Annotated in this window: 54 protein-coding genes and 1 tRNA gene (1 of these 55 only partly in view); 43 read left to right on the top strand and 12 right to left on the bottom strand. The window is 66.7% G+C overall.

Translation table 11 applies throughout. The features are described from left to right. The 3 genes from AC3WRR_RS16840 to AC3WRR_RS16850 form a co-directional block, all read right to left on the bottom strand. The coding region (locus AC3WRR_RS16840) for a citrate/2-methylcitrate synthase (RefSeq protein WP_492297517.1) at positions 1–302 on the bottom strand (302 nt) is incomplete at its 3' end. A gap of 50 nt (positions 303–352) precedes the next feature. Continuing rightward, positions 353–1333: an HpcH/HpaI aldolase/citrate lyase family protein gene (locus AC3WRR_RS16845; protein WP_010814613.1), complete on the bottom strand. Its 981-nt coding sequence runs from the start codon at positions 1331–1333 to the stop codon at positions 353–355. 133 nt (positions 1334–1466) lie between these two features. Continuing rightward, complete coding sequence (locus tag AC3WRR_RS16850; protein WP_010814614.1) at positions 1467–2450, bottom strand: malate dehydrogenase; 984 nt, start codon at positions 2448–2450, stop codon at positions 1467–1469. Between the two features lie 430 nt (positions 2451–2880). Between AC3WRR_RS16850 and AC3WRR_RS16855 the strand changes: the two genes are divergently transcribed. The 29 genes from AC3WRR_RS16855 (at position 2881) to AC3WRR_RS16995 (ending at position 34397) form a co-directional block, all read left to right on the top strand. Beyond that, complete coding sequence (locus AC3WRR_RS16855) at positions 2881–3762, top strand: GntR family transcriptional regulator (protein WP_011615746.1); 882 nt, start codon at positions 2881–2883, stop codon at positions 3760–3762. 280 nt (positions 3763–4042) lie between these two features. Further along, positions 4043–4453, top strand: coding sequence for a succinate dehydrogenase, cytochrome b556 subunit (gene sdhC / locus AC3WRR_RS16860; RefSeq protein WP_010814616.1), 411 nt, complete (start codon positions 4043–4045; stop codon positions 4451–4453). A gap of 11 nt (positions 4454–4464) precedes the next feature. Then, the gene (gene sdhD, locus AC3WRR_RS16865; protein WP_010814617.1) at positions 4465–4830 is read left to right on the top strand and encodes a succinate dehydrogenase, hydrophobic membrane anchor protein; all 366 of its coding nucleotides are present in this window, start codon (positions 4465–4467) and stop codon (positions 4828–4830) included. Between the two features lie 3 nt (positions 4831–4833). Beyond that, positions 4834–6612, top strand: a complete 1779-nt coding sequence (sdhA, locus tag AC3WRR_RS16870) for a succinate dehydrogenase flavoprotein subunit (RefSeq protein WP_010814618.1) — start codon at positions 4834–4836, stop codon at positions 6610–6612. 34 nt (positions 6613–6646) lie between these two features. Next, complete coding sequence (locus AC3WRR_RS16875; protein WP_010814619.1) at positions 6647–7348, top strand: succinate dehydrogenase iron-sulfur subunit; 702 nt, start codon at positions 6647–6649, stop codon at positions 7346–7348. A 79-nt stretch (positions 7349–7427) separates the two neighbouring features. Beyond that, on the top strand, positions 7428–7715 hold the full coding sequence (locus AC3WRR_RS16880; RefSeq protein WP_010814620.1) for an FAD assembly factor SdhE: 288 nt from the start codon (positions 7428–7430) through the stop codon (positions 7713–7715). Positions 7716–7758: 43 nt separating this feature from the next. Then, positions 7759–9060, top strand: coding sequence for a citrate synthase (gene gltA / locus AC3WRR_RS16885; protein WP_010814621.1), 1302 nt, complete (start codon positions 7759–7761; stop codon positions 9058–9060). A 525-nt stretch (positions 9061–9585) separates the two neighbouring features. Beyond that, a complete protein-coding gene (locus tag AC3WRR_RS16890) occupies positions 9586–10701 on the top strand; it encodes a branched-chain amino acid ABC transporter substrate-binding protein (protein ID WP_010814622.1) in 1116 nt (371 codons plus the stop codon). A gap of 85 nt (positions 10702–10786) precedes the next feature. Continuing rightward, positions 10787–11713, top strand: coding sequence for a high-affinity branched-chain amino acid ABC transporter permease LivH (livH, locus tag AC3WRR_RS16895; protein WP_439668075.1), 927 nt, complete (start codon positions 10787–10789; stop codon positions 11711–11713). 13 nt (positions 11714–11726) lie between these two features. Further along, the gene (locus tag AC3WRR_RS16900) at positions 11727–13010 is read left to right on the top strand and encodes a high-affinity branched-chain amino acid ABC transporter permease LivM (protein WP_492297519.1); all 1284 of its coding nucleotides are present in this window, start codon (positions 11727–11729) and stop codon (positions 13008–13010) included. After that, complete coding sequence (livG, locus tag AC3WRR_RS16905) at positions 13007–13774, top strand: high-affinity branched-chain amino acid ABC transporter ATP-binding protein LivG (protein ID WP_010814625.1); 768 nt, start codon at positions 13007–13009, stop codon at positions 13772–13774. Before AC3WRR_RS16900 ends, livG begins: the two co-directional genes overlap by 4 nt. Next, a complete protein-coding gene (locus AC3WRR_RS16910; protein ID WP_010814626.1) occupies positions 13774–14475 on the top strand; it encodes an ABC transporter ATP-binding protein in 702 nt (233 codons plus the stop codon). Before livG ends, AC3WRR_RS16910 begins: the two co-directional genes overlap by 1 nt. A 327-nt stretch (positions 14476–14802) precedes the next feature. Next, complete coding sequence (gene leuC, locus AC3WRR_RS16915; protein ID WP_010814627.1) at positions 14803–16212, top strand: 3-isopropylmalate dehydratase large subunit; 1410 nt, start codon at positions 14803–14805, stop codon at positions 16210–16212. A 19-nt stretch (positions 16213–16231) separates the two neighbouring features. Beyond that, positions 16232–16882, top strand: coding sequence for a 3-isopropylmalate dehydratase small subunit (gene leuD / locus AC3WRR_RS16920; protein ID WP_010814628.1), 651 nt, complete (start codon positions 16232–16234; stop codon positions 16880–16882). A gap of 22 nt (positions 16883–16904) precedes the next feature. Further along, a complete protein-coding gene (gene leuB / locus AC3WRR_RS16925) occupies positions 16905–17972 on the top strand; it encodes a 3-isopropylmalate dehydrogenase (protein ID WP_010814629.1) in 1068 nt (355 codons plus the stop codon). Positions 17973–18085: 113 nt separating this feature from the next. Beyond that, positions 18086–18217, top strand: coding sequence for a hypothetical protein (locus AC3WRR_RS16930; protein WP_013957414.1), 132 nt, complete (start codon positions 18086–18088; stop codon positions 18215–18217). 90 nt (positions 18218–18307) lie between these two features. Next, the gene (asd, locus tag AC3WRR_RS16935) at positions 18308–19444 is read left to right on the top strand and encodes an aspartate-semialdehyde dehydrogenase (protein WP_010814630.1); all 1137 of its coding nucleotides are present in this window, start codon (positions 18308–18310) and stop codon (positions 19442–19444) included. A 286-nt stretch (positions 19445–19730) separates the two neighbouring features. Next, positions 19731–22586: a motility hub landmark protein FimV gene (locus AC3WRR_RS16940; protein WP_492297521.1), complete on the top strand. Its 2856-nt coding sequence runs from the start codon at positions 19731–19733 to the stop codon at positions 22584–22586. 149 nt (positions 22587–22735) lie between these two features. Continuing rightward, a complete protein-coding gene (truA, locus tag AC3WRR_RS16945; RefSeq protein WP_011615742.1) occupies positions 22736–23554 on the top strand; it encodes a tRNA pseudouridine(38-40) synthase TruA in 819 nt (272 codons plus the stop codon). Beyond that, positions 23541–24284 (top strand): phosphoribosylanthranilate isomerase, encoded by a 744-nt coding sequence (locus AC3WRR_RS16950; protein WP_010814633.1) that lies wholly within the window; start codon positions 23541–23543, stop codon positions 24282–24284. Before truA ends, AC3WRR_RS16950 begins: the two co-directional genes overlap by 14 nt. 124 nt (positions 24285–24408) lie before the next feature. Further along, on the top strand, positions 24409–25602 hold the full coding sequence (gene trpB, locus AC3WRR_RS16955) for a tryptophan synthase subunit beta (RefSeq protein WP_010814634.1): 1194 nt from the start codon (positions 24409–24411) through the stop codon (positions 25600–25602). Then, positions 25602–26528 carry a DNA-methyltransferase gene (locus AC3WRR_RS16960; protein WP_010814635.1) on the top strand — a complete coding sequence of 309 codons (927 nt, stop codon included), beginning with the start codon at positions 25602–25604 and terminating at the stop codon, positions 26526–26528. The genes trpB and AC3WRR_RS16960 overlap by 1 nt, the downstream gene beginning before the upstream one ends. 1 nt (position 26529) lies before the next feature. Continuing rightward, positions 26530–27327, top strand: coding sequence for a tryptophan synthase subunit alpha (gene trpA, locus AC3WRR_RS16965; RefSeq protein ID WP_010814636.1), 798 nt, complete (start codon positions 26530–26532; stop codon positions 27325–27327). A gap of 180 nt (positions 27328–27507) precedes the next feature. Next, a complete protein-coding gene (accD, locus tag AC3WRR_RS16970) occupies positions 27508–28380 on the top strand; it encodes an acetyl-CoA carboxylase, carboxyltransferase subunit beta (protein WP_010814637.1) in 873 nt (290 codons plus the stop codon). Between the two features lie 156 nt (positions 28381–28536). Further along, entirely contained in the window at positions 28537–29847 is a 1311-nt protein-coding gene (gene folC / locus AC3WRR_RS16975; RefSeq protein WP_010814638.1) for a bifunctional tetrahydrofolate synthase/dihydrofolate synthase, read from the top strand. A gap of 108 nt (positions 29848–29955) precedes the next feature. After that, the gene (locus AC3WRR_RS16980; protein ID WP_492297524.1) at positions 29956–30678 is read left to right on the top strand and encodes an SPOR domain-containing protein; all 723 of its coding nucleotides are present in this window, start codon (positions 29956–29958) and stop codon (positions 30676–30678) included. Positions 30679–30720: 42 nt separating this feature from the next. Continuing rightward, on the top strand, positions 30721–31218 hold the full coding sequence (locus AC3WRR_RS16985; protein ID WP_010814640.1) for a CvpA family protein: 498 nt from the start codon (positions 30721–30723) through the stop codon (positions 31216–31218). A 103-nt stretch (positions 31219–31321) separates the two neighbouring features. Continuing rightward, positions 31322–32851 carry an amidophosphoribosyltransferase gene (gene purF / locus AC3WRR_RS16990; protein ID WP_010814641.1) on the top strand — a complete coding sequence of 510 codons (1530 nt, stop codon included), beginning with the start codon at positions 31322–31324 and terminating at the stop codon, positions 32849–32851. A gap of 340 nt (positions 32852–33191) precedes the next feature. Next, positions 33192–34397, top strand: coding sequence for an O-succinylhomoserine sulfhydrylase (locus tag AC3WRR_RS16995; RefSeq protein ID WP_010814642.1), 1206 nt, complete (start codon positions 33192–33194; stop codon positions 34395–34397). Between the two features lie 4 nt (positions 34398–34401). Here the strand turns inward: AC3WRR_RS16995 and AC3WRR_RS17000 are convergent, their stop codons facing one another. Further along, positions 34402–34719 carry a hypothetical protein gene (locus AC3WRR_RS17000; protein WP_414220945.1) on the bottom strand — a complete coding sequence of 106 codons (318 nt, stop codon included), beginning with the start codon at positions 34717–34719 and terminating at the stop codon, positions 34402–34404. Between AC3WRR_RS17000 and sugE the strand changes: the two genes are divergently transcribed. Next, a complete protein-coding gene (gene sugE, locus AC3WRR_RS17005; protein ID WP_011615737.1) occupies positions 34713–35033 on the top strand; it encodes a quaternary ammonium compound efflux SMR transporter SugE in 321 nt (106 codons plus the stop codon). The genes AC3WRR_RS17000 and sugE overlap by 7 nt on opposite strands. 19 nt (positions 35034–35052) lie before the next feature. Here sugE and AC3WRR_RS17010 read toward each other — a convergent pair whose 3' ends face one another. The 3 genes from AC3WRR_RS17010 to rpsU all read right to left on the bottom strand — a co-directional run bounded on the left by AC3WRR_RS17010 (position 35053) and on the right by rpsU (position 37257). Next, positions 35053–35916: an ABC transporter permease gene (locus tag AC3WRR_RS17010; RefSeq protein ID WP_010814645.1), complete on the bottom strand. Its 864-nt coding sequence runs from the start codon at positions 35914–35916 to the stop codon at positions 35053–35055. Between the two features lie 14 nt (positions 35917–35930). Next, complete coding sequence (gene nodI / locus AC3WRR_RS17015) at positions 35931–36842, bottom strand: nodulation factor ABC transporter ATP-binding protein NodI (RefSeq protein ID WP_026200447.1); 912 nt, start codon at positions 36840–36842, stop codon at positions 35931–35933. Positions 36843–37044: 202 nt separating this feature from the next. Then, positions 37045–37257 carry a 30S ribosomal protein S21 gene (rpsU, locus tag AC3WRR_RS17020; protein WP_010814647.1) on the bottom strand — a complete coding sequence of 71 codons (213 nt, stop codon included), beginning with the start codon at positions 37255–37257 and terminating at the stop codon, positions 37045–37047. A 390-nt stretch (positions 37258–37647) separates the two neighbouring features. Here rpsU and AC3WRR_RS17025 point away from each other — a divergent pair, with 390 nt between their 5' ends. The 7 genes from AC3WRR_RS17025 (at position 37648) to AC3WRR_RS17055 (ending at position 46047) form a co-directional block, all read left to right on the top strand. Continuing rightward, positions 37648–40497 (top strand): DUF4118 domain-containing protein, encoded by a 2850-nt coding sequence (locus tag AC3WRR_RS17025; RefSeq protein WP_011615735.1) that lies wholly within the window; start codon positions 37648–37650, stop codon positions 40495–40497. A 31-nt stretch (positions 40498–40528) separates the two neighbouring features. Continuing rightward, positions 40529–41224: a two-component system response regulator KdpE gene (gene kdpE / locus AC3WRR_RS17030; protein WP_010814649.1), complete on the top strand. Its 696-nt coding sequence runs from the start codon at positions 40529–40531 to the stop codon at positions 41222–41224. A 167-nt stretch (positions 41225–41391) separates the two neighbouring features. After that, positions 41392–41781: a cupin domain-containing protein gene (locus tag AC3WRR_RS17035; RefSeq protein WP_010814650.1), complete on the top strand. Its 390-nt coding sequence runs from the start codon at positions 41392–41394 to the stop codon at positions 41779–41781. A 50-nt stretch (positions 41782–41831) separates the two neighbouring features. Beyond that, entirely contained in the window at positions 41832–42809 is a 978-nt protein-coding gene (locus tag AC3WRR_RS17040) for a Bug family tripartite tricarboxylate transporter substrate binding protein (protein ID WP_010814651.1), read from the top strand. Positions 42810–42868: 59 nt separating this feature from the next. Continuing rightward, positions 42869–44035: an acyl-CoA dehydrogenase family protein gene (locus tag AC3WRR_RS17045; protein ID WP_492297526.1), complete on the top strand. Its 1167-nt coding sequence runs from the start codon at positions 42869–42871 to the stop codon at positions 44033–44035. Between the two features lie 12 nt (positions 44036–44047). After that, positions 44048–45211: a CaiB/BaiF CoA transferase family protein gene (locus tag AC3WRR_RS17050; protein WP_010814653.1), complete on the top strand. Its 1164-nt coding sequence runs from the start codon at positions 44048–44050 to the stop codon at positions 45209–45211. A 68-nt stretch (positions 45212–45279) separates the two neighbouring features. Further along, positions 45280–46047 (top strand): IclR family transcriptional regulator, encoded by a 768-nt coding sequence (locus AC3WRR_RS17055; RefSeq protein WP_010814654.1) that lies wholly within the window; start codon positions 45280–45282, stop codon positions 46045–46047. 138 nt (positions 46048–46185) lie between these two features. On the opposite strand, the gene AC3WRR_RS17060 is transcribed toward AC3WRR_RS17055, so the two are convergent. The 3 genes from AC3WRR_RS17060 to fdxA form a co-directional block, all read right to left on the bottom strand. Then, positions 46186–46261 (bottom strand) — tRNA-Asn (locus AC3WRR_RS17060). Positions 46262–46503: 242 nt separating this feature from the next. Next, the gene (locus AC3WRR_RS17065; RefSeq protein WP_010814655.1) at positions 46504–47613 is read right to left on the bottom strand and encodes an NAD(P)/FAD-dependent oxidoreductase; all 1110 of its coding nucleotides are present in this window, start codon (positions 47611–47613) and stop codon (positions 46504–46506) included. A 77-nt stretch (positions 47614–47690) separates the two neighbouring features. Next, a complete protein-coding gene (gene fdxA, locus AC3WRR_RS17070; RefSeq protein WP_010814656.1) occupies positions 47691–48014 on the bottom strand; it encodes a ferredoxin FdxA in 324 nt (107 codons plus the stop codon). A gap of 312 nt (positions 48015–48326) precedes the next feature. Between fdxA and AC3WRR_RS17075 the strand changes: the two genes are divergently transcribed. The 6 genes from AC3WRR_RS17075 (at position 48327) to AC3WRR_RS17100 (ending at position 55037) form a co-directional block, all read left to right on the top strand. Then, positions 48327–48890: a hypothetical protein gene (locus AC3WRR_RS17075; protein WP_011615733.1), complete on the top strand. Its 564-nt coding sequence runs from the start codon at positions 48327–48329 to the stop codon at positions 48888–48890. 75 nt (positions 48891–48965) lie between these two features. Further along, the gene (gene pncB / locus AC3WRR_RS17080; protein WP_010814658.1) at positions 48966–50144 is read left to right on the top strand and encodes a nicotinate phosphoribosyltransferase; all 1179 of its coding nucleotides are present in this window, start codon (positions 48966–48968) and stop codon (positions 50142–50144) included. Positions 50145–50253: 109 nt separating this feature from the next. After that, positions 50254–50940 carry a LutC/YkgG family protein gene (locus AC3WRR_RS17085; RefSeq protein ID WP_010814659.1) on the top strand — a complete coding sequence of 229 codons (687 nt, stop codon included), beginning with the start codon at positions 50254–50256 and terminating at the stop codon, positions 50938–50940. Positions 50941–51097: 157 nt separating this feature from the next. After that, the gene (locus AC3WRR_RS17090; protein WP_058698469.1) at positions 51098–52522 is read left to right on the top strand and encodes a sodium:proton antiporter; all 1425 of its coding nucleotides are present in this window, start codon (positions 51098–51100) and stop codon (positions 52520–52522) included. Between the two features lie 4 nt (positions 52523–52526). Then, complete coding sequence (locus AC3WRR_RS17095) at positions 52527–53522, top strand: 2-hydroxyacid dehydrogenase (RefSeq protein ID WP_010814661.1); 996 nt, start codon at positions 52527–52529, stop codon at positions 53520–53522. Positions 53523–53549: 27 nt separating this feature from the next. Further along, positions 53550–55037 (top strand): DNA recombination protein RmuC, encoded by a 1488-nt coding sequence (locus AC3WRR_RS17100; RefSeq protein ID WP_010814662.1) that lies wholly within the window; start codon positions 53550–53552, stop codon positions 55035–55037. A 78-nt stretch (positions 55038–55115) separates the two neighbouring features. Here the strand turns inward: AC3WRR_RS17100 and AC3WRR_RS17105 are convergent, their stop codons facing one another. Then, positions 55116–55397, bottom strand: a complete 282-nt coding sequence (locus AC3WRR_RS17105; RefSeq protein ID WP_010814663.1) for a hypothetical protein — start codon at positions 55395–55397, stop codon at positions 55116–55118. Positions 55398–55590: 193 nt separating this feature from the next. Then, positions 55591–56694, bottom strand: the 3' portion of a protein-coding gene (gene moeA, locus AC3WRR_RS17110) for a molybdopterin molybdotransferase MoeA (RefSeq protein ID WP_058698467.1). Its footprint extends 186 nt past the window's final position; 1104 of the gene's 1290 nt are visible here — the last part of the coding sequence; its start codon lies off the right edge, out of view; its stop codon occupies positions 55591–55593.

Below are 56694 nucleotides of genomic sequence, written 5' to 3' on the forward strand. Positions count from 1 at the left end.
TTGGCGGGCAGGCCGCGCAGGCTCTTGAGCTTGGCCTTGTAGGCGGCCAGTTCGGATCTGGTCGGCAGCTTGCCGTGTACCAGCAGGTGTGCGATTTCCTCGAACTCGCAGGTCTCGGCGATGTCGAGGATGTCGTAGCCGCGGTAGTGCAGGTCGTTGCCGGTGCGGCCGACGGTGCACAGCGCGGTATTGCCGGCGGTCACGCCCGACAGGGCGACGGATTTCTTGACCCGGGGCGCGGCCGGCTCGCTGGCCGTGGCGTCGGGTGCAGCGTCGAGTGCGGCGAACTTCGAGGCGGACATCCGTGTCTCCTTGGGCGCTGCCCTGTTTGTTTTTGGTACGGGTATCGGCTTCAGGCGAAAAACAATGCCTCCACATTGGCCGGCAGCGGCGTGCCGGTGGCCTGCGCGCGCTGCAGCAGCGACCAGTAGTAGCGGTAGCTGGCGCGGTCGTGCAGCTGGCCCTCGTGGCGGATCGGGGCCCAGCTGTTCTCGTGCGCGGCCAGCAGGATCTGGCTGGCCGCGCCGATTTCTTCGGCACCGGGGCGGAACGCCGCCACGATCGGCGCGATCTGGCCCGGATGGATGCTCCATTTGCGCAGGTAGCCGAACTCGCTGCGCGCGCGCAGCGCATCGTCGCCGGCGCGCTGCGGCGCCTGCACGTCGGTGCTGACGTTGTGCGACGGCACCTTGCCGTGGCGGTGGCAGGCGGCGGAGATCTCCAGCATGGCGCGGCGGATCAGCGGGTGTTCGAATTGCTGTGGGGAGCGCATGGCTTCGCCCGGGATGGCGCCATGATGGGCCGAGACAAAGTCCATCAGGCCGAAGCTCAGGCATTCCACCTGCACCAGCGCGGCAATATCGAAGGCCTGTTCCAGCGCGGCGTGGGTCTCGACCAGCACATGGATCGGGATATGCCGGGCGATGCCGGCATTGCGCGCCACCTGGTTGACATGATCGGTCACGCGCGCAACCTCGACCACGTCGCTGACCTTGGGCACTACCACATAGGCCAGGCGCGCGCCGGCGGCGCGCACCAGCACGTCGACGTCCTCGCGCCAGTTCGGGTGGGCCGGGTCATGGATGCGCACGCCGACGCGATTGTGGGCATTGAGCGGGCTGTTGACCAGCTGCGCGCACAGCTCGGCATGCTCGCTCTCACGGCCGACGGCGGCGCCGTCCTCGCAGTCGAAGGTGATGTCGAAGACCGGGCCAAGCTCTTGTTGCAGGGCAAGCGATTTGCGCATCAGCTTTTCGCTGCCCGCGTAGTGGTCACACACCGGCAACTGGACCGGGATGGCTTCGCCCTGGAACAAGACCTCGGAAGGATGCACGTTGATTCGGACCGGTTTGGGTTGAGGGGGGAGAGCAAGGGGACATCGTAGCCCCTGGATATTAAAAAACCGGGGTCCGCACTGATTCGTGAATCGTTGCGGAACCCCGGTCTTTCCTCGAGCGATCGGAGGATCAGCCCAGCAGGTGCTGCACGCCGGCCTTTTCTTCTTCCAGTTCGTTCAGGGTGATATTGATCTTTTCCTGGCTGTAGGCGTCGATCTCCAGACCCTTGACGATCTCGTACTTGCCGTTGGCGGTGGTCACCGGGTAGCCGAACATGGTGTCGGCCGGGATGCCGTATTCACCGTTCGACGGGATGCCCATGGTGACGACCTTGCCGTTGGTGCCCAGCACCCAGTCGCGCACGTGGTCGATGGCAGCGTTGGCGGCCGAAGCAGCCGACGACAGGCCACGCGCTTCGATGATGGCGGCGCCGCGCTTGCCGACGGTCGGCAGGAACACGTCGTTGTTCCACACCGGGTCGTTGATCAGGTCCTTGACGCTCTTGCCGTCGACGGTGGCATAGCGGTAGTCGGCGTACATGGTCGGGCTGTGGTTGCCCCACACGAACAGCTTCTCGATCGACGACACCGGCTTGCCGGTCTTGGCGGCGATTTGCGACAGGGCACGGTTGTGGTCCAGGCGCAGCATCGCGGTGAAGTTCTCGCGCGGCAGGTTCGGTGCCGACTTCATGGCGATGTAGGCGTTGGTGTTGGCCGGGTTGCCGACCACCAGCACCTTGACGTTGCGGCTGGCGACTTCGTCCAGCGCCTTGCCCTGCACCGTGAAGATCTGGGCATTGGCTTCGAGCAGGTCCTTGCGCTCCATGCCCTTGCTGCGCGGACGGGCGCCAACCAGCAGGGCCACGTCGGCGTCCTTGAAGGCAACCTTGGGGTCGTCGGTGATGACCACGCCGGCCAGCAGCGGGAACGCGCAGTCTTCCAGTTCCATCACCACGCCCTTGACGGCTTGCTGGGCTTGCGGGAGGTCGAGCAGTTGGAGGATGACCGGCTGGTCTTTGCCCAGCATGTCGCCATTGGCGATGCGGAACAGCAGGGAGTAGCCGATCTGGCCAGCGGCGCCGGTCACTGCGACGCGCATTGGGGCTTTAGCCATGAGTAAATCTCCAAACGATAGAAGGGGGGAAGCCGGTCGGTGGCATGCCGTTGCCGTAACAAGGGGTGCGGCGGGTCACCGGGTGCTGGTTGTCGCCACAGCGGGGAGCGGCCGTCCGCCGGAGCCAGGTGGCGGGGCCACGGGGCGGAACCGGTGAGGGAGAGCCACAACGGGTCATGGTGATGCAACAAAGCGTTAGTCTACTGCGAAGCGTGGCGCCATTTCCAGACCGGAGCGCTGCCGGGATTCTGCCGGGCCGACACATTCCGGTATCCTGACTGCTGCTGGCGTGCCTGGGGCCATCGCGGGCGTGGACCAGCGCGAGTGTAGGCCGGGCCTCCCGTGATGTCAACTCATATGTCTTATATAAGACATAAGACAATTAACGTAAGGCTGGACGTATCTTGCCCTTTTGTGGTGAAATCCCGCTATGTCCTCCCTGCCTACGTCCCTGACTGGCGCAGCCGCACCCGGCGCGCCGGAATCTGGCGCCGCCACGCCTGGCGCCGGGGCGCAGCCGCCTTCTTCGCCGCCCGCGCCTGTGCCGCAGGCGGCCCCGCAATCTGGTCCCGCCTCTGGTCTGCAGTCCGTGCCGTCGCCCACCTTCAGTCCGCTCTACCAGCAGATCAAGGCGCTGATCACGCGCAGCCTGCAATCCGGCGAATGGAAGCCCGGCGAGATGATCCCCAGCGAAATGGAGCTGGCCTCGCGCTACAAGGTCAGCCAGGGCACGGTGCGCAAGGCCATCGATGAACTCGCCGCCGAGAACCTGGTGGCGCGCCGGCAGGGCAAGGGCACTTTCGTGACCACGCACCATGAAGACGTGGTCAAGTTCCGCTTCCTGCGCCTCGTCCCGGACGAAGGCGAACCCCATTATGGCGCCAGCCGCGTGCTGGAATGCAAGCGCCTGCGCGCCCCCGCCGAAATTGCCCGGCTGCTCGACATCCGCACCGGCGACAGCGTGGTGCAGATCCGCCGCGTGCTGAATTTCTCGGGCGAGTCGACCGTGCTGGATGAAATCTGGCTGCTCGGCGCCAACTTCAAGGGCCTCACCGCTGAAAAGCTGACCGAGTGGAAGGGCCCCATGTATGCATTGTTCGAGGCCGAGTTCGGTACGCGCATGATCCGCGCCTCGGAGAAGATCCGCGCCGTGCCTGCCGATGAAACCGCGGCCGAGTTGCTGTCTGTCCCGGTAGGCTCGCCGCTGCTGTCAGTCGAGCGGGTGTCGTACACCTATGGCGACCGCCCCGTCGAAGTGCGCCGCGGGCTGTACGTGACTACGCGGCACTATTACCAGAACGACCTGAGCTGACGCCGGCGCATGGCATGATGCGCCCGCTGGCGTTGATTATTGTGGCTTTCGTCATGACGGTGCGGGCTGTTGCGCGGCGCGGCTAATGTTGCGCTGGATTGCCCGCCGGATGTGATTGGTGTGCGATTGTCGGGCGGCACCTGTTGGTGCCTGATAGCTGAAAATTATTGGTGCAGCGCGCAACAAAGGCGCTAAAATCTCATGGATTTGCCCTAATGCATCCCGTTGCATGCAGGGCAGTGGCAGTTTCGTTTTTTGTTTACCGCAAATGGGGTCTCGCATGGCTGAAGCCGTCAAACAAGCCAGGCCGGAGTACCGGAATATCGGTATCGCGCAGATTGCGCGCTACCGGTTGCCCTGGGCCGGCAAGGTATCCATCCTGCATCGCGTGAGCGGTGCACTGATGTTCCTCCTCCTTCCCTTCGTCCTGTATCTGTTTGAGCAGAGCATAACTTCGGAACTGAGCTTCGCAAAGTTCTCGGCGCTTCTGTCCGGTGGCTTCGTCAAGCTGGTTCTGCTGGTCCTGATCTGGGGTTATCTGCATCACTTCTGCGCGGGTATCCGTTTCCTGCTGCTGGATGTGCACGTCGGCGTTTCCAAGCCGGCCTCGGCCAAGTCTGCCATCGGCGTGCTGGTTGTGAGCCTGCTGCTTACCCTGATTTTCGGCCTGAAGCTGTTCGGCCTGTTCTGAGGAGAATCAAGGTGGCAAACAATAATATCGGTCCCAAGCGTCTTGTCGTCGGTGCGCACTACGGCCTGAAAGACTGGCTGGCGCAGCGCGTCACGGCCGTGATCATGGTGGTCTTCACCGTGGTCCTGGCCATTGCCTTCCTGCTGTCGAACGGCGCTTCGTATGAAGCGTGGGCAGGGCTCTTCTCCAACCAGTGGATGAAGATCATCACGTTCCTGACCATCCTGTCGCTGCTGTATCACGCCTGGATCGGCGTGCGCGACATCTGGATGGACTATGTGCGTCCGATGGCGGTTCGCCTCGTGCTGCAAGTTCTTACGATTCTGTGGCTCGTCGGTTGCGCGGGCTACGCTGCTCAGATTCTCTGGAGGGTGTAATAAATGGTCGCAGTCAAGACTGGATTGCCGCGTCGCCGTTTCGACGTGGTCATCGTCGGTGCTGGCGGCGCCGGGATGCGCGCATCCCTCCAGCTCGCGGAAGCCGGCCTGAACGTGGCCGTGCTGTCCAAGGTGTTCCCGACGCGCTCGCACACGGTGGCGGCACAGGGCGGCATCGGCGCTTCGCTGGGGAACATGAGCGAAGACAACTGGCACTACCACTTCTACGACACCATCAAGGGCTCGGACTGGCTGGGTGACCAGGACGCCATCGAGTTCATGTGCCGTGAAGCCCCGAAGGTCGTGTACGAGCTCGAACACTTCGGCATGCCGTTCGACCGCAACCCCGACGGCACCATCTACCAGCGTCCGTTCGGCGGCCACACCGCCAACTACGGTGAAAAGCCGGTGCAGCGCGCCTGCGCCGCGGCTGACCGTACCGGCCACGCGCTGCTGCACACGCTGTACCAGCGCAACGTGCGCGCCAAGACCCACTTCTTCGTCGAGTGGATGGCGCTGGACCTGATCCGCGACCAGGACGGCGACGTGCTGGGCGTGACCGCGCTGGAAATGGAAACCGGCGAGGTCTACATCCTCGAAGCCAAGACCACGCTGTTCGCGACCGGCGGTGCCGGCCGTATCTATGCAGCTTCCACCAACGCCTTCATCAACACCGGTGACGGCCTGGGCATGGCAGCGCGCGCAGGCGTGCCGCTGGAAGACATGGAGTTCTGGCAGTTTCACCCGACCGGCGTGGCCGGCGCGGGCGTGCTGATCACCGAAGGCGTGCGCGGCGAAGGCGGTATCCTGCGCAACAAGGACGGCGAGCGCTTCATGGAGCGCTATGCCCCGACGCTGAAGGACCTGGCGCCGCGTGACTTCGTCTCGCGCTCGATGGACCAGGAAATCAAGGAAGGCCGCGGCTGCGGCCCGAACGGCGACTACGTGCTGCTCGACCTGACCCACGTCGGTGCCGAGACCATCATGAAGCGCCTGCCGTCGATCCGCGAAATCGGCATGAAGTTCGCCAACGTCGACGCGATCAAGGAACCGATCCCGGTGGTCCCGACCATCCACTACCAGATGGGCGGTATCCCGACCAACTATCACGGCCAGGTCGTGGTGCCTAAGAACGGCAACCCGAACGAAGTCCTGAACGGTTTCTACGCGATCGGCGAATGCTCGTGCGTGTCGGTGCACGGCGCCAACCGCCTGGGCACCAACTCGCTGCTGGACCTGGTGGTGTTCGGCCGCGCCGCCGGCAACCACATCATCGCCCAGAACCTGAAGCAGAAAGAGCACAAGCCGCTGCCGGCCGACGCCGCCGACCTGGCGCTGTCGCGCCTGGCCAAGCTGCAGTCGTCGTCCTCGGGCGAGTACACGCAGGACGTTGCCAACGACATCCGCAAGAACATGCAGTCGCATGCCGGCGTGTTCCGTACCCAGAAGCTGATGGACGAAGGCGTCGAGCGCATCCTGGAAGTGTCGCAGCGTGCCGACAACATCCACCTGAAGGACAAGTCCAAGGTCTTCAACACCGCGCTGGTGGAAGCCCTGGAAGTGGCCAACCTGGTGGAAGTGGCCAAGGCCACCATGATCTCGGCGGCCGCCCGCAAGGAATCGCGCGGTGCCCACGCGCACAGCGACTTCCCGAATCGCGACGACCAGAACTGGCTCAAGCACACGCTGTTCTACAGCGAAGGCAACCGCCTCGACTACAAGCCGGTGAAGATGGAACCGCTGACGGTGGAAAGCGTGCCGCCGAAGGCCCGTACCTTCTGAGCACCGCATCGTAGAGACAACAGGACCCACAGAAATGAAGCGTATTTTCGAAGTCTACCGCTACGATCCGGACAAGGATGCGGCACCGCGCATGCAGACCTACGAGGTCGAGCTGGACGGTCACGAGCGCATGCTGCTGGACGCGCTGGTCAAGCTGAAGAAGCTGGACGAGACCATCTCGTTCCGCCGTTCGTGCCGCGAAGGCGTGTGCGGCTCGGACGCGATGAACATCAACGGCAAGAACGGCCTGGCCTGCCTGACCAATATGCGCGAGCTGCCGGACCGCATCGTGCTGCGTCCGCTGCCCGGCCTGCCGGTGGTGCGCGACCTGATCGTCGACATGACGAACTTCTTCAAGCAGTACAACTCGATCAAGCCGTTCCTGATCAACGACGAGCCGCCGCCCGAGAAAGAGCGCCTGCAGTCGCCGGAAGAGCGTGACGAGCTGGATGGCCTGTACGAGTGCATTCTCTGCGCCAGCTGCTCGACGTCGTGCCCGTCGTTCTGGTGGAACCCGGACAAGTTCGTCGGCCCCGCCGGCCTGCTGCAGGCTTACCGCTTCATCGCGGACAGCCGCGACCAGGCCACCAACGAGCGCCTGGACAACCTGAACGACCCGTACCGCCTGTTCCGCTGCCACAGCATCATGAACTGCGTCGATGTGTGCCCGAAGGGTCTGAACCCGACCAAGGCCATCGGCAAGATCAAGGAGCTGATGGTCCGCCGCGCGGTCTGAGCCTGCGGCTGTCTGCAGTAGTAAGCGGCGCGTCAGCCAGAGCGGCTATATCTGGCTGGCGCGCCGAAAGTAGGAAGCCATGACTGAGAGTCCTGCCACCACCTTCTCCCATCAGGCCGACCCGCACAAGCGCGCACGTCTGCGCTGGCGCGCCCGCCGCGGTCTGCTGGAGAACGACATCATCGTCGAACGTTTTTTCAACCGTTACGAGGAGAGCCTGTCCGACGAGGACGTGGCTTCGTTGAGCGAGCTGTTCGAACTCAGCGACAACGAGTTGATGGACCTGCTCCTTGCGCGCAAGGAACTGGACGGTGAGCTCGACACGCCCCCGATGCAGCGAGTGATCACCCTGCTGCGTACGGTCTGAGTTTTGGTCAACATTATTATTCACAGCATTTGAAGGATCCGACATGACGCCGTCCGATGTGAAAGCCACGCTATCGTTCTCCGATGGTTCCCCCAGCGTTGAGCTGCCGATCTACACGGGTACCGTTGGCCCGGACGTAATCGACATTCGCAAGCTGTACGGACAGACCGGTAAGTTCACCTACGACCCCGGTTTCATGTCGACGGCTTCGTGCAATTCCAAGATCACCTATATCGACGGTGACAAGGGCGAACTGCTGTACCGCGGCTACCCGATCGAGCAACTGGCGCAGAAGTGCGACCACCTCGAAACCTGCTACCTGCTGCTCAAGGGCGAACTGCCCAACGCCAAGCAGAAGGAAGAATTCGTCGGCCACGTGATGAACCACACCATGGTTCACGAGCAGATGCAGTTCTTCATGCGCGGCTTCCGCCGCGACGCGCACCCGATGGCCGTGCTGACCGGCATGGTCGGTGCCATGAGCGCGTTCTACCACGACGCGATGGACATCGACGATCCGCACCAGCGCGAGATCTCGGCCATCCGCCTGATCGCCAAGATGCCGACCCTGGTCGCCATGGCGTACAAGTACAACATCGGCCAGCCGTACATCTACCCGCAGAACGACCTGTCCTACTCGGGCAACTTCATGCGCATGATGTTCGGCACGCCGTGCGCCCCGTACACCGTGAACCCGGTGCTGGAGCGCGCGCTGGACCGCATCTTCATCCTGCACGCAGACCACGAGCAGAACGCGTCGACCTCGACCGTGCGCCTGGCCGGTTCGTCGGGCACCAACCCGTTCGCAGCCATCGCCGCCGGCGTGGCCTGCCTGTGGGGCCCGGCCCACGGCGGCGCCAACGAAGCCGCGCTGAAGATGCTGGAAGAAATCGGCAGCGTCGACAACATCAACGAGTTCATCAAGCAGGTCAAGGACAAGAACTCGGGCGTGCGCCTGATGGGCTTTGGCCACCGCGTGTACAAGAACTACGATCCGCGCGCCAAGCTGATGCGCGAAACCTGCCACGAAGTGCTGGAAGAGCTGGGCCTGCACAACGACCCGCTGTTCAAGCTGGCCATGGAGCTGGAAAAGATCGCGCTGGAAGACGAGTACTTCGTCAGCCGCAAGCTGTACCCGAACGTGGACTTCTACTCGGGCATCGTCCAGCGCGCGCTGGGCATCCCGACCTCGCTGTTCACCTGCATCTTCGCGCTGGCCCGCACCCCGGGCTGGATCTCGCAGTGGGAAGAGATGATTACCGATCCGGAATACAAGATCGGTCGTCCGCGTCAGCTGTTCGTTGGCGCAGCTACCCGCGACGTGCCGGACGTTGCCAAGCGCTGATCGCTGGCTTGTCATCCGGCTGCGCGATGCAGCAATCACAAACGCCCCGGCCCGCCGGGGCGTTTGTGTTTCTGGGCCGGAGTGCCTTGTGCGTCGCAGCAGGGCAGGGAGCAGGAAATTGCCGGATAAGTGGTGAGAACGGCAATTTGCGGAGAATTGTGTCTCAGTCTGTCAATTCAGTTCCGCATTTGTTGTGCGATTTTCGCCTACGGCAGGAAATTTGACCCTATAATGCGGGCTGCTTTGCCGACGGCAGCCGGGCCACCCTTCCGGCATGCGGTGCGGCAAGCGGGGCAGGCGAATCGCTTGCGCAATAGAGAACGCATCAAACGTTGTCTTTCCGAACCTTGGTCCCCGTACCTCAGCGGGACTGACACATGCCGGGCCCCGCATAAGCTGTCTCTCCCTTGCAGGCCCGTCTTCCGCGTCTCGGGCGTCTTTATTCGTAGTCCGCGGGTGTTGTTCGATTGCGCAGGTCACACCGTTTCTGCCCGGTTGACCCAAACATAAATCGAGGAGCTCCTGATGACGCTGTCCCGTCTTACGTCCATCTCGCTGGCCGCCGTGCTGGCCACCCTTGGCGCCGCTGCCAACGCCGAAACCGTGAAGATCGCCATTGCCGGCCCGATGAGCGGCTCGGTGGCGCAGTATGGCGACATGGTCAAGGCCGGTGCGCTGACCGCGATCGAACAACTCAATGCCAACGGCGGCGCCGGCGGCAACAAGTTCGAAGTGGTGATGATGGACGACGCCTGCGAGCCGAAGCAGGCCGTGGCAGTTGCCAACAAGATCGTCAGCCAGAACATCAAGTACGTGATCGGCCATGTGTGCTCGGGCTCGACCATCCCGGCTTCGGACATCTACGAGAACGAAGGGATCGTCATGGTCACGCCGTCGGCGACCGCACCGCAGCTGACCGAGACCAAGAAGCGCAAGTACATCTTCCGCACCATCGGCCGCGACGACCAGCAGGGCCCGGCCGCCGCCCAGTACATCATCGGCAAGGTCAAGCCGAAGAAGGTCGCGGTGCTGCACGACAAGCAGTCGTACGGCCAGGGCATCGCCAGCTCGGTGAAGAAGGACCTGGAAGCCGCCAAGATCCCGGTCGCCGTGTTCGAAGGCATCAACGCCGGCGATTCGGACTACTCCGCCGTCATCACCAAGCTCAAGTCGCAGGGCGTGGACTTCGTCTACTTCGGCGGCTACCACCCGGAAATGGGCCTGCTGCTGCGCCAGGCGCGCGAGCAGGGCGTGAAGGCCGCGTTCATGGGCCCCGAGGGCGTGGGCAACAAGGACGTGACGGCGATCGCCGGCCCGTCCTCGGAAGGCATGCTGGTGACGCTGCCGGCAGACTTCTCGGCCGACCCGGCCAACGCCGCGCTGGTGAAGGCCTTTGCCGACAAGAAGCGTGACGCCAACGGTCCGTTCCAGATGCCGGCCTATGCCGCCGTCAAGATCATCGGCGACGCCATTGCCGGCGCCAAGAGCACCGACCCGACCAAGGTCGCGGCGTACATGCACAAGAACGCCTTCACCACGCCGATCGGCAAGGTCGAGTACGACGACAAGGGCGACCTGAAGTCCTTCAGGTTCGTGGTCTACACCTGGCACAAGGACGCCAGCAAGACGGCCGCCAACTAAGCCGGAGCTTTTCCACGCACACGCCCCGCCCGGACCCCGGGCGGGGCGTTCTGGTATCGGGCTTCAAGTTCCTGAGGCTTCCCCAATGAATGAATTCCTTCCACAGTTCACCCAGCAGCTGGTCAACGGCCTGACGCTGGGTGCGATCTATGCGCTGATCGCCATCGGCTACACAATGGTCTACGGCATCATCGGCATGATCAATTTCGCGCACGGCGAGATTTACATGATCGGTGCCTATGTCGGCCTGGTCACGCTCACCGCGATCGGCGCCCAGGCAGGCTACCCCCTGCCGCTGGTGCTGGGCGCCGCCTTGCTGGTCTCGGTGCTGGTCACCGGGGTGTACGGCTATGCGGTCGAGCGGGTGGCATACCGGCCCTTGCGCGGCGGACCGCGGCTGGTGCCGCTGATCTCGGCCATCGGCATGTCGATCTTCCTGCAGAACTATGTCCAGATCGGGCAGGGCGCACGCGACGTGTCGGTGCCGGTGCTGATCTCGGGCGCCATCGAGTTCCAGATGGGCAGTGACTTCACCGTGACGGTGCCGTACTCGCGCCTGCTGATCGTCGGCGTGACGCTGTTGCTGATGATCGCGCTGACGCTGTTTATCGGCCGTTCGCGCATGGGCCGTGCCTGCCGTGCCTGCGCCGAAGACATGCGCATGGCCAACCTGCTCGGCATCGACACCAACAAGGTGATCTCGTTCACCTTCGTGCTGGGTGCGATGCTGGCGGCGGTGGGCGGCGTGCTGATCGGGCTGACCATCGGCAAGCTCAATCCCTTTATCGGCTTTATCGCCGGCATCAAGGCCTTTACCGCGGCGGTGCTGGGCGGCATCGGCAGCATCCCGGGCGCGATGCTCGGCGGCGTGCTGCTGGGCCTGGCGGAGACCTTCGCCTCGGGCTATATGCCGGCCGAGTACAAGGACGTGGTTGCGTTCAGCCTGCTGGTGCTGGTGCTGCTGTTCCGTCCGACCGGGCTGCTCGGCAAGCCTGACGTCGAAAAGGTCTGAGGGAGGACGAGACATGACCAACAACGTTTCCGCGATGCCCGCGGGCAAGGCCGCCGCACGCGGCGCCGCACCGGGACAATCGCTCAAGAATGCGATCACGGCCGCCGTGATGACGGCCATCCTGACCATTCCCATCCTGGGCCTGCAGCTCAAGCTGGAAGGCTACAAGGTCGTGCTGGAGCCGCACTGGCGGCCGGTGTGGATCGCCGTGGCGGCGGTCTTCCTGTTCCAGCTGTTCAAGCCGCTGCTGTCGCGCGCCGGCAGCGCGGTGCGCCTGCCGGCGGTGCCGCAGCTGGGCGCCCGGCAGCAGCGCGTGGCGGTATGGATGCTGCTGGCGGTCGGGCTGGTGTGGCCGTTCTTCGGCTCGCGCGGCGCGGTCGACGTGGCCACGCTGGCGCTGATCTACGTGATCCTGGGCCTGGGCCTGAATATCGTGGTGGGCTATGCCGGCCTGCTCGACCTGGGCTATGTCGGCTTCTACGCCATCGGCGGCTACACCTACGCGCTGCTCAACCAGTATTTCGGGCTGGGCTTCTGGGAATGCCTGCCGATCGCCGCCGCGATGTCGGCCACCTTCGGCTTCCTGCTGGGTTTCCCGGTGCTGCGTTTGCGCGGCGACTACCTGGCCATCGTGACACTTGGCTTCGGCGAGATCATCCGCCTGCTGGCCAACAACCTGACCAGCCTGACCGGCGGCCCGGATGGCGTGTCCGGCATCCCGAAGCCGACCGTGTTCGGCATCGAGATGGCGCGCAGCGCGAGCGTGGAGGGCGCCAAGACCTTTCATGACCTGCTGGGCTGGGACTACAGCGGCCAGCACATGGTGATCTTCCTGTACCTGCTGGCGCTGCTGCTGGTGGGCTTCACGCTGTTCGTCACCAGCCGCCTGATCCGCATGCCGATGGGCCGCGCCTGGGAAGCGCTGCGCGACGACGAGATCGCGTGCCGCTCGCTGGGCCTGAACCCGACCCGCATCAAGCTGTCGGCGTTCACGCTGGGAGCTTCGTTCGCCGGCATCGGCGGCGCTTTCTTCGCGGCGCGCCAGGGCCTGGTCAATCCGGAATCGTTCACCTTCATCGAGTCGGCGCTGATCCTCGCCGTGGTGGTGCTGGGCGGCATGGGTTCGCAGCTGGGCGTGATCCTGGCGGCGATCCTGCTGACGGTGCTGCCCGAGGTGGCGCGCGGTTTTGCCGAATATCGCATGCTGATCTTCGGCCTGGTGATGGTGCTGATGATGATGTGGCGTCCGCAGGGCCTGCTGCCCGCGAGCCGTCCCCACGTGGAGTTGCCGAAATGAGCGCGGATTTGCTGAAAGTCTCCGGCCTGCAGATGCGCTTCGGCGGCTTGCTGGCCGTGGACGGTATTGATTTCAATGTGCGCAGCGACGAGGTCTTCGCCATCATCGGCCCTAATGGCGCCGGCAAGACCACGGTGTTCAACTGCGTGGGCGGCTTCTACAAGCCCACCGCGGGCGAGGTCACGCTGGACGGCCACGCCATCGCCGGCCTGCCCAGCCACCAGGTAGCGCGCAAGGGCCTGGTGCGGACCTTCCAGAACATCCGCCTGTTCAAGTCGCTGACGGTGGTGGAAAACCTGCTGGTGGCGCAGCACCGCCAGGTGCAGGCGGGCATCCTGCGCGGCCTGTTCGCCACGCCGGCCTACCGCCGCGCCGAGCGCGAGGCGCTGGAGCGCGCCGCGGTCTGGCTTGAACGCATGGGGCTGACCTCGGTGGCCAACCGCGAGGCGGGCACGCTGTCGTACGGCCACCAGCGCCGGCTGGAGATCGCGCGCTGCATGATCACCAAGCCGCGCCTGTTGATGCTGGACGAGCCGGCGGCCGGCCTGAACCCGCAGGAGAAGATCGAGCTGCAGCAGCTGATCGACCAGCTGCGGCGCGAGTTCGGCATTGCCGTGCTGCTGATCGAGCACGACATGAGCCTGGTGATGGGCGTGTCCGACCGCATCCTGGTGATGGAGCACGGCAAGCCGATCGTTACGGCCGCGCCTGAGGAAGTGCGCAACGACCCGCGCGTGATCAAGGCCTACCTGGGAGAGGACTGATGCTGAAGCTGGAACAGGTCCATACCCACTACGGCGCCGTCGAGGCGCTGTCGGGCGTATCGATCGAAGTCAACAAGGGGGAGATCGTCACCCTGATCGGCAGCAACGGCGCCGGCAAGACGACGCTGATGATGACCGTGTGCGGCACGCCGCGCGCGTCCAGCGGGCGCGTGACGTTCGAAGGGCAGGACATCACCAACCGGTCCACGCACGAGATCATGCGCTTGGGGCTCGCGATCTCGCCCGAGGGCCGGCGCGTGTTCCCGAGCCTGACGGTGCTGGAGAACCTGAAGATGGGCGCGTTCTTCGCCAGGCGCGACGAGATCGAGGCGGGCATCGAGCACGTGTTCAAGCTGTTCCCGCGCCTGAACCAGCGCGCCAGCCAGCGGGCCGGCACCATGTCGGGCGGCGAGCAGCAGATGCTGGCGATCGGCCGCGCGCTGATGAGCCGGCCGCGCCTGCTGCTGCTGGACGAGCCCACGCTCGGTCTGGCGCCGCTGATCATCGCGCAGATCTTCGACATCATCCGCACCATTCGTGACGAAGGCGTCACTGTGTTCCTGGTCGAGCAGAACGCCAACAAGGCACTGCAGGTCGCGGACCGCGGCTATGTGCTCGAAACCGGCAAGGTGGTGCTGGCCGATACCGGCGCCAACCTGCTGGCAAACGACCGGATCAAGGCCGCCTACCTGGGCGGCTGATCCCAAGAGGCCGCGGCCCCGCCTGGCGGGGCCCTTTTCCTTTTCGCCATCCGCGAAATCCCCCTTTCGCCAATCACATTACATTGCAGCCGCTGCCCGGGCCGGGCAGGGGGCTGACCGCCACACCCCCTGTGGCATAATCAATTGCCAAGTCAAGCATTGCGGCAACGCTTGAAATAACGCTCGCTTCAGGCGGCTTCCGGCGCGATTATCGCTATCGCCACCCGCTCGCCACCGCGACCGAAGCGAATAAAACCCTGCAAACTACCGCGCGGTCACCGCGGACCACTCCTGCAAAGGATCGGTCTTCCGGCCCGCCATCGCATCATGGCCAAGACGCTCTACGACAAACTCTGGGATGACCACACCGTCCACGTCGAGGAAGACGGCACCACGCTGCTCTATATCGACCGCCACCTGCTGCATGAAGTGACCAGCCCGCAGGCGTTCGAAGGGCTGAAGCTGGCGGAGCGTCCGGTATGGCGCATCAGCGCCAACCTGGCCGTGTCGGACCACAACGTGCCGACCACCGACCGCAGCCACGGCATTGCCGATCCGGTGTCGAAGCTGCAGGTCGATACGCTGGATGCCAACTGCGACAGCTACGGCATCACTCAGTTCAAGATGAACGACCACCGCCAGGGCATCGTGCACGTGATCGGGCCGGAGCAGGGCGCCACGCTGCCGGGCATGACGGTGGTGTGCGGGGACTCGCATACCAGCACGCATGGCGCGTTTGGCGCGCTCGCGCATGGCATCGGCACCTCGGAAGTTGAGCATGTGCTGGCTACCCAGACGCTGTTGGGCAAGAAGGCCAGGAACATGCTGGTCAAGGTGGAAGGCAAGCTGCCGCGCGGCTGCACCGCCAAGGACATCGTGCTGGCCGTGATCGGCAAGATCGGCACCGCGGGCGGCACCGGCTACACCATCGAGTTCGCCGGCTCGGCCATCCGCGACCTGACCATGGAAGGCCGCATGACGGTCTGCAACATGGCCATCGAGGCGGGCGCGCGCGCCGGCCTGGTGGCGGTGGACGACGTCACGCTCGAATACGTGAAGGGCCGCCCCTACGCGCCGCAGGGCGTGGAGTGGGAGCAGGCCGTGGCCTACTGGCGCACGCTGCATTCGGATGCCGGGGCCAAGTTCGACCAGGTGGTCGAGCTGCGCGCCGAGGACGTCCGTCCGCAGGTGACCTGGGGTACCTCGCCAGAAATGGTGATCAGCATCGAAGACCGCGTGCCGGATCCCGAGAAGGAGAAGGACCCGAACAAGCGCAACGCGATGGAGCGCGCGCTCGAATACATGGGCCTGCAGCCCAACGTGCCGGTCGAGAGCATCAATATCGACAAGGTCTTCATCGGTTCGTGCACCAACAGCCGCATCGAAGACATGCGCGCCGCCGCGTGGGTGGTGCAGAAGCTCGGTCGCAAGGTCGCCGGCAACGTGAAGCTGGCGATGGTGGTGCCGGGCTCGGGCCTGGTCAAGGAACAGGCCGAGCGCGAAGGCCTGGACAAGATCTTCAAGGCCGCGGGCTTTGAATGGCGCGAGCCGGGCTGCTCGATGTGCCTGGCCATGAATGCCGACCGCCTCGATCCTGGCGAGCGTTGCGCGTCGACCTCGAACCGCAACTTCGAAGGCCGCCAGGGCGCGGGCGGGCGCACCCACCTGGTGAGCCCGGCGATGGCAGCGGCCGCAGCCATCGAAGGCCATTTCGTCGATATCCGCAAGCTGGGCTGAAGAAGCAAGGAAAGAGAACATGGACAAGTTCACCGTACATAGCGGCCTCGTAGCCCCGCTCGACCGCGAGAACGTCGATACCGACGCCATCATCCCGAAGCAGTTCCTGAAGTCGATCAAGCGCACCGGCTTCGGCCCCAACCTGTTCGACGAGTGGCGCTACAAGGACGTCGGCGAGCCCGGCATGGACAACAGCAAGCGTCCGCTGAACCCGGACTTCGTGCTGAACCAGCCGCGCTACCAGGGTGCGTCGATCCTGCTGGCGCGCCGCAACTTCGGCTGCGGCAGCTCGCGCGAGCACGCACCGTGGGCGCTGACGCAATACGGCTTCCGCGCCGTGATCGCGCCCAGCTTTGCCGACATCTTCTTCAACAACTGCTACAAGAACGGCCTGTTGCCGGTGGTGCTGACCGAACAGCAGGTCGACCACCTGTTCAACGAGACCAACGCCTTCAACGGCTACAAGCTGACCATCGACCTGGACAAGCAGGTGGTGCTGACGGCGGGCGGCCAGGCGTATGAGTTCGACATCGCCCCGTTCCGCAAGTACTGCATGCTGAACGGCTTCGACGATATCGGCCTGACGCTGCGCCATGCCGACAAGATCAAGGCCTATGAGGCCGAGCGCGTGGCCAAGATGCCGTGGCTGAACAACCGCCTGGTCGGATAAGACTCAACGAGGAAAGACAACAATGAAGATCGCAGTCCTGCCGGGTGACGGCATCGGTCCCGAAATCGTTGCAGAGGCCGTCAAGGTCCTGAACGCGCTCGACGAGAAGTTCGAACTGGAAACCGCCCCGGTGGGCGGCGCCGGCTACGAGGCCGAAGGCCATCCGCTGCCGGAGAACACCCTGAAGCTGGCCAAGGAAGCCGACGCCATCCTGTTCGGTGCCGTCGGCGACTGGAAGTACGACAGCCTGGATCGTCCGCTGCGCCCGGAGCAGGCCATCCTGGGCCTGCGCAAGCACCTGCAGCTGTTCGCCAACTTCCGCCCGGCAATCTGCTATCCGGAGCTGACCGGCGCTTCGAGCCTGAAGCCCGAGCTGGTGGCCGGCCTCGACATCCTGATCGTGCGCGAACTGAACGGCGACATCTACTTCGGCCAGCCGCGCGGCGTGCGCGAAGCGCCGGACGGCCTGTTCAAGGGTGCGCGCGAAGGCTTCGACACCATGCGCTACAGCGAGCCCGAAATCCGCCGCATCGCCCACGTGGCGTTCCAGGCCGCGGCCAAGCGCGGCAAGAAGCTGTGCAGCGTCGACAAGGCCAACGTGCTCGAGACCTTCCAGTTCTGGAAGGACATCGTGATCGAGGTGCACAAGGAGTACCCGGAGGTCGAACTGTCGCACATGTACGTCGACAACGCGGCCATGCAGCTGGTCAAGGCGCCCAAGAGCTTCGACGTGATCGTCACCGGCAATATGTTCGGCGACATCCTGTCGGACGAGGCCGCCATGCTGACCGGCTCGATCGGCATGCTGCCGTCGGCGTCGCTGGATGCCAACAACAAGGGCCTGTACGAACCGTCGCACGGCTCTGCACCCGACATCGCCGGCAAGGGCGTGGCCAACCCGCTGGCGACAATCCTGTCGGCGGCGATGATGCTGCGCTACTCGCTGAACCGCGCCGAGCAGGCCGACCGCATCGAGAACGCCGTCAAGAAGGTGCTGGCCCAGGGCTACCGCACCGGCGATATCCTGACGCCGGGTTGCAAGCAGGTCGGCACCCGCGAGATGGGTGACGCTGTGCTGGCGGCACTGTAAGTCACACCGGAAGGGGGCACTGCGCGAGTAATGCCCCCTTTGTCTGATTTGTCCCCGTTATTTCCCCTATCTGCACGCTGCGGCAGCGCCGCAAAATCGTGTAGACTCTGCCGATGGCCCGATTTTCCCAGTCCACCCTGACTGCTGTTGCTGCCCTGACCGCTACCCGCGGCCCGGTCGGCACGATTTCGCTCGGCCAGACCGCAACGACGATTAAAACCATTATTAAAACCGCGATCGCCTAGATCCGTTCGTCGTGCCTGCCCGTCTTCCCCGCGCAGCCACGCCGGGCGAGGAAAATGGCGGGGAAGTAAAAATCACATCCGAGGTAAATCATGATTGTAGGTCTCGTCGGTTGGCGGGGAATGGTCGGCAGCGTCCTGATGCAGCGCATGCAGGAAGAGCGTGATTTCGACCAGATCGAGCCCGTCTTCTTCAGCACGTCCAATGCCGGCGGCAAGGCGCCCGCCATGGCGAAGAACGAAACCACGCTGAAAGATGCCAATGACATCGAAGCGCTGAAGAAGTGCGACGTGGTGCTGACCGCCCAGGGCGGCGACTACACCAACGAGGTCTTCCCCAAGCTGCGCGCGGCCGGCTGGAAGGGCTACTGGATCGACGCGGCCTCCTCGCTGCGCATGAAGGACGATGCCATCATCGTGCTGGATCCGGTCAACCAGGGTGTGATCAAGGACGCGCTGTCCAAGGGCGTCAAGAATTTCATCGGTGGCAACTGCACGGTCAGCTGCATGCTGATGGGCCTCGGTGGCCTGTTCCAGGCCGACCTGATCGAGTGGATGACGTCGATGACGTACCAGGCCGCTTCCGGCGGCGGTGCGCAGCATATGCGCGAGCTGCTGACGCAGTTCGGCACGCTGAACGCGTCGGTCAAGCCGCTGCTGGACAACCCGGCCTCGGCCATCCTGGAAATCGACCGCACCATCCTGGCGACCCAGCACGGCCTGTCCGCCGAGGAAACCAAGCAGTTCGGCGTGCCATTGGCCGGCAACCTGATCCCCTGGATCGACAAGGACCTGGGCAACGGCCAGTCCAGGGAAGAATGGAAGGGCGGCGCCGAGACCAACAAGATCCTGGGCCGCGGTGAAGGCTTCCTGGGTGCGACCGGCGCCACGCCGATCGCCGTCGACGGCCTGTGCGTGCGCATCGGCGCCATGCGCTGCCACTCGCAGGCGCTGACCATCAAGCTGCGCAAGGATGTGCCGCTCGATGAGATCGAAGGCATGCTCGCCGCCCACAACCCGTGGGCCAAGGTGGTGCCGAACACGCGCGACGCCAGCATGACCGACCTCACGCCCGCAGCAGTGACCGGCACCCTGAACATCCCGGTCGGCCGCCTGCGCAAGATGCAGATGGGCGGCGAGTACCTGTCTGCCTTCACGGTCGGCGACCAGCTGCTGTGGGGCGCGGCCGAGCCGCTGCGCCGCATGCTGCGTATCCTGATCGAGTCCTGATCCGGTGCTCCCGCCTGTTGCCTGGTTGCGTCCGTTGCAGCCAGGCAACAGAATGGACCGCTTTGCAGACAACGCCGCGCCCGTGCGCGGCGTTGTTGTATCCGGACGCCTATTTTCCCTGGTGATGCGTCACAATACGCCGGCATGCGCTTCGCGCCAGGCAGGGTTTGGCGTCTGCGCGCGGCTGGAGAAGGGGTGCGCCGAGAACGCCCCGCCAGCCTGCCGGACCTGGTTTTGGGGTCGGTCTGTCGATTCATATCGCTACTAAAACATAACGGAGCATAAGGTGAGTGTGAGCCAACATCGCCGGAAAGATGCGCCTACTGTCCGTCAGCGCTGGTCAACGCTGGCCGTCACGGCACTGGGCCTGCTGCTTGCGCAGCCGGCCGCATATGCCGCGGGGTTCGGGCAATTGCGGGTTCAGTCGAATCTGGGTCAGCCGCTGCAGGCTGAGATCGACATCAGTGGGGTCAGTGCCGAAGAGGCCGCCGGGCTCAGTGTCAAGCTGGCGTCGCCAGCGGCGTATGCCGCGGCCGGGCTGACCTACCTGCCGGCCGTCAGCAGCCTGCGGCTGGAGGTGGAGCGCCGCCCGAACGGCAGCTATGTGGCCCGGGTCCGCTCCAACCAGCCGATCAGCGAGCCCTTTGTCGACATCCTGGTCGACATGAGCTGGGCCAGCGGCAAGGTCTCGCGCGCCTATACCTTCCTGCTTGACCCCGCCGGGGCCAAGCCTTCGAACCAGACCTTCTCGCCGGCGACGGTGGTGCAGGCGGCGACGCCGGATGCGCCGCCCGTAGCGGCACCGGCACCTGCCGCCGCGCCGCAGCCTGCGCCGGCCCAGGAAGCCGCGCCCGCCGCGGCTGCCGAGGCAGTCAAGCCAGCCGCGCCCGCGCGCCCGGCCCGCCAGAGCGCAAAGCGGGCGCCGGCACCGGCCGCCAGCGGCGGCACCGAAATGGCACCCGGCGGCGGCTACACCGTGCAGCGCGGCGACACGCTCTACGCCATTGCCGGCGAGGCCGTGCAAGGCCAGGAATCGGTCTCGCTGGACCAGATGCTGGTGGCGCTCTACCGCAACAATCCCAACGCCTTTATCGGCGGCAACATGAACCGGCTGCGCAGCGGCGCGGTGCTGCAGGTCCCGACCCAGCAGCAGGCGCAAGCCGTCGCACCCAAGGCCGCCCGCCGCGAGGTGGTGGCGCGCACGCAGGGCTTCGATGCCTACCGCGGCCGGCTGGCCAGCGCTGCCGCGGCCAAGTCGGTCGAGCCCGACAGCGGCCGCCAGCAGTCCGGCAACGTGACCGCCCGGGTGCAGGAGCAGGCCGCCCCGACCGACGGCCCGCGCGATGAACTGAAACTCAGCAAGGCCGCGCGCGGCGCGCAGGCCGACGCCGCGGCCAAGGCCGAAGCCGGCGTCGCGCGCGAGCGTGAACTCAAGGAGGCGCAGGCCCGCCTGGCGCAGCTGGAAAAGAACGTCGGCGACATGCAGAAGCTGCTCGAGCTGAAGAACGCCGAGATCGCCAAGCTGAGCCAGGCCAACCAGGCGGTGCTGGCCGAGAAGGAAAAGGCTGAGGCCGCGGCCAAGGCCGCGGCGGCGGCGCCGACCGTGGTGGCGGCCCAGCCGCCGAAGGCCGATGCCGTGGCCCCGGCCCCGGGTGCGGCCGCCGCGACGGCTGCCGCAACCGCAGCGACCGCAGCCAGCGCCCCGGCAGCGGCCGGCGCCAGCGCCGCGGACGCCGTGGCGCCTGCAGCAGCCTCAGCCGTGGCAGCGGCGCCCGCTTCGCAGCCGGCTGCCGCCGTTGCCAGTGCAACGCAGGCCGCCGCCGCCGCATCGGCCCCCGCGGCCAAGCGCCCGCCGGTGGTGGCGGCCCAGCCCGAGCCGGTGCCCGAACCGTCGTTCATCGATGGCCTGCTGGCCAACCCCATGCTGCTGCCCGGCGGTGGCCTGCTGGTGGCGCTGCTCGGCGTCTATGCGATCTATCGCCGCCGCCAGCAGCAGAAGGCGGGCGAGGCGACCGGCTTCGGCGACAGCATCCTGTCGCAGGAAAGCACGGTGATGGCCGGTGCCAATTCGCTGTTTGGCACGGCCGGGGGGCAGAGCGTCGACACCTCGCAGCACAGCGTGTTCGGCGCGGACTTCCGCATCGGCAACAACACGCCGGAAGCCAACGAGGTCGACCCGATCGCCGAGGCCGAGGTCTATATCGCCTATGGGCGCGATGTGCAGGCGGAGGAAATCCTGCGCGAAGCCCTGGAGAAGAACCCGGAGCAGCAGCCGGTGCGGCTCAAGCTCCTGGAGATTTACAGCAACAGACAGGATGTGGAAGGTTTCCGCGTGATTGCAGAAGAAATGTTCGCCCAGACCGGCGGACACGGGGCGGAATGGCTGAAGGCAGCAGAAATGGGGCGCGCGCTCGAACCGGGCAACGCGCTCTTCCTGGCGGTGACGCCCGAAGCGGCGGGGCCGGATACGACCTCGCCGGCAACCGACCAGTGGCGCACCCAGGACCCGTCGCAGAATCCGGCCTCGATCCCGCGGCTGGAGCCATCGCTGGGTGACCTGGCGCTGCCGCTGGATGCCTTCCCGGCCCCGGCGGCCGGCGAGCCGATCGTGGCGCCTGCTTCCGCGGCGATGGTGTTTGGCGCTGACGCGCACGACGCCGGCGAGCCGGTACGGCTGGATCTCGGCCTGCCTCGCACCGGCGCCGACCCGCTTGCCGATGACGTGCCCACCCTCGACACGCCGACCCGCAGCCGTCCGCTGGAGTTCGACATGTCCGGGCTGTCGCTTGACCTGGGCAGCGCCGCGCAAGCCGACGCCCGCGGCAAGGATGTGCTGGACGAGGCCACCATGCCGCTGCCCGCCACCACCATGCTGCGCGACGGCAAGCTGGCCGAGCCGATCGACCTGTCGCGCGTGGCGCCTGAAACCGGCGGCGACCTCACGCACGGGGGTTCGCCGAGCACGCTGTCGGTCGACGGCGTGGACGGCGGGCGGGACATGCAGATCAAGCTTGACCTGGCTCGTGCCTATATCGAGATCGGCGACAAGGAAGGGGCGCGCGAACTGCTGCAGGAAGTGGTCGAGCAGTCGCAGGATCCGCTGCAGGCGGAGGCCCGTTCGCTGCTGCAGGAAGTGGCCTGAGCTATCATTGACGGTCCGGCCGCGGCACGCGCTGCCGCAGCCTGAAGCGATGCGCCGGAAGCGTCCCTTCCGGCGCATTTGCTTTTTCGGCGGACCTGGCGTGAACCACTGCGCCCGGACGTACCCGCCGCCTTGCCCGATCCCCTGACATGAACCGCATCGCTCTTGGCCTGCACTACGACGGCGCCGCCTTTTCCGGCTGGCAGTCGCAGCCGCACCGCAATACCGTGCAGGATCACCTGGAAAACGCCATCGAGCGCTTTGCCGGGGTGCGCCTGCTGACCACCGTGGCGGGGCGCACCGATACCGGCGTGCATGCGCTCGGCCAGGTCATCCACCTGGACACCGCGCTCGAGCGCGAGCCATTTTCCTGGGTGCGCGGCGTCAACGCCTTCCTGCCGCCGTCGATCGCGCTGCAATGGGCGCTGCCGGTGGACCAGGGTTTCCACGCGCGTTTCCTGGCGTTCGAGCGCATGTATTACTACGCGCTCTACACCGGGCCACACCGCGTGCCGCTGGTGCACGGCCGCGCCGGCTACCAGATGCTGCCGCCGGGCCAGCGGCTCGACGTCGACGCCATGCGCGAGGCCGCCGCATGCCTGCTCGGCGAGCATGATTTCTCTGCCTTCCGCGCCGCCGAATGCCAGGCCAAGTCGCCGGTCAAGACCATGTACGACGTCACCATCAGGGATGACGGCAACTGGGTGTTCCTGCGCTTTCGCGCCAGCGCCTTCCTGCACCACATGGTGCGCAACCTGATGGGCTGCCTGGTGGCGGTGGGGCGCGGACGCTACCCCGCGCACTGGCTGGCGCAGGTGCTGGCCGGGCGCGAGCGCAAGCTGGCGGCGCCGACCTTCATGCCGGATGGCCTCTACCTGGTCGGCGTCAAGTATCCTGATCCTTACCAGATCCCCGCGGCCGATCCGTCCGCGAGCCTGTTCCATGGAGTGTTCGATGACGCAGCCTGAGGCCGCTGAAGGCAGCACGGCGGGCAGCACAGTGCACATGCCGGCCCGCACCCGCATCAAGATCTGCGGCCTGACGCGCGAGGACGACGTGCGCGCCGCCGTGGACGCCGGCGCCGATGCCATCGGGCTGGTGTTCTACCCGAACAGCCCGCGCTGCGTCGACGTGGCGCGCGCCGCGGCGCTGGCCGAGGCCGCCGGGCCGTTCGTGGCGATCACCGGGCTGTTCGTCAATGCCGACCTGGAAGACATCGCCCATGTGGCCGAGCGCGTGCCGCTGACGCTGCTGCAACTGCACGGCGACGAGACCCCGCAGTTCTGCACGCAGGCGGCGCAGCGCTGCCGGCTGCCCTTCATGCGCGCCGCCCGTGTGCGCCCGGGGCTTGATTTGGTAGAATTTGCCGATCAATACCGTGATGCCGCTGCCTTGCTGCTCGATGCCTTCGTCGAAGGCTACGGCGGTGGCGGCCACGTCTTCGACTGGACCCTGATTCCCCCGGCATGGCTTCCGCCTACTCCCCCGGTACCAGCTACCGGCAACCCGAACGCAAGCGGCGCTCCTCGCATCGTTTTGAGTGGTGGGTTGAACGCGCAAAACGTCGCTGGCGCGATTGAACGCGTGCGGCCCTACGCTGTGGACGTCAGCAGCGGGGTAGAGGCCGCCAAGGGCGTGAAGGACCACGCCCGCATCGCCGCGTTCGTGCGTGCTGTGCGCAGTGCCGAGGCAGGATGAGCCGGGCCGTGTCCCGCGTCTTTCCCCATGCCGTCCGTGGCCTGCCGCATGCGCGCACACGCATCGCAGTCAACCATGCGCCCTTGCCGGATGAGGCAAGGCCGCTGTTCCGAAGAGTCTAGACATGTACGACTTGCCCGATTCCCGTGGCCATTTCGGCCCCTATGGCGGCACCTTCGTGTCGGAAACGCTGGTCCACGCGCTCGATGAGCTGCGCGAGGCCTATGCGCACTACCAGAAGGATCCGGAGTTCGATGCCGAATACCGCCGCGAACTGAAGCACTTTGTCGGCCGCCCGTCGCCGATCTACCACGCGCAGCGCTGGAGCGAGACGCTCGGTGGCGCGCAGATCTACTTCAAGCGCGAAGACCTGAACCACACCGGCGCGCACAAGATCAACAACGTGATCGGCCAGGCGCTGCTGGCCAAGCGCATGGGCAAGCCGCGCGTGATCGCCGAGACCGGGGCAGGGCAGCACGGCGTGGCCACCGCCACCATTGCCGCGCGCTTCGGCATGGAGTGCGTGGTCTACATGGGGGCCGAGGACGTCAAGCGCCAGGCCGCCAACGTCTACCGCATGAAGCTGCTGGGCGCCACCGTGGTGCCGGTGGAAAGCGGCTCGCGCACGCTCAAGGACGCGCTCAATGAAGCCATGCGCGACTGGGTCACCAACGTCGAGAACACCTTCTACATCATCGGCACGGTGGCCGGCCCGCATCCGTACCCGATGATGGTGCGCGACTTCCAGTGCGTGATCGGCGAGGAAGCCAAGGTGCAGATGCCGGAGATGACGGGCCGCCAGCCGGATGCCGTGATCGCCTGCGTCGGCGGCGGCTCCAATGCCATGGGCATCTTCTACCCGTATATCGAGCACCAGGACGTGCAGCTGATCGGTGTGGAAGCCGCCGGCGACGGCCTCGACACCGGCCGCCACGCGGCCTCGCTGACCGGCGGCACGCCGGGCGTGCTGCACGGCAACCGCACCTACCTGCTGCAGGACGCCAACGGCCAGATCATCGAGACCCATTCGGTGTCGGCCGGCCTGGACTACCCGGGCGTGGGCCCCGAGCATGCGTGGCTCAAGGACAGCGGTCGCGCGCAGTACGTGCCGATCACGGATGAAGAAGCGCTCAAGGCCTTCCACGACTGCTGCCGCATCGAGGGCATCATCCCGGCGCTGGAATCGAGCCACGCCATCGCCTATGCCTGCAAGCTGGCGCCGACGCTGCCCAAGGACAAGCTGCTGCTGGTGAACCTGTCCGGCCGTGGCGACAAGGACATGCACACCGTGGCCGAGCGCGCGGGGCTCAAGCTCTGATGCGCGCGCTGCCTCCGACCGGACTTGCCGTGGGCGGCGCGGGGGCGCCGGATGCGTCCGGAGCGCCCGATTCCGCCCAGCTGCGCCTGTTCCAGGAAGACATGTTCGAGGGCATTGCCCGCCTGCCGGACGGCTCGGTCGACCTGATCGTCGCCGATCCGCCCTACGGGCTGGGCAAGGACTACGGCAACGATTCCGACCTGCTGTCGGGCCAGGAGTATCTGGACTGGTCCGAGCGCTGGATGAACGCGGTCGTGCCCAAGCTCGCGCCCAAGGGAACGCTCTACCTGTTCTGCACCTGGCAGTATTCGCCCGAGCTGTTCGTGATGCTCAAGCGGCGCCTGACCATGATCAACGAGATCATCTGGGACCGCCGCGTGCCCAGCATGGGCGGCACCACGCGCAAGTTCTCGTCGGTGCACGACAACATCGGCTTTTTTGCCCGCGCGCGCGACTACTACTTCGATCTCGACCCGGTCCGCATTCCCTACGACCCCGAGACCAAGAAGGCGCGCAGCCGTCCGCGTTTCGAAGGCAAGAAGTGGCTGGAGGTGGGCTACAACCCGAAGGACCTGTGGAGCGTCTCGCGCATCCACCGCCAGGACCCGGAGCGCGCCAACCACCCGACGCAGAAGCCGCTGGAAATCGTCGAGCGCATGGTGCTGTCAAGCTGCCCGCCGGGCGGCCTGGTGCTGGATCCGTTCGCCGGCAGCGGCACCACCGCGGTGGCCTGCCTGCGCCACGGACGGCGCTTTGCCGGCTTCGAGATCAACCCGGAGTATGTGCAGGTGGCATGCGATCGCGTGTCTGCCGCCGCTGCAGCCCTTGCCGTCACGAATGCAGCCGCCGAGCCTGCCGCCACCCCAACCCTGGCCGCCGCCAACGACGATGTCTCGCCGGCGCCGCGGCCTCACCTGATTCCCTGATATGTCCCGTATCCAGAAGACGTTCGCGGCGCTGGCCGCGCAGCAGAAGAAGGGCCTGATTCCGTTTATCACCGCCGGCGATCCCGAGCCCGGCCTGACCGTGGCGCTGATGCATGCGCTGGTGGCGGGCGGCGCTGACGTGATCGAGCTGGGCGTGCCGTTCTCCGACCCGATGGCCGACGGCCCGGTGATCCAGCGCGCCTCCGAGCGCGCGCTGGCGCAGGGCGTGTCGCTGACCCAGGTGCTGCAGTGGGTGCGCGAGTTCCGCCAGACCAATGCCGATACCCCGGTGGTGCTGATGGGCTACGCCAATCCGATCGAGTGCATGGGCGAGCAGGTCTTTGCCGCCGCCGCGCGCGAAGCCGGCGTCGACGGCGTGCTGGTGGTCGACTATCCGCCCGAGGAGTGCGAGTCGTTCGCCACGCTGATGCGCGACAACGGCATGGACCCGATCTTCCTGCTGGCGCCGACTTCGACCGATGCCCGCATCGAGGCCGTGGCGCGCGTGGCCAGCGGCTACCTGTACTACGTGTCGCTCAAGGGCGTGACCGGCTCGGCCGCGATCGACCTGGACAGCGTGGCGGCGCGCCTGCCGCTGATCAAGCAGCATGCCAACCTGCCGGTGGGCGTGGGCTTCGGCATCCGCGACGCGCAGACCGCGCGCGCGATCGGCAGCGTGGCCGATGCCGTGGTGATCGGCAGCCGCCTGGTGCAGCTGCTGGAGGACACCCCGCGCGAACAGGCGGTGGCGACGCTGCAGGCGTTTATCGCCGAGATCCGCCAGGCGCTGGATAGTTGAAGTGATCTAATGTCGGCCTGACGATCATTTTTAAGTGCTTCAATGTGCGCAAATCGCGCGTTGCGCTTCGAGGTCACCGGGCCGGCATGGTAAATTCGCGGGTTGATTCCCTGCCATCTGCCAACAGGCGTCCCGACACCGGGCTTGCCGGCGGACCGCAGTCATCCGAAAGGAGCTTTCATGAGCTGGTTGGATAAACTCCTGCCCCCCAAGATTCAACAGACCGACCCCAGCACCCGCAAGGGCATCCCTGAGGGATTGTGGGTCAAGTGCCCGTCGTGCGAGTCCACCCTGTACCGGACCGACGTCGAGGCCAACCTGCACGTCTGCCCCAAGTGCGACCACCATATGCGCATCAGCGCGCGGGCGCGCCTGGACGGGCTGCTGGACGCCGAAGGCCGTTATGAGATCGGCCAGGAGATCGTGCCGGTCGACGCCCTCAAGTTCAAGGATTCCAAGAAGTACCCGGACCGCATCAAGGCCGCCATGGATGACACCGGCGAGACCGATGCCATGGTGGTGATGGGCGGTGCCATCCACACCATCCCGGTGGTGGTCAGCTGCTTCGAGTTCGAGTTCATGGGCGGTTCGATGGGCTCGGTGGTGGGTGAGCGCTTCGTGCGCGGCGCGCAGGCCGCGCTGGAGCAGAAGGTGCCGTTCATCTGCTTTACCGCCACCGGCGGCGCGCGCATGCAGGAAAGCCTGCTGTCGCTGCTGCAGATGGCCAAGACCACCTCGATGCTGAACCAGCTGAGCGCGGCCAAGCTGCCGTTCATCAGCGTGCTGACCGACCCGACCATGGGCGGCGTGTCGGCCAGCTTCGCCTTCCTGGGCGACGTGGTGATCGCCGAGCCCAAGGCGCTGATCGGCTTTGCCGGCCCGCGCGTGATCGAGCAGACCGTGCGCGAGAAGCTGCCTGAAGGCTTCCAGCGCTCGGAGTTCCTGATCCAGAAGGGCGCCATCGACATGATCGTCGACCGCCGCAAGATGCGCGCGGAACTGGCGCAGCTGCTGGCGCTGCTGCAGAAGCAGCCGGCCGACGCGGTGGCATAACAACGTCTGCATGGCAGATCAAGGGCGCGGGTGGTTGACGCGCCTTTCGCTTTTCCTGGCCGCCCCGGTGGCTATGTCGGGCCGGGTGCAAGCCCGGCCTTGACTTTGCCGCTGGCTGGCCAAATCTGGTAGCAACAGCTTTTCCTCGCACCCCACATGCCTGTCTTCCATACGCTCCCCGAATGGCTTGCCCATCTCGAAACCGCCCATCCCGTGGGCATCGACATGGGCCTGGCGCGCATCACGCGCGTGAAGGAGGCCCTCGGGCTGCGCATCGACGCCGTGGTGTTCACGGTGGGCGGCACCAACGGCAAGGGCTCTACCTGCGCGATGCTCGAGCGCATCCTGCTGGAGGCCGGCTACAAGGTGGGCTGCCATACCTCGCCGCACCTGATCTCGTTCAACGAGCGCGCCCGCATCAATGGCGAGATCGCCACCGATGCGCAGCTGCTGCCGCATTTCGAGGCGGTCGAGCGCGCGCGCAACAGCTTTGCCGACCCGGTCAGCCTGACCTACTTCGAGTTCACCACGCTGGCGATCATTCATGCCTTCGCCGCGGCCGGGCTGGACGCGATCATCCTGGAAGTGGGCCTGGGCGGGCGCCTGGACGCGGTCAACGTGATCGATACCGACTGCGCCATCGTCACCAGCGTCGATATCGACCATACCCAGTACCTGGGCCATACGCGCGAGGAGATCGGCTTCGAGAAGGCCGGCATCTTCCGCCCGGGCGTGCCCGCGATCTGCGGCGACCCGATGCCGCCCAAGTCGCTGGTGGCGCACGCCGAGGCCGTCGGCGCCGAGTTGTGGCTGGTGGGGCGCGACTACCATTTCCACGCCGCCAAGGGCCAGGAGCGCCAGCAATGGGACTGGAGCGGCGGCGGGCGCAAGCTTAACGGCCTGGGCTACCCGGCGCTGCGCGGCGCCAACCAGCTGCTCAACGCGGCGGCGGCGCTGGCCGCGCTGCAGGCCATGCGCCCGCGCCTGCCGGTCAGCGCACAGGAAGTGCGCAACGGCCTGGCTTTTGTCGAGCTGCCGGGCCGCTTCCAGGTGCTGCCAGGCCGCCCGGCCGTGATCCTGGACGTGGCGCACAATCCGCATGCGGCGGCCACGCTGGGGCAGAACCTGGAGAACATGGGGTTCTTCCGCTACACCTACGCGGTGTTCGGCGCGATGCAGGACAAGGACATCGCCGGGGTGCTGCAGCACGTGGCCGACAAGGTCGACCACTGGTGCCTGTGCGACCTGCCGACCGAGCGCGCCGCCAGGGCCGCGGACCTGCTCGCCAAGCTGGAGGCGGGCGGATTCCGCCCCGGCCCGGACGCCACCGCGGCCTGCTTCTCCAGCCCCGAGGCGGCATTCCGCGATGCCATCGAGCGAGCCACCGAGAATGATAGAATTCTGGTCTTCGGATCGTTCTATACCGTCGCCGGCGTGATGGCGTATCGTGCCACGCAGGCTAACTGAAGCAGGCGCCCCGGCGCCCGCTGACCTGGCAACCCCGGCGGCCTTGGCCGATCAATGAGCGGCAAACGCAACGAGCGGCCCCACAAGGCCGTATCACCGAACCAATCTATGGGCCTGCTTTCGCTGTTTTCTTCCCGCAAGGGCAACGACCCGGCACCCGAGCGTGCGCGGCGCCAGCGTACCGACACGGGTGCAGGCATCGCCTCGTCGCGCCGTCTGGCCGATGACTATGCCGACGATACGCTCGACCCCGAATTCCCGCAGAAGCAGCGCGCGCGCCGCCGCCTGATCGGCGCCGTGGTGCTGATGGTGGCCGCCGTGATCGTGCTGCCGATCGTGTTCGAGACCAAGCCGCGGCCGGTGTCCGATGACGTCTCGGTAAAGGTCGCAAACGGGGTCACGGGCGCGCAGGGGGCGCAGAAGCCCCGCGTCGAGCCGCGCAAGGCCGACCCGCTGCCGCCCACGCCGGCGGCGCGCAATGATGCCGAGGCGCTCGACGCCGGCGAGGAAATCGTCAGCGCGCCCAAGCCCGCGGCCGCCGCAGCCGCTGCGGACAAGCCGGCGCAACGGGCTGAAGCCAAGCCCGAAGCCAAGACGGGCAGCGGCAAGTACCTGATCCTGATCGGCGCCTTCTCTTCCGAAGAGCGCGCCAAGGGCTGGCTGGCCAAGCTCAAGGCGAGCAAGGTCCCGGCCTATGTCGAAAAGAAAATGCTGGCCGATGGCGAGCGCATCCTGCTGCGTGCCGGCCCCTTCAGCGACCGTGACGCCGCCGACGCCGCCGACAAGCGTGTGCGCGCGGTGGGGCTGACCTCGAAGGTCGTGGAACAGTAAGGGGCAAGTACGGCCGGCGCCTGTGCCCGGCCGCAAGCAACGATGCAGCCGACTTTCTTCGACTATGCCGTGGTCTTCATCCTGCTGGCCTCGGGCGTGCTCGGCGTGCTGCGCGGCCTGGTGCGCGAGGTGCTCTCGCTGATCGGCTGGGTGGTGGCGTTCTGGGTGGCGTTCCGCTATGGCGCGGTGGCCGCGGGCTGGATGCCTGAATCGATGCCTGGCGGCGAGCTGGCGCGCCATGCGCTGGGTTTCGTGGTGCTGCTGATCGGCACCGTGCTGGGCGCCTCGCTGGCCGGCATGGTGGTCGGGCAGCTGCTGGAGAGCACCGGGCTCAAGCCCGCCGACCGCGGGCTGGGACTGATGTTCGGCCTGCTGCGCGGCGTGCTGCTGGTGATGGTGATGGTCACGCTGGCCAGCCTGACCAAATTGCCGGAAGAACCGTTCTGGCGCGACGCGGTAAGCCGCCCTTATGTGATGCAGGCCATGGAATCGGTGAAGCCATGGCTGCCGCCGGAGCTGGCGAAGTACGTCAAGACATGAAGCCGGGCATGGTGCCCGGTCGGTAGTACGCAGGCCTTTGGGTCCGGGGGATTTCCGGACCAGGCTGCGCCCCTGATTCAAAGCCTTTCCTGGGAGCTTGGCAATGTGCGGTATCGTCGGCGTGGTTTCAGCCACGCCTGTCAACCAATTGATTTACGACAGCCTGCTGTTGTTGCAACATCGCGGACAGGATGCTGCCGGCATCGCCACCGCCAACGGCAGTACTTTCCACATGCACAAGGCCAACGGCCTGGTGCGCGATGTCTTCCGCACCCGCAATATGCGCAGCCTGCCCGGCGCCGCCGGTATCGGCCAGGTGCGCTATCCGACCGCTGGCTCGGCATCCAGCGAGGAAGAAGCGCAGCCGTTCTACGTGAACGCGCCCTATGGCGTGATCCTGGCGCATAACGGCAACCTGACCAACTGGGAGCAGCTGCGCGAGGAGATGTTCCGCCGCGACCGCCGCCACATCAACACGCATTCGGACACCGAAGTGCTGCTGAACGTGCTGGCCGACGAGCTGCAGCGCGCCAGCAACGGCATGGCGCTGGACCCGGACACCATCTTCACGGCGGTCAGCGGCCTGCACCGCCGCGTACGCGGCTCGTATGCCATTGCCGCGCAGATCGCCGGCTACGGCATGCTGGCGGTGCGCGACCCGTTCGGCATCCGCCCGCTGTGCCTGGGCAGCGTCGAGACCCCCACCGGCAAGGAATGGATGGTGGCATCCGAGTCCGTGGCGCTGGAAGGCATCGGCTACAAGCTCGAGCGCGACGTGGCGCCGGGCGAGGCCATCTTCATCGACCTGGACGGCAAGCTCTACAGCAAGCAGTGCGCCGAGAACGCGGTGCTGACGCCGTGCATTTTCGAGTACGTCTACCTGGCCCGCCCGGATTCGTGCATCGACGGCGTGCCGGTCTATGACGCGCGCCTGCGCATGGGCGACTACCTGGCCGAGAAGATCCGCCAGGAAGTGTCAGCCGGCGATGTCGACGTGGTCATGCCGATTCCCGATTCCAGCCGTCCGGCCGCGATGCAGGTGGCCAACCGCCTGGGCGTGAACTACCGCGAAGGCTTCTTCAAGAACCGCTACGTCGGCCGCACCTTCATCATGCCCGGCCAGGCGGTGCGCAAGAAGTCGGTGCGCCAGAAGCTCAATGCCATGGGCGTGGAGTTCAAGGGCAAGAACGTGCTGATCGTCGATGACTCGATCGTGCGCGGCACCACCTCGTTCGAGATCGTGCAGATGGCGCGCGATGCCGGCGCCAACAAGGTGATCTTCGCCTCGGCCGCGCCGCCGGTGAAGTACCCCAACGTGTACGGCATCGACATGCCGACCCGCAGCGAGCTGGTGGCCCATAACCGCACCCACGAAGAGATTGCGAAGATCATCGGCGCGGACAAGCTGGTGTACCAGGACGTGGAAGCGATGAAGCAGGCCGTGCGCGACATCAACCCGGCGCTGAAGGACTTCGATGCTTCGTGCTTCGATGGCCGCTACATCACCGGCGATATCGACGAGGCCTACCTGAACCGCCTCGAAACGGCGCGCAGCCAGGCCGACCGCGACGGCACCAATGGCGACACCGAGCGCTCGCAACTGCACCTGCAGCGCTCCGGCGGCAACGAGTAAGCCGTGCCGCCGCTGTCCGCGCGTTGACGAATGCGGAGCCCGGCCGTAACATGGCCGGGCGTCGATTTGATAGTCAGCTTGCGGACGCGGGTCCAGCCCGAAACAGCTAAAGAGATGGCGGTCAGCAACGATTCCCGATGCGCAGTGCCTTCGCGGCGCAGCGATTTCCGGAAGCCGGCCGCCACAGCCTGAAGCCGAAGGCCATTCGCAGAACAGCAAGCCCGTCGATCCGACCACCCGATCGCACGGGCTTTTTTCATGGCCGCGCGCCGGTCCACCTGGCCGGCGCCGGCTCGTCGAAACCATCGCATTCGCGCGGGTACGACCGCGCTCCACCAGCATGAACGAACCGCTCAACCCCGAATCGCTCGGCATCGACACCCTCGGCGTGCGCGCCGGCACGCTGCGCAGCGAATTCATGGAGCACTCCGAAGCCATTTACCTGACCTCGAGCTTCTGCTTCAACAGCGCCGCCGAGGCCGCCGAACGCTTCGCCAACTCGGAAGAGGGCTTCACCTACTCGCGCTTCACCAACCCGACCGTGTCGATGTTCCAGTCGCGCCTGGCCGCGCTGGAAGGCGCGCAGGCCTGCATGGCGACCGCCTCGGGCATGAGCGCGATCCTGTCGGTGGTGCTGTCGTCGATGCAGGCGGGCGACCACCTGGTCAGCTCGCGCGCGATCTTCGGCTCGACCATGACGCTGTTCGGCAATATCTTCTCGAAGTTCGGCGTCGAGACCACCTTCGTCGACCCGAGCGACCTGAACGCATGGCGCGCCGCGGTGCGCCCGAACACCAAGCTGCTCTTCCTGGAAACGCCGTCGAACCCGCTGACCGAAGTGGCCGATATCGCCGCCGTGGCCGACATCGCCCACGACGCCGGCGCGCTGCTGGTGGTCGACAACTGCTTCTGTTCGCCGGCGCTGCAGCAGCCGATGAAGTTCGGCGCCGACATCGTGGTGCATTCGGCCACCAAGCATATCGACGGCCAGGGCCGCGTGCTGGGCGGCGCGGTGCTGGGCTCGCACGACTTCATCATGGGCAAGGTGTTCCCGTTCGTTCGCACCGCGGGCCCGACGCTGTCGGCGTTCAACGCCTGGGTGCTGCTCAAGGGCATGGAGACGCTGGCGATCCGCATGGAACGCCATTCGGCCAGCGCGCTGGCGCTGGCGCAGTTCCTGGAATCGCATCCGGCGGTGGCGCGCGTGTTCCACCCGGCGCTGAAGTCGCACCCGCAGCACGAGATCGCCATGCGCCAGCAAAGCGGCGGCGGCGCGATCGTGTCGTTCGAGCTGAAGGGCGCCACGCCCGAGCAGCAGCGGGCCAATGCCTGGCGCGTGATCGACAACACCCGGCTGTGCTCGATCACCGGCAACCTGGGCGACACCCGCACCACCATCACGCACCCGTACACCACCACGCACGCGCGCGTGAGCCCCGAGGCCAAGGCGGCCGCGGGCGTCGGCGAAGGGCTGATCCGGCTGGCGGTGGGGCTGGAGTCGGTCGATGACCTGAAGGCCGACCTGCTGCGCGGCCTGGGCGACTGAGGGCTTACTGCGCCGGCTGTGGCGGCTGTGCAGGTTGTGGCGACGGGGGCGGCGCGGGTTCGTCGCTGCCGGCCACGGCCTTCACGCCTGCGGCCGTGACGTCGTAGGTGGTGCTGACCGCGGTTGTCGCCACGCTGACGGCGGCCGATCCGACGGTAGCCACCGTCGACACCGCGGCACTACCCACGGCCATCACCATGCACCCGGCCAGTGACGCCGTGGCGCATGCGGCCGCCAGCGCCAGGACGGTGCGCTGCAAGGTGGCGGAATCTCCGCTATCGTTGCGCACGTTGCGACGCAATCCGAGAAATCGATATGGCATGGACACTGCTGGCCCTGGCAGGGCTGTTCGAGGTGGTGTGGGCGATCGGGCTGAAGTACACCGAAGGTTTTACGCGGCTGGTGCCCAGCGTCATCACGCTGATCGGCATGGCCATCAGCGTGCTGCTGCTGGCGCTGGCGCTGCGGCATATCCCGGTCGGGACCGGCTATGCTGTCTGGACCGGGATTGGCGCGGTCGGCACCGCGATCCTCGGCATCATACTCTTCAATGAGCCCGCCACTGCGGCGCGGCTGGCCTGCATCGGCCTGATCGTGTGCGGGATTGCCGGGCTCAAGCTCGTGGGCAGCGCCTGAGGCCCGGCATGCGGCAGTCTTAGCGCAGCAGCCGGCGGCGCAGCAGCATCAGGCACACTACCAGCGCCACCATTGCATAGGCGCCCAGTACCGCCAGGTGCAGGCCGACATCCTCCGACGGACGGCCCAGCATCAGCGGCCGGATCAGCGCCACCGCATGCGCCAGCGGCAGTACCTTGGTGGCTGCCTGCACGCCCTCGGGCAACTGTTCCAGCGGGAAGAACACGCCCGACAGCAGCAGCATCGGCGTCATCACCAGGGTCTGGTAGAACATGAAGAAGTCGTAGCTGGGCGCCAGCGCGGTGACAGTCATCGCCAGCGCGGCAAAGGCAATGCCGGCCAGCACGATCACCGGCAGCGCCAGCAGCGCGCCGGGCATCTGCGCATAGCCGAGCGCACCCGCCACCAGCATGATGGCCAGCCCGGACAGTACCGCCTTGCTGGCCGCCCAGGCGATCTCGCCCAGCACCACGTCGCCCAGCGTCAGCGGGGCATGCATGATCGCCTCCCAGGTGCGCTGCACGTGCATGCGCGAGAACGCCGAATACATCGACTCGAAGCTGGCCGACATCATCACGCTGGACGCGGTGGTGCCGGCGGCCAGGAAGGCGATATACGACACCCCGTTGACCTGGCCCACCATCAGCCCCAGCCCGAGGCCGAGGCCGAACAGGTAAATCATCGGGTCGGCGAGGTTGCCGATCATCGACGGGATGGCCAGCTTCTTCCACACCATGTAGTTGCGGTACCAGACCATCATCCAGTTGCGCAGGTTGCGCGGCAGCAGCGGCTGCGGATAGCGCTGGCGCGGCGTCGCGGCGGCGTGGCCGCCAGCGGCCGCGGGGGCAGTGGTGGTATCCGCGCGGGGATCCTGTTCGCTCATGTCAGTCCCTCGGTTCAGTCCCGCATCTCGCGGCCGGTCAGCTTGAGGAACACGTCCTCCAGGTTGGCCGGGCGGTGCAGGTAGCGCACGCCGTTCCTGCCGTGCAGCGCCGCCAGCAGCGGGGCGGGCTCGCGCACATAGCAGAACAGCGTCTCGCCGCTCATTTCAGTACGTTGCGCCAGCGGCGTCAGGCTGCCGCGCAGCGTGTCCAGTTCATCGCCATAGACCTCGACCACGTCGCAGCCGATCTGGCTGTCGATCAGCTCGTGCGGCTTGCCTTCGGCAATCTTGCGGCCGCCGTCGATCACGCACAGGTAGTTGCACAGCCGTTCGGCCTCTTCCATGAAGTGCGTGGTCAGCAGGATGGTCTTGCCGCTGGCCATCAGCGACTTCAGGCGCTCCCAGATCAGGTGGCGCGCCTGCGGGTCCAGGCCGGTGGTGGGCTCGTCCATCACCAGCAGGTCAGGGTCGTTGATCAGCGCGCGTGCCACCGTCAGGCGCCGGCGCATGCCGCCGGAGAGGTCGCGCACCTGCGCATCGGCGCGGTTTTCCAGCCGGGCGAATTCCAGCAGCATCGGCACGCGCCGCTCGATCTCGGCCGACGACAGTCCGAAGTAGCGCCCGAAGATGCGCAGGTTCTCGATCACCGAGAAATCCGGGTCGAGGTTGTCGAACTGCGGCACCACGCCCACGCGCATGCGCGCCTGCGGCGCGCGCTCGGGGATGGGCTCGCCGCACAGCGTGAGCGTGCCGGCCATGGGCGTGGTCAGGCCCAGCAGCAGGCGCAGCGTGGTGGTCTTGCCGGCGCCGTTGGGCCCCAGCAGGCCGAAGCACTGGCCGCGAAATACCTGGAGATCGAGGTCGTCGACCACGACCGTGTCGCCGTATTGCTTGCGCACCTTGCGCAACTCTAGGATGGCAGTCAAGGCAGGGTCCGGTGTGGCGCCGCACGGGCGCAATATCCGCCATTATGCCGGTCATCGGCGCAATGCTCAGGTGGCGCAGTGCAGCAAAAGCCGCGGCGGCAAGGCGCAGCGGGGGCCGGCCTGGGCGCGAGGCATAAAAAAACCGCCAGCGAACTGGCGGTTTTTTTATGCCCGGCGGTGCCAGGCGGCGAAGCGTACCGGATCAGTACATCTTCTTCGGCAGCATCTGCATGCGCAGGCGCTTGCGCAGACGCGCTTCGGCGGCCTTCTTCTTGCGCTTGCGCTCGGTCGTCGGCTTCTCGTAAGCGGTGCGGCTCTTGAGTTCAACGATCAGGCCAGTCTGCAGAATGGCGCGACGGAAGCGCCGCATTGCAACTTCAACGGGCTCACCGGGTTTCAAGACGATCTTAGTCAATTCAGTCCTTTAGGGGATTGCCGCAAGGAGCGGCTGGTTCACACGGGGGGAAACTGCGGTCGCCGGAGCGACTGGTATTGCACGCCGGGCTAATGCCCTGGTGCGCCCCCGCGAACCTGAAAGATGTGGACGTTTCAGTCCGTGCAACCAGTGTCAGGGGTGATAGCGCCAGGTCCTATACAACTGGAGCCTGACAGTACCGGTTTCCATGAATGCTATACGCCCGTAACTATGGCATGTATACGACTGCACTGTCAAGAATGTAGTGCAATGCGCGCGCGGGCGTAGCGATCGGAAATCGCCGCTAGTCTACCTTGGCGCACTTTACGCCGGCGCCTGCGTGGCACAATCTGGCTGCGCTCCCGCCGCTGCGAGGCAAGCGCGACCACCATGCCTGAGCCGCGCCAACCCGACGATCCCCGCCCCGACCCCGACCACCTGCTGCAGCGCATGCAGGCCGCCGGCGAACGCGCCGCGCGCGGGTGCCTGCGCATCTATTTCGGCGCTTCGGCCGGCGTCGGCAAGACCTTCGCCATGCTGGCCGCGGCGCGCGCGCAGCGCGAGCAGGGCGGCGACGTGGTGGTGGGCGTGGTCGAAACCCATGGCCGCGCCGAAACCGAGGCGCTGGCCGAAGGCATCGAGCGCGTGCCATTGCGCCGCGTCGACTACCGCGGCCGCACGCTGCAGGAATTCGATCTCGATGCGGCCCTGGCACGCCGGCCTGCGCTGATCCTGGTGGATGAGCTGGCGCACAGCAACGCGCCCGGCAGCCGCCACCCCAAGCGCTGGCAGGACATCGCCGAACTGCTGTCGGCCGGCATCGATGTCTGGACCACGGTCAACGTCCAGCACCTGGACAGCCTGAACCAGGCGGTGGCCGGCATCACCGGCATCCGCGTGCGCGAGACCGTGCCCGACACGGTCTTCGACGATGCCGGCGAGGTGGTGCTGGTCGACCTGCCCGCCGACGAGCTGCTGCGCCGCCTGCGCGAAGGGCGCGTGTACGTGCCCGAGCAGGCCCGCCATGCCGTGCAGCATTTCTTCCGCAAGGGCAACCTGATTGCGCTGCGCGAGCTGGCGCTGCGCCGCACTGCCGACCGCGTCGACGACGACGTGCGCGCCTACCGGCAGGAAGCCTCGATCGAACCGGTCTGGCGCACGCGTGAAGCGGTGCTGGCCTGTGTCGGCCACGGCAGCGATGCTGCGCAGGTGGTGCGCAGCGCGCGCCGGCTGGCCGGGCAGCTCGATTGCGACTGCCATGTGGTGACGGTGTCGGTGCCGCGCCTGGCACCCGTGCCCGACGCCCAGCGCGAGCAGCTCGACCAGGCCATGCGGCTGGCCGAGGCGCTGGGCGCGCGTACCGAAACGCTGGCCGGCAGCGACATGGTGGCGGCGGTGGCCGGCTATGTGCGGCGGCACAATCTGACCAAGGTCTTGATCGGCCGCACGCCGGCGCGCTGGGCCGATGGCGGGGCTTCATTGTCCGGCCGCATGCACGCGCTGCTGGCGCGCGCGCTGGCGCCATGGCTGGGCGCGCGCGCGTGGCTGTTCGGGCGCACCAGTTTTGCCGATGCGCTGGCTGCGGCGTGTCCCGAGATCGACGTGATCCGCGTGGCGGACGACAGCGTCCGACAGGAGACCCCCGCTGATGCGCCCGTGCTGCCCGGCACCGAGCCGCCGCAGGCAGACGCCCGGCCTGCGCAGTGGCCGGGCCTGCTGTGGGCGGTGGCCTGGTGCGCCGGCGCCACCGCGCTGTCGGCGCTGGCGCGGCCATGGTTCGACCTGGTCAATATCGCCATGCTGTTCCTGCTGGCGGTGGCCGGCGTGGCGCTGCGCCACGGACGTACCGCGGGGGCGTTCGCCGCGCTGGTGGCGGTGGGGGCGTTTGATTTCTTCTTCGTGCCGCCGCAGCTGTCGTTTGCGGTCACCGACGTGCAATACCTGGTGACCTTCCTGGTGATGCTGGCAGTCGGGCTGGTGATTGGACAGCTGACGGCCGGACTGCGCGAGCAGGCCCAGGTATCGGTGCAGCGCGAGACCGATGCGCGCACGCTGTACGAGCTGGCGCGCGAGCTGTCGGCGGCGCTGACCGACGCGCAGATCGTCGGTATCGGCAGCCGCTTCCTGCGCGCGGCGTTCGATGCGCGTGCCGCGTTTTTCCTGGTCGGCGCGGACGGCCGGCTGCTGCCCGCGGCCACGGCTCCCGAGGCCGGCGGCGCGGCACAGAGCGATGCCGTCGACCACGTGCTGGCGCAATGGGTCTTCAACCACGGCCAGCCGGCCGGCACCGGCACCGACACGCTGCCTTCCGGCACGGTGCTGTACCTGCCGCTGAAGGCGCCGATGCAGGTGCGCGGCGTGCTGGCAGTGGAGCCGCGCACCTGGCGCGCATTTGCTCAGCCCGCGCTGCGGCGCCAGGTCGATGTCTTTGCCACGCTGATCGCGATTGCGATCGAGCGGCTGCACTATGTCGAGGTGGCGCAGCAGGCGCTGCTGGCGATGGAGTCCGAGCGCCTGCGCAGCTCGCTGCTGGCGGCGGTGTCTCACGACCTGCGCACGCCGCTGACCAGCCTGATCGGCATGGCCGAGACCCTGCAGCGCGGCACGACGCCGCTGGCGCCGGAGGTGGCCGAGACCGTCGGCGCCATGCGCGACCAGGCGCGCCGCATGCACGCGATGGTGGCCAACCTGCTCGACATGGCGCGGCTGCAAAGCCGCAGTGTGGCGCTGCGCAAGGAATGGCAGTCGTTCGAAGAACTGGCCGGCGCGGCGCTGGCGTCGCTGCGCGATGCGCTGGCGCGGCACCGCGTGGTGGTGGCCGACCTGTCGGCACTGCCGCTGGTGGAATGCGATGGCGTGCTGATGGAGCGCGTGCTGTGCAACCTGCTGGAGAATGCGGCCAAGTACACCGCGCCGGGTACCGAGATCCGCGTGCGCGGCGAGCTCTCCGACGACGCCGTGCACCTCGTCGTCGAGGACGACGGCCCCGGCGTGCCGGCGGCGATGGCGCGGCAGGTGTTCGAGAAATTCACCCGCGGCGAGCGCGAGTCCGCCACCACCGGGGTGGGCCTGGGGCTGGCCGTGTGCGAGGCCATCGTGCAGGCGCACGGCGGCAGCATCCGCGTCGAGCCGGTGCATGCTCGGGCGCAGGGCGAAGGCACCGGCGCGCGCTTCGTGGTCACGCTGCCGCGCGGCAACCCTCCAGTGCTGGAACTGGAAGCGGCCGGCTTGCCGGCCTGAACCCGACAACCTTTCAAGGATCTGACGCGTTATGCCATTCGAGTTTTCGCCCACGGTGCTGCTGGTGGAAGACGAGCCCCATATCCGCCGCTTCGTGCGCGCGGCGCTGCAGGACGAGGGCTGCACCGTGCACGAGGCCGAATCGCTGCAGCGCGGACTGATCGAGGCCGGCACGCGCCAGCCGGACCTGGTGATCCTGGACCTGGGGCTGCCCGATGGCGACGGCGTATCGATGATCGGCGACCTGCGCACCTGGACCGAAGTGCCGGTGCTGGTGCTGTCGGCGCGCACCGGCGAGGCCGAGAAGATCCGCGCGCTCGACGCCGGCGCCGACGACTACCTGACCAAGCCCTTCGGCGTGGGCGAGCTGGTGGCGCGCCTGCGCGTGCTGCAGCGCCGCCATGTGCGTGCCGGCGCGCAGGGGCGGGCGCAGGTGGCGTTCGGCGAGATCGCCGTGGACCTGGCCAACCGCCAGGTCACGCGCGCGGGGGAGCCGGTGCACCTGACGCCGATCGAGTTCCGGCTGCTGGCGGTGCTGCTGGCGCATCGCGGCAAGGTCATGACCCACCGCGAACTGCTGCGCGAGGTGTGGGGGCCGTCGCATGCCGACAGCAGCCAGTACCTGCGCGTCTACATGGGGCACCTGCGGCACAAGCTGGAAGCCGACCCGGCCCGGCCTGCCTACCTGCTGACCGAGATCGGCGTGGGCTACCGCTTCGCCGGCTGAGCGCCGGGTCACTCCCACAACACTTTCTTGCCGATCACGCGCCGCGTGAGGCTGGCGCTCGCCCCTTGCACTCCCGGTAAACCCGCAGCGATGTCGAAATTGTTTGACGGATAAATTCAAGGTAATAAACTGTTATTCATAGATATGAATTAAGGCAGGAGCACCGCATGCAGGACCAACCCGTCTATTTCATCTCGACCGACGAGGTCGAGGGCTACCACCCCGCCAACCATGTCGGCACCCTCAATCGCCGGCTGATCGGCCCAGAGACCGTCGGATCGCGGCATCTGGAAGTGATCCACGGCACCATCGAGAAGGGCAAGGGCGCGCTGCCGCACGCGCATCCCGGCATCGAGCAGGTCTGCTACGTGCTGGAAGGCCGCGCCGTGGCCGAGGTCGGCGGCCAGCGAAAGGAACTGGGCCCTGGCGACTGCTGCTTCTTCCCGCCGGACCAGATGCATGTGTTCACCGTGGTCAGCGACGAGCCGGCCAAGATTCTGGTCATCTATTCCCCGCCATATGAGGAATCCCCCGAGCGCGTGATACGGCCCGCATAAGACGCGGCTGGTCACGGCAAGGGATTGAACAACTACAGGAGACAACTACCGTGAAGTCCTTCAGCAATGCCTTTGCCAGCCTGGTGCTCGGGTGCACCGCGGCGCTGGCCGCCACCCCGGCGCTGTCGGCCGATGAATTCCCGTCCAGGCCGCTGCGCCTGGTGGTGCCGTTCGCTGCCGGCAGCGGCACCGATGCCGTGGCCCGCCTGACTGCCAAATACCTGGGCGAGGCGCTGCAGCAGCCGGTGGTGGTGGACAACAAGCCCGGCGCCAACGGCACCATTGCCGCCGAGTTCGTGGCCAAGGCCCCGGCCGATGGCTACACGCTGTTCATGACCACCAACACCACGCATTCGGCCAACCCGTCGCTGATGAAGCAGCTGCGCTATGACCCGGTCAAGGATTTCACGCCGGTCTCGCGCATGGGCAACCTGCCGTTCATGCTGGTGGTCAACCCGGCGCTGCCGGTGAAGACGCTGCGCGAGTTCATCGACTATGCCAGGGCGCATCCGGGCCTGAGCTATGCCAGCGGCAACAGCACCGGCATCGTCTCGGGCGCCACGCTGTCGAAGATGGCCGGGCTGAACATGCTGCACGTGCCATACAAGAGCACGCCGCCGGCGATGACCGATGTGATGGGTGGCCAGGTGCAGGCGATGTTCGTCGACTTTGCCGCAGGCATCGCCAACGTGCGCGCCGGCAAGCTGCGCGCGCTGGCGGTGACCACCGCGCAGCGCAGCGAGCTGCTGCCCGACCTGCCGCCGCTGGCGAGCGTGCCGGAGCTGAAGGGTTTCGACGTGACCTCATGGAACGGCGTGTTCGCGCCGGCCGGGGTGCCGGCGCCGGTGGTGCAGCGGCTCAATCGTGAACTGGTTGCCATCGCCACCAGCAAGCAGCATGCGCCGCGGTTCCACGCGCTGGGCTTCGAGCCGTTCGGCAGCACGCCGGCCGAGCTCAGCCAGTTTGTCGTGGCCGAGCTGCAGAAGTGGTCGCGGCTGGTGAAAGACGCTGGCATCCAGCCGGAATAGGCGCTCTTCGGGCAACCATCAGACAACCAACAAGACAACGACATCAGGCAGGTAACGCTATGAATTTCGACCTCTCCGAAGAACAGGCATCCATCGTCGAGGCCGTGCAGCAGGTCTGCACGCAGTTCGACATGGAGTACTGGGATCGCCTGGACAAGTCCGGCACCTATCCGCACGAGTTCTACAAGACGCTGTGCGAAGGCGGCTGGCTGGGCGTGGCGATGCCCGAGGCCTTCGGTGGCGCGGGCCTGGGCATCCTGGAAGCGGCGCTGGTGATGCAGACCATCTCGCAGTCGGGCGCTGGCATGACCGGCGCCTCGGCGGTGCATATGAATGTGTTCGGCCTGAACCCGGTGGTGGTGTTCGGCACTGACGAACAGAAGGGCCGCTTCCTGCCGCCGCTGATCGCCGGCCAGGAGAAGGCCTGCTTCGGCGTGACCGAGCCCGACGCGGGCCTGGACACCACCAAGCTCAAGACCTTTGCGCGCAAGGTGCCTGGCGGCTATTCGGTGAGCGGGCGCAAGATCTGGATCTCGACCGCGCAGGTGGCCGACCGCATGCTGCTGCTGGCGCGCACCACGCCGCTGGAGTCGGTGAAGAAGTCGACCGAAGGGCTGTCGCTGTTCTACACCAAAGTCGACCGCAGCAAGATCGAGATCCGCGAGATCGACAAGATGGGCCGCGCCGCCGTCGATACCAACATGCTGTTTATCGACGACCTGTTCATCCCGGAGGAAGACCGCATCGGCGAAGAGGGCAGGGGCTTTGAGTACATCCTGCACGGACTTAACCCGGAGCGCATCCTGATCGCGGCGGAGGCCATCGGCCTGGGCCGCGCGGGGCTGGCCATTGCCACGCAGTACGCCAAGGAGCGCGTGGTGTTCGGCCGCCCCATCGGCATGAACCAGGGCGTGCAGCATCCGCTGGCGCAGGCCTGGATGCAGCTGGAGTCGGCCAACCTGATGATGCTCAAGGCCGCCGCGCGCTATGACGCCGGGCAGTCCTGCGGCGCCGAGGCCAACACGGCAAAGTACCTCGCCGCCGAGGCCGGCCATAACGCGTGCCAGACCGCGATCCTGACGCTGGGCGGCATGGGCTACTCGCGCGAGTACCGCGTCGAGCGGCTGCTGCGCGAGTCCTATATCCCGCGCATCGCGCCGGTCAGCCCGCAGCTGATCATGTGCTTTATCGCCGAGCGCGTGCTGGGTTTGCCCAAGTCGTACTGAGAGGGAGCGACGATGCCAGACGAGCAAGCGCAGGCGAGCGCGGCCACCGGGCCGCTGGCCGGCATCCGCGTGATCGACATGACCGCGGTCGCGATGGGGCCGTATGCCACCCAGATCCTCGGCGACATGGGGGCCGAAGTCATCAAGGTCGAGCCGCCCGCCGGCGATGTGTTCCGCCACGCCGAGCCGGCGCGGCACGCGGCCATGGGCGCCAGCTTCCTGAACCTGAACCGCAACAAGCAGTTCGTGGTGCTGGACGTGAAGCAGCCCGATGACCTCGCCGCGCTGAAAGCCCTGATCGCCACGGCCGATGTCTTTGTCTCCAACGTGCGGCCGCAGTCGCTGCGCAAGCTTGGGCTGGACTATGCGTCGCTGCGCGCGGACCATCCGCGGCTGATCTACTGCGGCGCTTATGGCTATTCGGAAGAGGGCCCCTACGCGGGCGCGCCGGCCTTCGACGACATCATCCAGGCGCGCAGCGGCATGGCGCAGTTCCAGGGTGCGAACTCGAACGAAGGCCCGCAGTACGTCAACACCATCTTGGCCGACAAGGTGGCCGGGCTGACCGTGGCCTACGCGATCCCGATGGCGCTGTACGAGCGCGAGCGTTCCGGCCAGGGCCAGGCCATCGAGGTGCCGATGTTCGAGACGCTGGTGTCCTTCCTGGCCACCGAGCAATTGGCCGGGCAGACCTTCATCCCGCCGCTCGGGCAGGCCGGCTATCCGCGCGTGATGTCGGCGCACCGCAAGCCCTATCGCACGCGCGACGGCCATATTGCGCTGCTGCCCTATACAAGCGCCCAATGGCTGCGTTTTTTCGATGTGTCAGGCCATGCGGAGCTGGCGCAGGATCGGCGCTATGCCACCCCGGCCGCGCGCAGCGCCAATATCGACGCGCTCTACGCCACACTGGCCGAGATCGTCGCGCAGCGCAGCACTGCGGAATGGCTCGACCTGCTGCGTGATGCCGATATCCCGCACAGCGAAGTGCCGCATTTCGAGAGCCTGGCCGACGACCCGCACCTGCGCGCCACCGGCATGATGTTCGAATACGACCATCCCAGCGAAGGCCGGCTGCGTGGCGTGGGCATCCCGACGCGCTTCTCGCGCACGCCCGGCAATATCCGCAGCTGGCCGCAGGCGTTGCCCGGGCCAGGCGGCGCGGAGGGCGGCTGACACCCTTGCCGGCCGACTCCGCCGCGTACAATCCCGGCCAACAGATATTGAAGTCGAGGAAGCCAACGATGGCAGAACAGGAACCGGCAGAAAAATCGGGTCACGCCAGCGTCAAGACCGCGCTGCGCGTGATTGAGATCATGGAGATCTATGCGCGCGAAGGGCGCTCGCTGACGCTGACCGAGCTGGCCAGGCTGCTGGGCGCGCCGATGTCGAGCTGCCTGGGGCTGATCCGCACACTGGCCTCGCTCGGCTACCTGTACGAGACCGGCCGCCGCCAGGGCTACTACCCGACGCGCCGGCTGCTCGACATTGCCCAGCGCATCGCCCGCAACGACCCGCTGCTCGAACGCGTGCAGCCGGTGCTGGAATCGCTGCGCGACACCACCGGCGAAACCGTGATCTTCGGCAAGCTTCAGGATGACGGCCGCGTGCTGTACCTGGAGGTGCGGGAGTCCGGCAATCCGGTGCGCTATATCGCCGCGCCGGGCGAGCTGCGCGATGCGCACGTGAACTCGATCGGCCGCGCCATCCTTGGCACGATGCCGGCGGACAGCCGCGCCGAACTGCTGGCCGGCGTGTCGTTTGCCTCGCGCACGGGGCGCACGGTGGACTCGCTGCGCGTTTTCGAAGCCGCCATGCAGCAATGGCAGGCGCAAGGCTGGTATCCGAACTTTGGCGAGTCGTTTCCTGATCTCGGCGCGATCGCCTTCCCGGTGGCCATCGGGGGCGTGACCTATGGCATGTCCGTGGCGGGGCCGCTGCATCGGATCGAGGCCAATGCCGACGCCATTGTCGTGGCGCTGAAGGCCGCTGGCGGTTCGCTGCAGGGATAAGTGGGAGAGGGCAGGCGTTGCGGCGGCCCGCAGGCTGTCGTGACGGCTGTCGAGGCCGGACAAGATCGAAGCGCGTTGCGCGAACCGAAGCCCAAAACGAAAAAGCCCGGTGCGTTTGCACCGGGCTTCCGTATCGGTTGGCTCCCCGACCTGGGCTCGAACCAGGGACCTGCGGATTAACAGTCCGTCGCTCTACCGACTGAGCTATCGGGGAACAGCTGAGAAAGAAATTATAGCCAGTTTCTCTTTTCTTCGTCAACACCTTTTCGACATTTTGTTCTTGTCAGAAGGTGTCTGGAAGCTTCCGGCTTGCTGCCTGCCGTACGGTGCGAAGGGCATCTCTGCTGGCTTCGTGCCGTCGTGTCGAACAGCGAGGCCGCATTATAGCTATGGTTTTTGGTTTGTGCCAGAAAAAAACCGCCTCGCGGCGGTTTTTTTCTGCGGCACTCGCCCGGCTCAGTCGAACACCGGCGAATCCACGCCGAGGATCTTGTGCAGCTTCGGCGAGGTGGTGGTGTACTGCATGTGGATTTTCTTCTCGGGGAAGATATACGGCGCGGCACCGAACGCGGCCAGCGCGGCCTCGTGGAAGCCCGACAGGATCAGCTTCTTCTTGCCGGGGTAGGTGTTGATGTCGCCCACCGCGAAGATGCCCGGGATATTGGTCTCGAACTTCTCGGTGTCCACCTTGATCTGCTTGCGCTCCAGGTCCAGGCCCCACTCGGCGATCGGGCCGAGCTTGGGCGACAGGCCGAAGAACACCAGCAGGTCATCCACCGGCAGGCGGCGGGTCACGCCGTCGGCGCCGGTCACCTTGATCTCGGTGAGCACGCCGTCCTTCTCTTCATAGCCGCCGACCTGGCCGACCAGGAACTGCATTTCCATTTGCTCGCACAGTTCCTTCATCTTGGCGACCGAGGCCGGCGCGGCGCGGAAGCCGTCGCGGCGGTGGATCATCACCACCGACTCGGCCTTGCCGACCAGGTCCAGCGTCCAGTCCAGCGCCGAGTCACCGCCGCCGATGATCACCAGGTTGCGGCCATGGAAGCGGCTCGGGTCCTTGACGCGGTAGAACAGCTGCTTGCCGTCGAACTTGTCGATGCCCTCGACCTTCAGCGTGCGCGGCTGGAACGAACCCACGCCGGCGGCGATAAAGATGGTCTTGGTGATGAAGCGGGTTCCGAGCGAGGTCTCGACGAAGAAGCGGCCGTCCTCGCGGCGCTCCACGACGGCGACTTCCTGGCCCAGGTGGAAGGTGGGCTCGAACGGCTCGATCTGCTTGAGCAGGTTGTCGGTCAGTTCCTGGCCGGTGCAGATGGGCACCGCCGGGATGTCGTAGATGGGCTTGTCCGGATAGAGCTCCACGCACTGGCCGCCGACCACCTTCAGGGAATCGATGACATGTGCCTTGATTTCGAGCAGGCCCAGTTCAAAGACCTGGAACAGGCCCACCGGGCCGGCACCGACGATCAGCGCATCGATCTCCTGCGGCTGGCCGCCTGCAGGGCTGCCGCCGTCGACCTGCTTGGTCGTGTCGGCGACGGGATTTGGAATGCTCAAGTCCATATTCGTCCTGATACGTTTGCGTGGGCCGCTTGTGCCCGGTGTTGCGGAAAGCGCGTGGGGACGGCTTTCTTGTTCTGTCAGCGCTGCAGGTACTGCAGCTTGTCAGTGGCGTCCTTCCATTCCTCGGCCTCGGCCAGCGGGGCCTTGGTCTTGGTGATGGAGGGCCAGTTGCGGGCCAGCTCGGCGTTCAGGTCGATGAACTGCTGCTGGTCGCCCGGCACGTCTTCCTCGGCGTAAATGGCGTTCACCGGGCATTCGGCCACGCACACGGCGCAGTCGATGCACTCATCCGGGTCGATAGCCAGGAAGTTGGGGCCTTCGCGGAAACAATCGACCGGACACACGTCAACGCAGTCTGTGTAGCGGCAACGGATGCAGGATTCGGTGACAACGTGAGTCATTTCGGTTCCAGGAAAACAGGTCGGCTTTTAATGGGAAACTGTGGGGCCGCTTCTTGCCGGCGGACGCCGCATCCACCGCATGGTGCCGCATGGCAGCATGGGCTGGGCGAGCGCCGGCCGAGGCCTTTCGGAAAGCGATATTGTAGCCGAGGCTTCTGGCAAGAATAGCGGGTCTATATAGCCGGATCAGATAGTTTTCTTATTTCTTTATGTACTTTTGATTTAACGCATGGCGGCCTGCTGGCATGTCGGCCCGCCAGCGGGCATGATGAGGCCGCCAACAGTCACTTGCATCCGTGCCGGGAGACCCGTATGCCACGCCAGCCTTGCCTTGCCAGCCTGCGGCACGATGCCGCGATGCGCCGGATCTTCGCACCCATTGTTGTGCTGCTGACGGCATTTCTGGCGCCGATCGGGTCGGTTGCCGCCCAGACCCTGGCCCAGTCGCCGGGCATGGCCGACAGCGTGGTATCGCGCCTGGTGGCGTGGCGCGCGCGCACCGATGCGCCGGTCGCGCTGCCGGCGCTGACCGCGTTCGAGTGGGACCACTTCAGCGTGACCGATTCGCCCGCGGGCGACGCCATCGCCCATTGCGGCCGGGCCGGCCTGATGCCGTGCGGGCCGCAGTTGCAGCCGCAGCCGGGCGACCGGGTCCAGGTGCTGCGCTTCGAGCGCGCCGGGACCCAGGTCTACACCGAGCGCATCATGGCCGGCGACGGCGCCTTTGCCGAGCCGCTGCCGCAGCGGGTGCCGCGCGCCGCCGCCACGCTGGTGTCGTGCCCCGCTACCGACGGCCGCCAGTTGTGGTGCCTGCAGGGCAAGGCCCGGGGCAGGGAGGCGCCGCGGCAGCCACAGCCCTTCCTCGATGGTGGTTGAGCGGCAAGAGTGGCCGGGTGCGGCCAGACTTCGGTTAGCATGACGTACTGACCCGGCATCGCCGTCTGGCCCGCTATGATCATCCCGTCCCTGCTCGACACCGACCTGTACAAATTCACGATGATGCAGGTGGTGCTGCATCAGTTCCCGCAGGCGCAAGTGGAATACCGCTTCAAGTGCCGCAACGCGGGCGTCGACCTGACGCCCTATATCGATGAGATCCGCGCCGAGGTGGCACACCTGTGCCAGTTGCGCTTCACCGACGACGAGCTCGCCTACCTGCGCGGGCTGCGCTTTATCAAGAGCGATTTCGTCGACTTCCTCGGCCTGTTCCACCTGAACGAGAAATATGTCTCGGTGCGGCCGTCCCCGCAGGGCAATGGCGAGATCGAGATCTCGATCATCGGCCCGTGGCTGCATACCATCCTGTTCGAAGTGCCGGTCCTGGCGATCGTCAACGAGGTCTATTTCCGCCGCACCCAGCCCAGGCCCGACCTGGCCGAAGGCCGCCGCCGGCTGGACCAGAAGCTGGCCTTGCTGAAGACACCCGAGCTGGCCGATTGCGTGATCGCCGACTACGGCACGCGCCGGCGCTTTTCGCGCGAATGGCAGGAAGAGGTGCTGCTGACCATGCGGCGCCTGCTCGGGCCGCAGCTGGCCGGCACCAGCAACGTCCACTTCGCCCGTCTGCACAATATGGTGCCGCTGGGCACGATGGCGCATGAATACCTGCAGGCCTGCCAGGCGCTGGGCCCGCGGCTGCGCGATTCGCAGGTGTACGCACTGGAGCGCTGGGCGCGCGAGTACCGCGGCGACCTGGGCATCGCGCTGTCGGATACCTACGGCTTCGATGCCTTCCTGCGCGACTTCGACCTGTATTTCTGCAAGCTCTTCGATGGCGTGCGCCATGATTCCGGCGACCCGATGCTGTGGGGCGAGCGCATGGTCGCCCACTATGCCGCCAACCGCGTCGACCCGCGCACCAAGACGCTGATCTTCAGCGACAGCCTCGACATCCCGCGCGTGATCGAACTGTACGAGCGCTTCCATGGCCGCTGCCGGCTCGCCTTTGGCGTCGGCACCAACCTGACCAACGACCTCGGCTATACCCCGCTGCAGATCGTGATCAAGATGGTGCGCTGCAACGGGCAGCCGGTGGCCAAGCTGTCGGACACGCCGGAAAAGACCATGTGCGACGATCCCGGCTACCTGTCCTACCTGCGCCAGGTGTACTCGGTTCAGCCCGCGGCGTAGCAAAATTCAACACCTTGCGCCGGCCATCGCATGCTCTGCATGCGGCGGGCGCCACTATAATCGGCGCATCGCGCGTTCGCCGCGCTTTGCGCTTCTCCAGCCAGGCCTTATGGAAACCAACGACGCCCGCGACCGCATCTTTGCCCGCATCCGTGCTGCCCAGGGCAGGCCGACCCGGCCGAGCGCGGGCGAGCGCGAGGCCGTGGCCGACTACCTGGCGCGTCACCCGCAGGGCCCGCGCCCGGCGGTGGCCGTCGACCTGGCCGAGGCCTTCCTGGCGCAGGCCCAGCGCATGGCCTCGACCGTCGACCGCGTGGCGAGGATGGACGAGGTGCCCGCCGCCACCGTGCGCTTTCTGGACAACCTGAACCTGGTCCACCGTGCCGTGGCGTGGGACGCGCTGGGCCCGCTGCCGTGGCAGGCCGCGGGGCTGGCGGTGGAATGCCGCCCGCCGGTGCGCGAGGTCGAGGCCGACCACGATCATGGCGACCTGGTCGGCATCACTGGCTGCTTCTGCGCGATTGCCGAGACCGGCTCGCTGATGCTGCTGTCGGGCCCGGCCACCTTTGCCTCGGCCGCGCTGCTGCCCGAGACCCACGTGGCGGTAGTGCCGCGCTCGCGCATCGTCGCCGGCCTGGAAGACGCCTTTGCGCTGGTGCGCAGCGAGCGCGGCGAACTGCCGCGCGCCACCAATATCATCAGCGGGCCTTCGCGCACGGGCGATATCGAGCAGACCATCGTGCTCGGCGCCCATGGCCCGTACCGCGTGCATGTGATCCTGGTCGACGAGGCCTGAACCCGCGGCTTTTGCCGCACGGAATGCGATGCACCACCCATGCCGGAAGCCCCGGGGCAAGAGGTGCTTGAATTACACTTGCAGGCTTGCCTGCGTGCCGCGGCTTCGTGCCGGCGGTGCGCCAATGAATGCTGCATTCCCGAGGAGATCCTGCCTGATGCGACGTGCCTCCGTGCTGTTGCCGCTGCTGGCCGTGCTGGCCGCATTTCCCGCCGCCGGCCATGCCGCGGACCTTGACGGGGCGTCGCTGTCCCCGCTGTGGGGGCTGCCGTTCGCCGGCATCCTGCTGTCGATCGCGGTGTGGCCGCTGGTTGCGCCCAAGTTCTGGCACCACCACTACGGCAAGATCGCCGCGGGCTGGGGGCTGCTGTTCCTGCTGCCGTTCGCGGCAGCGTTCGGCACGCATGCGGCCGCGGCCAGCGCGGGGCACGCGCTGCTGGCCGAGTACATCCCGTTCATCGTTCTGATCGCCTCGCTGTATATCGTGGCCGGCGGCATCTGCGTGCGCGGCAACCTGCACGGCACGCCCGGGCTCAATACCGGCATCCTGGCGCTGGGCACGCTGCTGGCCAGCTTCATGGGCACCACCGGCGCGGCCATGCTGCTGATCCGGCCGCTGCTGCGCGCCAATGACAACCGCCGCCACGTGGCGCACGTGGTGGTGTTCTTTATCTTCCTGGTGGCCAATGCCGGTGGCTCGCTGACGCCGCTGGGCGATCCGCCGCTGTTCCTGGGCTTCCTGAAAGGCGTGGACTTCTTCTGGACCATGCGCAACATCTTCCCGGAGACGGTCTTTATCTGCGTGGTGCTGCTGGTGCTGTTCTACCTGGTCGACCGTCACTACTACCAGAACAAGGAAGAGGAGCTGCCACCGCGCAGCGACCCCACGCCGGACTCGGGCGGCATCGCCATCGAGGGCAAGTTCAACTTCGTGCTGCTGCTGGCCGTGATCGGCCTGGTGCTGATGAGCGGGCTGTGGCAGCCGGGCATCGCATTCGACGTCCTGGGCACCGAGGTGCCGCTGCAGGCCGCGGTGCGCGATGCGCTGCTGGTGGTGGTGGCGGTGGTGTCGCTGCTGGTGACGCCGCAGGCGGCGCGTGCCGGCAATGAATTCAACTGGGAGCCGATCCTGGAAGTCGGCAAGCTCTTTGCCGGCATCTTCCTCACCATCATCCCGGTCATTGCCATGCTCAAGGCCGGCACCGACGGCGCTTTCTCCGGGGTGATCCGCGCGGTCAGCGACAGCAACGGCCAGCCGGTCGACGGCATGTACTTCTGGGCCACCGGCCTGCTGTCCTCGTTCCTGGACAACGCGCCGACCTACCTGGTGTTCTTCAACACCGCCGGTGGCGACGCGGCCACGCTGATGACGCGCGATGCCTCGACGCTGGCCGCGATCTCGGCCGGGGCCGTGTTCATGGGCGCCAATACCTATATCGGCAATGCCCCCAACCTGATGATCAAAGCCATTGCCGAGAACCGCGGCGTGCGCATGCCGAGCTTCTTCGGCTACATGCTGTACTCGGGCACCTTCCTGGTGCCGCTGTTCGTCATCATGACCTTCCTCTTCTTCCACGTTTGATGCCATGAAGCCGTCTGTCCTTGTCACCCGCGCCATCTATCCCGAAGTCATCGCGCACCTGGCGCAGTACTTCGATGTCGACGACAACCAGCAGGACGCGGTGCTGGATGCCGCCGCACTGAAGGCGCGCCTGGCGGGCAAGGCCGGCGTGCTGGCCAACGCCGCCGACCGCATCGACGGCGACGTGGTCGCCGGGCTGCCGGCGCTGCGCGCGGTGTGCAACATGGCGGTCGGCTACAACAACCTGGACGTGCCGGCGCTGACGGCCGCCGGCATTGTCGCCACCAATACGCCGGACGTGCTGACCGAGACCACCGCCGACTTCGGCTGGGCCCTGCTGATGGCCACCGCGCGCCGCGTGACCGAGGCCGAGCACTACCTGCGCGCCGGCAAGTGGCAGCGCTGGAGCTATGACATGCTGGTAGGCATGGACCTGTACGGCAGCACGCTCGGCATCCTCGGCATGGGCCGCATCGGGCAGGCGCTGGCGCGCCGCGCGAGCGGGTTTGGCATGAGCGTGCTGTACCACAACCGCAGCCAGCTGCCGGCGGACACCGAGCGCGCGCTGAGCGCGCGCTATGTCAGCAAGGAAGACCTGCTGCGCCAGTCCGACCACCTGCTGCTGGTGCTGCCCTATGGCCCGCAGAGCCACCACGCCATCGGCGCGGCCGAGCTGGCGCTGATGAAGCCGACCGCGACGCTGGTGAACCTGGCGCGCGGCGGCATCGTCGACGATGCCGCGCTGGCGCAGGCGCTGCGCGACAAGCGCATCTTCGGCGCCGGCCTGGATGTGTTCGAGGGCGAGCCCAGCGTCAATCCGGACCTGCTGACGGTGCCCAACGTCGTGCTCACGCCGCATATCGCCAGCGCCTCCGAGAAGACCCGCCGTGCGATGGCGATGCTGGCCGCCGACAACCTGATCGCCGCGCTCGACCAGGGCCCGCAGGCCGGCCATCCACCCACCGTGATCAACCCCGACGTCATGTCGCGGCGCCGCTAAGCCTGCCATTTACCTGTTTCCTGCTGCATGACCCTGATTCCGTTCCTGACGCTGGCCGTGGCGCTGCTCGCGGTCGTCCTGCTGGTCATCGTCCTGCTGCGCCAGCAGGCTGCCTCGCCGGGGGCCGAGCTTGGCCGGCAACTGGCCGACATGCGCGCGGAAAGCGCGCGCGGCATGGAGCGGCTGGAGCGGGAGTTGCGCACCGACGTGGCCGACGCCGCGCGCGGCAGCCGCGACGAGTCGGCCCAGCAGATGCTGCGCTTCCAGCAGGCGCTGTCGTCGCAGCTGACGGGCATCGCCACGCTGCAGAACAACCAGATCGACACCTTCGCGCAGCAACTGGCCAAGCTGACCGAGACCAACACCCAGCAGCTCGAGCAGGTGCGCCAGCACCTGATGCTGCAGGGCCAGCAGGCGCGCGACGAGCAGGCCGGCACGCTGCGCCGCTTCGGCGACGGGCTGCAGCAGCAGCTGGCGCAGATGTCCGAAGCCAACGAGCGGCGCCTGGCCGAAGTGCGCGCCACGCTGGAGAAGAAGCTGCAGGACATCGAGGCCAACAACGCCGCCAAGCTGGAGGAAATGCGCCGCACTGTCGACGAGAAGCTGCATGCCACGCTGGAGCAGCGCCTGGGCGAGTCCTTCCGGCTGGTGTCGGACCGGCTCGAGCAGGTGCACCGGGGGCTGGGCGAGATGCAGGTGCTGGCGCAGGGCGTGGGCGACCTGAAAAAGGTGCTGACCAATGTGAAGTCGCGTGGCACCTGGGGCGAAGTCCAGCTGGAAATGCTGCTGGAGCAGATGCTGACGCCGGAGCAGTACGGCAAGAATGTCGAGACCGTGCGCAACTCGGGCGCGCGGGTGGAGTTCGCGATCCGGCTGCCGGGCAAGGCCGCGGGTGGCGACAATGCGCCGGTCTGGCTGCCGGTCGACGCCAAGTTTCCCAAGGAACAGTACGAGCGCCTGGTGGACGCGCAGGAGCGGGGCGACCCGGATGGCGTGCTCGCTTTTGGCCGCGAACTGGAAGTGGCGCTGCGGCGCGAGGCCCAGACCATTGCCGAGAAATACCTGTCGCCGCCCCAGACCACGGATTTCGCCATCCTGTTCCTGCCGACCGAGGGGTTGTACGCCGAGGTGCTGCGGCGCCCGGGCCTGACCGACCTGATGCAGCGCGACTACCGTGTGACCGTGGCCGGGCCGACCACGCTGACCGCGTTGCTGAACAGCCTGCAGATGGGTTTCCGCACGCTGGCGCTGGAAAAGCGCTCAAGCGAGGTGTGGGAGGTGCTGGGCGCGGTCAAGACCGAGTTCGGCAAGTTCGGCGACGTGCTGGCCAAGACCCGCGATACGCTGGAGCGCGCCGCGCGCAATATCGAGCAGGCCGAAGTGCGCACGCGCCAGATGGCGCGCAAGCTGCGCACGGTGGAAGCGCTGCCGGGCGAGGCCGCGCAGCAGGTGCTTGGCCTCAATGCGGCAGCAGCGGCGGACGCGCCGGAGGCCGCCGAAGACAACGGCGGCTGAACGCGCGGCAGGGAAGGGTCAGGGCAAGCCCCCGCGGGGGCTTGCGGATTGCTGCCGGCCTGGGCGCCGGCGCGCTGCTCAGCGCTCGTCTTCGGGCGCCAGTTCGCGCACGTGGACTTCAATGCCGCCGAAGCGGGCGGCCACCCAGTTGTAGGCCTTGCAGGCCAGCCACAGCAGGCCAAAGCCGATCAGCGCATTCAGGATGATTGCGCTGAAGACCGTGATGGCGGGCAGGTCACCGTAGCGGACGAAGGTGACAAACAGGCCCAGCGACACGATCGGCAGCGAGAAGCACAAGTAGACCAGCACCAGCGCGCGGGCGGTCTTGACGGGGTGGAGGTAGGCGATCTCCTGATTCATGACGGGGGATACTCGAATGGTTCTGAATCGTGCGCCAAGTGTAGCGATTGGCCGATGCCAAGCATAGCCCGCCGGCGGCGGGGGCAGGCGAAAGCCCCGTGCCGGCTGTGCTATGGCCGCAAATGTGCGGCACAAAAACGACACATTGCTCCGGCGTGTGGCAAGCGCTTGCGTGTAGCGCCTGCCGGTCCGGCTAGACCAGTCCGTCGAACAGCATCACCTCGACCGCATCGCCGGCCTTGACCGAGTCCTGTTCATGACCGAGCACGATAAAGCAGTTGGCCTCGCTCATCGAGCGCAGCACGCCCGAGCCCTGCTGGCCGGTGATGCGCACTTCCCACTGGCCGTCGCCGGCGCGCGCCAGGATGCCGCGCTGGTACTCGGTGCGGCCGGGCTTCTTGCGGATGGCTTGCGCGCTGCGCACGCGCAGCAGCGGCAGCGGTGCCACGCTGGCGCCCATCAGCCGCTGCAGCGCGGCGCGCACGAAGTGGTAGAAGGTGACCATCACCGCCACCGGGTTGCCCGGCAGGCCGAACAGGAGCGCGTCGCGGCCGTTGGAATTGATGCGGCCGAAGGCCATCGGCCGGCCCGGGCGCATCGCGATCTTCCAGAACGTGACATCGCCCAGGCGCGCCATGATCTGCTTGGTGTAGTCGGCCTCGCCGACCGAGACGCCGCCGGAGGTGATGACCGCGTCGGCGGTCTCGCAGGCGGTGCGGAAGGCGGCTTCGAGCGCCTCGGGGTCGTCGCGCACCACGCCCATGTCGAGCAGGTCGACGTTCATCCGGCGCAGCATGCCGTGCAGCGTGTAGCGGTTGGAGTCATAGACGCAGCCGGGATCGAGCGGCTCGCCGATCGAGCGCAGCTCGTCTCCGGTGGAGAAGAACGCCACGCGCAGGCGCCGGCGCACGCGCACCTCGGCCACGCCCAGCGAAGCCAGCAGGCCCAGGTCGGCCGGCTGGAGGATGCGTCCGGCCTGCAGCGCGGCCTGGCCGCGCGCCAGGTCTTCGCCGCGCAGGCGCCGGTTGTCGCCGGTGCGCACGCAGTCGGCGGCAAAGCGGATGCGCGCGCCGTCGTCCACGGCTTCCACGAACTCCTGCGGCACCACGGTGTCGCAGCCGGCCGGCATCACCGCGCCGGTCATGATGCGCACCGCCTGCGCCGCCGTGGGCGCCAGCGCGCGGGCGCCGCCGGCGAAGGCGCTGCCGATGACTTCCAGCTCGACCGTGGCGGTCTGCGCGGCTGCCAGCGCGGCACCCTGGAAGGCATAGCCGTCCATCGCCGAGTTGTCATGCGC

The sequence above is a fragment of the Cupriavidus sp. FW305-3-2-15-C-LB2 genome (genome assembly GCF_058787575.1).

Coding starts and splice junctions, on each gene's coding strand:
- AC3WRR_RS16850 (WP_010814614.1), bottom strand. CDS start 2,450: ATGGCTAAAGCCCCAATGCGCGTCGCAGTGACCGGCGCCGCTGGCCAG.
- AC3WRR_RS16855 (WP_011615746.1), top strand. CDS start 2,881: ATGTCCTCCCTGCCTACGTCCCTGACTGGCGCAGCCGCACCCGGCGCG.
- sdhC (WP_010814616.1), top strand. CDS start 4,043: ATGGCTGAAGCCGTCAAACAAGCCAGGCCGGAGTACCGGAATATCGGT.
- sdhA (WP_010814618.1), top strand. CDS start 4,834: ATGGTCGCAGTCAAGACTGGATTGCCGCGTCGCCGTTTCGACGTGGTC.
- AC3WRR_RS16875 (WP_010814619.1), top strand. CDS start 6,647: ATGAAGCGTATTTTCGAAGTCTACCGCTACGATCCGGACAAGGATGCG.
- AC3WRR_RS16880 (WP_010814620.1), top strand. CDS start 7,428: ATGACTGAGAGTCCTGCCACCACCTTCTCCCATCAGGCCGACCCGCAC.
- gltA (WP_010814621.1), top strand. CDS start 7,759: ATGACGCCGTCCGATGTGAAAGCCACGCTATCGTTCTCCGATGGTTCC.
- AC3WRR_RS16890 (WP_010814622.1), top strand. CDS start 9,586: ATGACGCTGTCCCGTCTTACGTCCATCTCGCTGGCCGCCGTGCTGGCC.
- livH (WP_439668075.1), top strand. CDS start 10,787: ATGAATGAATTCCTTCCACAGTTCACCCAGCAGCTGGTCAACGGCCTG.
- AC3WRR_RS16900 (WP_492297519.1), top strand. CDS start 11,727: ATGACCAACAACGTTTCCGCGATGCCCGCGGGCAAGGCCGCCGCACGC.
- livG (WP_010814625.1), top strand. CDS start 13,007: ATGAGCGCGGATTTGCTGAAAGTCTCCGGCCTGCAGATGCGCTTCGGC.
- AC3WRR_RS16910 (WP_010814626.1), top strand. CDS start 13,774: ATGCTGAAGCTGGAACAGGTCCATACCCACTACGGCGCCGTCGAGGCG.
- leuC (WP_010814627.1), top strand. CDS start 14,803: ATGGCCAAGACGCTCTACGACAAACTCTGGGATGACCACACCGTCCAC.
- leuD (WP_010814628.1), top strand. CDS start 16,232: ATGGACAAGTTCACCGTACATAGCGGCCTCGTAGCCCCGCTCGACCGC.
- leuB (WP_010814629.1), top strand. CDS start 16,905: ATGAAGATCGCAGTCCTGCCGGGTGACGGCATCGGTCCCGAAATCGTT.
- AC3WRR_RS16930 (WP_013957414.1), top strand. CDS start 18,086: ATGGCCCGATTTTCCCAGTCCACCCTGACTGCTGTTGCTGCCCTGACC.
- asd (WP_010814630.1), top strand. CDS start 18,308: ATGATTGTAGGTCTCGTCGGTTGGCGGGGAATGGTCGGCAGCGTCCTG.
- truA (WP_011615742.1), top strand. CDS start 22,736: ATGAACCGCATCGCTCTTGGCCTGCACTACGACGGCGCCGCCTTTTCC.
- AC3WRR_RS16950 (WP_010814633.1), top strand. CDS start 23,541: ATGACGCAGCCTGAGGCCGCTGAAGGCAGCACGGCGGGCAGCACAGTG.
- trpB (WP_010814634.1), top strand. CDS start 24,409: ATGTACGACTTGCCCGATTCCCGTGGCCATTTCGGCCCCTATGGCGGC.
- AC3WRR_RS16960 (WP_010814635.1), top strand. CDS start 25,602: ATGCGCGCGCTGCCTCCGACCGGACTTGCCGTGGGCGGCGCGGGGGCG.
- trpA (WP_010814636.1), top strand. CDS start 26,530: ATGTCCCGTATCCAGAAGACGTTCGCGGCGCTGGCCGCGCAGCAGAAG.
- accD (WP_010814637.1), top strand. CDS start 27,508: ATGAGCTGGTTGGATAAACTCCTGCCCCCCAAGATTCAACAGACCGAC.
- folC (WP_010814638.1), top strand. CDS start 28,537: ATGCCTGTCTTCCATACGCTCCCCGAATGGCTTGCCCATCTCGAAACC.
- AC3WRR_RS16980 (WP_492297524.1), top strand. CDS start 29,956: ATGGGCCTGCTTTCGCTGTTTTCTTCCCGCAAGGGCAACGACCCGGCA.
- AC3WRR_RS16985 (WP_010814640.1), top strand. CDS start 30,721: ATGCAGCCGACTTTCTTCGACTATGCCGTGGTCTTCATCCTGCTGGCC.
- purF (WP_010814641.1), top strand. CDS start 31,322: ATGTGCGGTATCGTCGGCGTGGTTTCAGCCACGCCTGTCAACCAATTG.
- AC3WRR_RS16995 (WP_010814642.1), top strand. CDS start 33,192: ATGAACGAACCGCTCAACCCCGAATCGCTCGGCATCGACACCCTCGGC.
- sugE (WP_011615737.1), top strand. CDS start 34,713: ATGGCATGGACACTGCTGGCCCTGGCAGGGCTGTTCGAGGTGGTGTGG.
- AC3WRR_RS17000 (WP_414220945.1), bottom strand. CDS start 34,719: ATGCCATATCGATTTCTCGGATTGCGTCGCAACGTGCGCAACGATAGC.
- AC3WRR_RS17010 (WP_010814645.1), bottom strand. CDS start 35,916: ATGAGCGAACAGGATCCCCGCGCGGATACCACCACTGCCCCCGCGGCC.
- AC3WRR_RS17025 (WP_011615735.1), top strand. CDS start 37,648: ATGCCTGAGCCGCGCCAACCCGACGATCCCCGCCCCGACCCCGACCAC.
- kdpE (WP_010814649.1), top strand. CDS start 40,529: ATGCCATTCGAGTTTTCGCCCACGGTGCTGCTGGTGGAAGACGAGCCC.
- AC3WRR_RS17035 (WP_010814650.1), top strand. CDS start 41,392: ATGCAGGACCAACCCGTCTATTTCATCTCGACCGACGAGGTCGAGGGC.
- AC3WRR_RS17045 (WP_492297526.1), top strand. CDS start 42,869: ATGAATTTCGACCTCTCCGAAGAACAGGCATCCATCGTCGAGGCCGTG.
- AC3WRR_RS17050 (WP_010814653.1), top strand. CDS start 44,048: ATGCCAGACGAGCAAGCGCAGGCGAGCGCGGCCACCGGGCCGCTGGCC.
- AC3WRR_RS17055 (WP_010814654.1), top strand. CDS start 45,280: ATGGCAGAACAGGAACCGGCAGAAAAATCGGGTCACGCCAGCGTCAAG.
- AC3WRR_RS17065 (WP_010814655.1), bottom strand. CDS start 47,613: ATGGACTTGAGCATTCCAAATCCCGTCGCCGACACGACCAAGCAGGTC.
- fdxA (WP_010814656.1), bottom strand. CDS start 48,014: ATGACTCACGTTGTCACCGAATCCTGCATCCGTTGCCGCTACACAGAC.
- AC3WRR_RS17075 (WP_011615733.1), top strand. CDS start 48,327: ATGCCACGCCAGCCTTGCCTTGCCAGCCTGCGGCACGATGCCGCGATG.
- pncB (WP_010814658.1), top strand. CDS start 48,966: ATGATCATCCCGTCCCTGCTCGACACCGACCTGTACAAATTCACGATG.
- AC3WRR_RS17085 (WP_010814659.1), top strand. CDS start 50,254: ATGGAAACCAACGACGCCCGCGACCGCATCTTTGCCCGCATCCGTGCT.
- AC3WRR_RS17090 (WP_058698469.1), top strand. CDS start 51,098: ATGCGACGTGCCTCCGTGCTGTTGCCGCTGCTGGCCGTGCTGGCCGCA.
- AC3WRR_RS17095 (WP_010814661.1), top strand. CDS start 52,527: ATGAAGCCGTCTGTCCTTGTCACCCGCGCCATCTATCCCGAAGTCATC.
- AC3WRR_RS17100 (WP_010814662.1), top strand. CDS start 53,550: ATGACCCTGATTCCGTTCCTGACGCTGGCCGTGGCGCTGCTCGCGGTC.
- AC3WRR_RS17105 (WP_010814663.1), bottom strand. CDS start 55,397: ATGAATCAGGAGATCGCCTACCTCCACCCCGTCAAGACCGCCCGCGCG.